Source organism: Longimicrobium sp., from assembly GCA_036389135.1.
In the GTDB taxonomy this organism is placed as follows: Bacteria; Gemmatimonadota; Gemmatimonadetes; order Longimicrobiales; family Longimicrobiaceae; genus Longimicrobium.
In genome coordinates, this window is record DASVQP010000048.1 from 1 (window position 1) to 57671 (window position 57671).

The window sequence follows — 57671 nt, forward strand, 5'->3', positions numbered from 1 at the left end:
GCGGATCGCGCGGATGTAGTAGAGTTCCGCCCGCCACCCTTCGCCGGCCACACGGTTGGTCCGCGCCGCCACGAACGCCGCAGCAGCGTCCTCCGGTTCTACGGCGGCACCTGCTTCGGCAAAGTGGACTGCCGACGCCCCATACCCGGCGTTCTGTGCCCAGGATGCAAGCGCACGGCACGCGTCGCCCAGCCGCCCACGTTCGGGTGGTGTGGGGGAAGTCACCCGCATCAGGACGCGCAGGTCCTCCCGCAGCTCTGTCGCGGCATCCGCGAGTGCGGCTGCGCGTCGCTCCGCCACGGAGCGCGGCGCGCTGCGCGTGAACAACTGCGCTCGCGCGGACGGCGGACACCCCGCCCAAAGTTGCACTGCGCGACAGAGCAGGAAAAGCTCGACCCCCAACGCGCCTGGGATTTCACGAAGCACCTCCCAGGCGTCTCGCGGAAGCGGCGCAGCGGGCACCCGGTGCGGGCGCTTTCGGCCGACGCGGCCTGCCCTTCCTGTGCGGGAGTCTGGATCTGCCATCGCACACCGGACCGATTGAAAAAAGGCCGAAAGTCTCGGGCCCACTATAGCCGCCGTGTCTAGCTCGCGCCATGGGTCGTGACGCAACAGGACCGCAAGCCTCACACTCTAACTCTGTCAGGGGTCGTTAATTATGTGCACGCACGGGTGCTGATGTGGCAGCCGCACGCCCGAGAGCCAGGGAGCGAGGAGTGGTGGAACGTGCGGGGTGCGGCTGAAGGAATCGCTCGGCATCCGCAGATAAACGTCGTTTTCGGGAAAGCGATTTTAGTCAACGAAGTTATGGGCTCTGACCGTGGGGTATGCGCCACCGGCCGTGGCTACGACAGGCGTGAAGTGGGCGCGTATCGGTCCGGGTCGGTCAAGCCTGATCCCGGAGGTTCGCCATGCCGCAACCCGTCCCACCCTCGGCTCGATTCCATGCGATCTTGCTTGCGATCCCGCTTGTGCTTCTGGGTGCTGCGGGATGCCGGGATTCGATTACCCTTGATCCAACCGCGCAACGCCCGACCGGACCGTCTTGGTGTAGTGCCGTCAAGGTCTTGTTTGCCTTCGAAATTTTCTCCAGGATGGCTCCACAACGTGTGGCGCACACGTTCGCGCGAACGCACCACCCGGTGTTTTCTTTTTTGGATATATCCACCTAACGATCGCGTCGATAAACTCGCCTGCCTCTGTCCTCCGCCTGACACATATTCCCGCCACTCGGCGTCACCCTCGTTCCAAGAACCGTTCGCCGAAGGTCGCGGTATCTGGTAAGCGGCACGATCGACGTGCCGGAGCATCCCAGCCAGAAAGCTATGGAGCCGTGCCTTCCGCATCGCGCATGAACGTCAGCATGCCCCCCGAGATCCGGCAGCTCATCAAGCAGGGGGCGATCAGCACTGCGGCACTCGAACGGGAGAGCGTGGACGACTCCGCGTGGATCGTCCGTGCCGTCTGCGAGAAGCTGGTGCGCGAGTGGGACAGCCTCCACCTCGGCGTCGGGGTGCCCGATCTCGTCCGCGACCTGGCTTCGCGGCCCGCTCCCGCTCGCATCGAGTTCGGCGCTCGGCCGGTCGCGCTGTCCATGGCCGGATGATGACGGCGGTGGCGACCGAGGTGCGCGCGGCCCGTGGCATCGTGGGGGGCGAGGACGATGAGGCCGAGTCTCTCGAATACGAGTACGCCGTCCAGATGCAGCGGATCCTCGGTGCCGAGGTGATGGCCGTGTTCGACCGGCACGGGACGTCGGAACTCTACGCGAACCCGGACGGCAGCGTGTGGTCCGTGGAGCAGGGCCGCGGTCATTCGCCGGCCGGGCTTACGCTGCGGGCGCCGGAGATCGAGGCGTTCCTCAACGTCGCCGCTGCGCGGCTCGGAGAGACCATCACGCCCCAACACCCGCATCTGCAGGGCGAGCTACCGCACCCCGTGTTCGGGGGTGCCCGGCTTCAGGGTGTCGTCCCGCCGATCACCGGGGGGCCGATGTTCAGGGTGCGGAAGCGGCCGAGCGAGGTGATCCCCCTGGAGCGCTACCTCGCGGACGGGGTGATGACGCGGGAGCAGTACGACGCGATCCGCTGGGGAATCTCGCAGGACTACGGGATCGTCGTCGCGGGCCCGACCAGCTCGGGGAAGACCTACCTGCTGAACTCTCTCCTGCGGGAGCAGGCACGGGCCATGGTCTCGCCGAGCGACCCCGTGTTCGTGCTGGAGGACACCGTGGAGGCGCTCAGCGAGGCGCCGAACACCGTGTCGCTCCGCACGACGCCGGAGTGCGACTTCGACATCCTGCTCTTCATCGCCCTCCGCTGCACGCCGAAGTACCTCCACGTCCCGGAGTGTCGGCGGTTCGCCTCCCAGATGCTGGAAATGTGGTCCACCGGCCACCCCGGCTTCTGCACCGTCCACGCGTCCTCCGCGGAGGGTGCGCTGGAGCGGCTCGGCCGCCTTGCGCGGCGGGATACGGGTCGAAACGAGGGCTGGCTGGTCGCCAGCGCGGTCCAGCTAGTCGTCGTGATCAATCCCACGCCGACCGGCCGGCGCGTCACCGAGGTGGCGCAATGCACTGGGTACCGGAAAGGCCGGTACCTGCTCACGAGCCTCTGACGCCAGGGCGCTCGACACCCACTCCACATCAGCGAAAAAGACCCATGCTCCGTCTCAACCGCACCCTGGTGGTGGCCCTCGCGTTCGCCATGCTGATGGCCGCCCTCCTGCCCGCCGATCTGTTGGCGAGCACCACCGTCCCCGAGCCGTTCGGGTTCATCAACGGATTGGCCACGTTCATCCGCCGCGCGGCGGTGCCCACCATCGTGCTCGCGCTGATGATCGGCGCGCTCGCGTGGCTGTTCGCGAAGAACGGCGAGGGGATCGTGCAGTGGGCCGGGAAGGCTTTCGTCGTGCTGGCGATCATCCTTGGCGGCGGGACGCTGCTGGCGACGATCGGGTTCCAGGGCGCGGTCTACTAGCCGTGGCCTCGCGCAGGGACGTCGAGCTGGAGCGGCGGCCGATTCCGGAGCCCATGTACCGGACGCCGCTCTTTCTCGGAATGCCGCAGCACTACCTGATCGTCTGGCTCGCAACACTCGCCTCCAGTGCGGTCGCGATCGGAAGCGGGACGCACTTCCTCCTCGGCCTGGCTGCGTTCGTGTGCGGGATGGCGCTGGTGCATCCCAAGCTCGCGCGCGCGTGCGAGGAGGACGCGCTCGCATTTGACGTGTTCTTCCACTGGCTCCTCCACGAGCACCCGTACTCGGAGCCGCACCCGTCCATCTGGGACGCGCCCGACCGGGTTCGCCCCTCCATCCCTCAGCCCTGACGTGGATCCCTTTTTCGCAGCGGCGTGCTTCGGCGGCGGCATGGCGGCCATGCGCGGGTTCGACGCGGTACGCATTGCCCGCGCGGTTCCGCGCGGGCTCCCCGGCAGCCTCCCGTGGGCATACTTCGTCGCGCCCGGCGTGGTGCAGCTGAAGGACGGCGCGTTCCTCACCGGTTTCCGCTACAGGGGACCGGACACGGCCTCCGCCACCAACGCGGAGCTGAACGCCCTCGCCGCGCAGATCAACCGCGCCATCTACCCGTTCCACGACGAGTGGATGTTCCACTTCGACGCGGTGCGCCGTCGGTCGTTCGAGTACCCCGCGGCGGGAGCGTTTCCCGATCCGACCACCTGGGCGGTGGACGAGGAGCGGCGCCGGGAATACGCCCGCTCGGGCCGGAAGTTCGAGACGGAGTGCGTCGTCTCGCTCACCTACAGGCCGCCGCCGGACACGGCGGCGAAGGTCCGACGCTGGTTCGTTCGCGGCGAGGCTGCGACGACTTCGTGGGACCGGCATCTCCAGCGGTTCATCCAGGATGGCGCGGAACGCCTCACCGACCGTCTCGGCGCGCGGCTGAACCTGGAGCCGATGGGCTCGGACGAGTTCCTCTCGCATCTGCACTTCTGCCTCACCGGCCTGGAGCACCGCGTGCTCGCGCCGCCCGACGCGAGCCATCTGGACTGGGTTCTCGGGAGCCAGGAGTTCGTCCGAGGGACACGGCCGAGGGTGGGCGACAAGCACGTGTACGTGGTCTCGATGTTCGGCTTCGCGCCGGAGTCGTGGTCGGGGATCCTCGACCCCCTGTCGAAGGTGGGCGCCGCCTACCGTTGGAACACGCGGGTGATCCCGCTCGGGTACGGGCCGGCGTCCCGGATCCTCGGGCGCATCCGGGACGCGTGGTTCAAGAACCGGAAGGGCGCGTCGACCCTGACGGCGGGAATGCTTCAGAGCGGCGAGAAGACGGCGCAGCAGGTCGAGGACGACAAGGTCTTCGAGAACGTTCACTCACGCCACGCCGCCGCGCGGCTGAGCGACGTTCTCGGAGCGCTGCAGAGTGGGCGCGGCCGCGCGGCGCTCTACACGTCCACCCTCGTGGTCCACGGGGACACCGACGCCGAGGCGTGCGACGTGGCGCGGCAGCTGATGCACCAGGTGAACGAGCGGGGGTTCACCGCGCGCGTCGAGGGCCTTCATGCCTGCGCGGCGCTTTTCTCGTCGCTCCCGGGCGATGGCTGGCACAACCTCCGCCGGCCCCCGCTGCCGACGGAGAACATCGCCGATCTCCTGCCGGCGACGATGTCGTGGGCGGGGATGCGGCACGTGCCCTCGCCGTTCTTCCCCGTGCGCAGCCCGGCGCTCGCGTACGTGGACACGGACGACGCGACACCGTTCCGGCTGAACCTCTACCACAAGGACGTCGGCCACACCCTGCTCGTCGGCGCAACCGGCGCCGGCAAGAGCACGTTCATGGGCTTCTGCGTCGCTCAGTTCATGCGCTACCCGGACGCTCAGGTGTTCTGGTTCGACAAGGGTTACTCCGCGTTCGTGCTGACCGCCGCGATGGGCGGGCGGCACTACGACATCCGGCCGAAGCCGGACCCGAGGACGGGTCTGCAGTTTCAGCCGTACGCGCTGGTGGATCGGCCGGAGGAGCAGGTCTGGGCCGCCGAGTGGACGGAGATCGCCGTGGCTCTTCAGGGCGTCGAGCCGACGCTCGCGAAGCGCCAGGCCATCCAGCGCGCGCTCAGGGTGCTCGGGGACCGTCCGCGCGAAGAGAGGACGATCCGCGCGTTCGTGATGCACGTGCAGGACCTGGAGATCCGTGCGGCTATGGAGCAGTACACGGGCACCGGTCCCTACGGGTTCCTCCTGGATGGCGCGGAGGACGGGTTCGCAGCCGGTTCCGTGCACACCTTCGAGATGCACCGCCTGATGGCGATGGGCGACCGCATCGTCGTCCCAACCCTTCTGCACCTCTTCCGGCAGATCGAGCTCCGCCTGCGTGCCAACCGGCCCACGTTCATCGCGATCGATGAGGCCTGGGAGGCGCTGATGCGCTCGCTCTTCGCGAGCAAGATCGAGGAGTGGCTGCGGACGATCCGGAAGGCGAACGGCGCGCTGATGCTGGCGACGCAGGACCCGGCCGACGTTGCCAAGTCGGAGCACCGGGACGTGATCCTGTCCAGCTGCCCCACGATGATTTTCCTGCCGAACAAGAACGCGGTGAGCGAGGACATCGCCGAGCTGTACCGCGCATACAGGTTGAACGACCGCGAAGTCGAAATCGTCGCGACGGGCGAGACGAAGCGGGACTACTTCTTCAAAAGCCCCGACGGGAGCCGCCGCTTCGAGCTGAAGCTGGGGCCCGTCGCGCTTGCGTTCCTGGGCTCCCGACCGGGGTCTACGACGGCGGCGACCGTCGAGCGGGCGAAGCGGCTGCAGGCGCAGCACGGGGATGAATGGCCGCGCGTTTGGCTGGAGGAGGTCGGCCTCGAAGCCGAAGGCGCGGAGATGTACCCCGCCACGGCCGCCAAGGCGGCCTGAACCCTTCCGACCAGAAACAGAAAGGCGACCATGATCAGGAAATACGGACAACTGCTCCGCCTGGACCACCTCCGCGGTCCGCACCCCACCGGGTTGCGGACCGCGGTGCTTTTAGGGGTGCCCCACGCGCCCCGGCCGCCCTCGCTGCGCCGCATGCTGTGCGCGTTCGTCCTGGCGGTCACCGCGATCGCGGCCGTTCCAGGGCCTGCGCACGCGATCTTCGGGATCGGCGACGTCGTCTACGATCCGGCGAATCACGCGAATTCGATCCTCCGGTACGGCCAGCTCATCCTCCAGGCCAACCAGATGGCCCGCCAGGTGGTCGTGGCGACCCGCCAGGCGAACCACGTCATCCAGCAGGCCCGGGGCTTCAGCATCGGCAGCCTCCGCATCCCCTCACTCGGCAGCGTTCTCGATCGGATCGACGGACGGTACGGCGCCGGGGAGAGCCTGGGCTACGGGAACAGCCAGGTCGACCGGCTCTTCCGGAGAACGTTCCCGCGTGTCGCGGAATGGAATCACCGTGCAGCGGGCGACCAGGCGGCGGCTGCTCGGGAAGCCGCGTACAACGTGCTGCTGAGTGCGCGCGACCACCATCTCCAGCTCGACCAGTCGCAGCGGCGGCTGGACGACCTGAAGCTCCAGCTCACCACCGCGAGCACGGACCGCGAGGTCGCCCAGATCCAGAACCGGATCGCGGCGGAGCAGCTCGACCAGCAGCTCCTCCAGCGGAACATGGAGATGGGCACCGCCAACATGCAGGCGGTGGACGTCGCGCTGCGCGCGGACCAGGCGGCGCGCACGGCGATGGAGGACACGGCCGGCGCGGTCTATTCGGCGTACCAGCAGAGCGTCCACGCGGCGGCGGAGCACCGTGTGCGAGCCCGCGAGGACAGTATCCAGCGGGCGCGGGCGGGGCGCCAGCGCACGACGGCGCGGCCGTAGGGATGGCCTCCACGCTCCGCAGACGGGCGGTGGGTGCCGGCCGCGTCCTCCGGGCGCGGCCGGTGCTTGGCGTCGCGATAGGCGTCGGCGTCCTGGTGGTGCTCGCCAGCCTACTCCCCGGGGAACTGGCGGCGCAGGCATCGCGAGTCCGGAACACCGACCTGGAGGCGATCTTCCGCGCCCGCCAGCAGCAGTGGGTGCAGAACGCCCAGAACGCGCTCCTCGGTCTCTTCGGCGGGCTGCTGGTGCTCGAGATCTCCTATTCCAGCATCAAGTGGCAGAAGGACCGGCTTGGGGTCGACCAGATCCTCTACTCCTTCCTGTGGAAGGTCGGGGCGGTCGCCGTGATGATGCTGTTCTTCCGCTTCCCCCACCTGACGACGGAGCGCGTGATCGATGCGTTCGCGCACCTGGGAGGAATGGTGGCGGGGCGGGAAGGCATGGCGCTCACGCCCACGGAGATCGTGACACAGGGCGGTGAAATCGCGCAGCGCGTGGCGGATCAGCTCCACGTGGAGCAGGGGATGCCGCTGCAGCCACCGGAAGATCAGGGGCTGTTCACCCGCTTCTCCAGCTGGGTGAACGGGGTCTACAACGCGTTCGGCATCGGGCTGGTCAACGCGATGTTCTCCATGCTGTTCTCGGCCCTCGTGGTGCTGCTCGTCGTCCTCGTCGTGCTGGTCGCGTACTTGGTGATCGCCCTTCAGCTGCTGCTCGTGAAGCTGGAGGCGATCCTGGTGCTGAGCACGGGGATCGTGTTCATTCCGTTCGGCTCGTTCCGCCTCACCGCAGGGCTCGCCGAGGGATACTTCAAGTACGCGTTCGAGGTTGCCGTCCGGTTCTTCTTCCTGCAGGTGATCGCCGGGGTCGGATACGACCTTTTCGATGCGCTGTACGAGCTCTCGAAAGGTCTCCTGAAACACGACGCGTCTCGGGGGGAGATGCACTGGGTGCTGAACCCGCCGTTCCTGGACTGGCAGGTCGCGATCGCACTGGTGTTCGCGGCCGTGGCGTTCGGATACCTGGCGTGGAAGATCCCCGGCACGGCAGGGCGGCGCATCTCCTCCGAGGTGCGGATCGGTCTTGCGGACGGGCTCCGCGGGAACTGACCTGCGCCCGCGAGCGAAAGACTCCTTCGATGACGGCCGGTGGCCCGCTGGCGAGCCCCCGGCCGTTCAGCGCTTCAAGAACCGTTCGGCGACCGTCACGGTATCTCGCCAGAGTAAGGTAGCGCGTCCTCCAGCCGTAGCCGCCCCCCCAAGGCGGCACCCACACGCCCTCTACCCGAATTCACGTGTCGCTTTTCAGGAGTCGCGGAAGATCCTCAACGCCGGTGCGCGGGGGCGAAGGCGAGCAGGGGCCGTACCGTTCGCGGTACGACATCGCACGCGAAGGTTACGAGATGCGCGTGTCCCAGCTCGCGCGCGCGCTGGACCAGTCGAGCCTGAAAAATTACCTGTCGGCCCTCGGCAACATCGTCCTCGGCATCGGGATCGTGATGATCGCCCTGCGCGGCGGCGTGCGGCCGATCTTCATCCCCTACGACCAGTTCGGACGGGTGATTCAGTATGAGGATCTAAGCCGTTTCAAAGAGCCCTCACGCGCTACCGTCGAGTCAGAGCTAGGGGAGTGGCTCGTGAACGTGCGCGGGATCTACTTCGGTGATCCGGTCGCGCAGATGGATCGAGCCCGGTCGGCAAAATGGTTCCTCACTCCGGCGGCCGAGGAGTGGCTGAAGCAGTATTACGACGCTCCCAACCGAAATCCCCGCCAACTCCTGAGCGAGCTTTCACGGACGGTGGAGCTCGTGAGCATCTCCAAGGATCCGGACCGCCCGCTGTGGTATCTCCAGTGGCGTGAACTCGACACTGCGGCGGGTGGGGGCGCGGTCGAGTCGATCTGGCAGGCAACTCTCAAGATTGACTTCGTCCCCGGGCGAACGGAGGAAGCCGTGTGGGCGAATCCCGCGGGCATCCGGATCTCCGCGATCGAATGGAACCGCCTGCGCGAGCGAACCACTACCCCCGCCTCCGCTGCACCCCCGCCGCCGCCGGCCACGCCGATCCCGTCGCCGGTCGATTCGACTGCGGCCGGCGGGTGATCAATCAACTACCACGACCAAGCTTCCAGACGGCTCCGCTCCTCGCAGGGAAAGTTGTCGCACGTACAACGGCGGCGGCTTCTTGGGCTTAATCCTCCCCAGTTTAGCAGCCTCTATTTACTTTACACATTTCCTCCCGTGAAAGTGCACTAGGTTGATGCACCGCACGTGGCCTGAGTCAAATCCCTCTCTCGCTTGATGTGGTCACAGTGCGTCCGGGATTGCAGCAGCACCGCCCTTTGCGACCAGAGCCCCATCAACTCGCCCATCGCGTCGGTCCATTCCGCTTCGGATGGAAACGCCGCTTTCCCGAGTACCTGATCCACCCGGCATGCCTCGTTCACCAGCGCAAGCGCGGCGAACATGGTTTGTGAGATCGGGATGTGCGTTCTCGTGAAATGGCGGGACGCCGTAGACTCGAGGGCGTAAAGCACGGCGCGCGTGCCCGCTTTTTGTCGAGTGCGCCGCACGAGCTTCCAGTGGTCGGGCACCGTCACGTCCAACGGAAGCACGAGGTCGTACCGCTCGTCAATCCTCTGTTTGCGTACGATGAAATTGCCGACGACGAGCACGTCAAGGTCCGTCGTCAAAAAGCATGTGACGGCGTCATTCACGGAGTCGACGATCGGCTCCACGTCATTGTTGAACGACGTGTTGAGCACGGCGGGCACGCCCGTGAGGGTCTGGAACTCGCTGATAAGGCGCCAATACAGCGGGTCGATTTCCCGGGAGACCGTCTGGACACGGGCCGAACCGTCCACGTGGGTCACCGCCGCCAGACGCGCGCGAGCTGAAGGTTTCACCTGAAGCGTGAACGTCATGAACGACAGGTTGGCCCGGCTTCCCGGCAATTCAATCAGACCTTCGACCTCTTCCGCGAGGATGGAGGGAGCGAATGGTCGGTACGCTTCCCGGCGCTTGATCATGCGATTGATGCGCCTGCTGTTCTCCGGCGGTCGGGGATCCGCCAGGATGCTGCGGTGGCCCAACGCCCGCGGTCCAAATTCCGCACGCCCCTGCACCCATCCGATGACGAGGCCGTCGGCCAACAGGCGAGCCGCCTTGCGAGGAACATCGGGGTGCCGGCTGATGTCCAGCAGCGCACCCCATCCCTGGAGTGTCTCCTCGACTTTCAGGTCGTCGCCAACCTCGGCGCCAAAGAAGATGTGGGCGAGCGGCGCGCGTATGGGATCACCCTGAGTGGACTCGTGCGCGGCCATCGCCGCACCAAGCGCTCCACCTGCATCGTGCGCTGCGGGCTGCACGAATATGGAGGCAAAGCCTCCTTCGCGGAGCAGCCGCCCGTTGAGCGTGCAGTTGTGCCCCACGCCTCCCGCGAGGCAGAGGTTGGCTTGATGGCTGCGCTCGCGGTGATGCGAAAGAACGTGCAGCACGATGGTTTCGAGTGCACCCTGAAGGCCGGCCGCGAAATCTTTGTGCAACCGGGTGAACGACTCACCTCTTCGCCGCGCGAGCCTGAGGAGCCCACTGTCCACCATCGCGCTCCAGCGGTCCACACGGCTGGCGAGCTCGAACTCTCCGGCAGGGAGCAGCCGGTACATCGACGTGAAGAGATCCTTGAAACGCTCAGCGTCGCCGTATGGAGCCAGTCCCATGACCTTATATTCATCGAACCGGTTGTATCCGAGAAACCGGATCATGTCCGAATACAGGTTGCCGAGCGAGAGCTCGACTGGGTATTCCCGGATCGTCTCTATCCCGTTCATGTCACCAACACCGATCATCCCCGACAAATTGTCGCCCGAGCCGTCGAGGGACACCACAAGGCTTTCATGAAACCCCGAGTGCCTGAACGCGCTCCACAGGTGTGCGCGATGGTGATTGCAGAAGAACAAGCGCGCGGATACGTCTACGCCGAACTCCCGGTCGAAGATGTCACAGATCACCTCGCGTACGCTGTACGCCTGTTGGCCGGGATCCTCGAGAAACGCGTTGACCGACGGCAGACCCGCGTCCGCTGGAAAGACCTGCCGCGTCCGCTCTTCGAAATTCAACGCGATCAGGTCGACCGATCGGAGATCCACGCCCCCGATCTCCAGACACCGCCGGATCGCGTGGGCGGGAAAACAATTCGAGTGCTTGATCCGGTTCAGGCGCTCTTCCTCGACCGCGCTTACCACGACACCATCCCTGAGCAGCACGGCGGCGCCGTCGTGGGTGGACCACCCGGGTGCCGCATCTTGGTCGCTGCGCAGGATTCCCCCATGCCAGCCGAGTATTAACATTGCTTTATATTCTCCTCAAAACCGAGCTGCGGGACGTATGATGACGGGGTTCCGGCCTCAATCGTAAAGATCGCGCACGTCGGTCAGGGTAAGGACATCCGCGAGGTCGTCCAGCAGCACGACGTCCATCTCCATCGCGGGTTGCCGAAGCGATGCGAAATCGATGAGCCCACGCTGCCTGAGGATTTCCTTCCGGATTGCGAGACCGATCTTTGGCTGTCCCTCGAATACGAGGAGCGGGAGATACTTGGCATAGACCGCCGCCGCTCCGGCCCGGTCGTGGGCATTCCAGCTTCGCAGGATCTCGAGCAGGATCTCGGGATAGGCGAAACCGGTCATCGTGCCGCTCGCGCCACGCCGCAGTTCATCGAGGAAGTAGACCCCGCCCATTCCGCCTAGAATGGTCCTGCCCTCGTCGAGAAGCTCGCGCGTCTGGTGGATCCGCCACGGTGTTGGAACACTCTCGAGCTTGATCGTGCAGATCTGGGGAACCGCCCGGAGCAACTCCGCCATTTCGGCCGGCGTCAGGTGGACCCCCGAGGCCTCGGGATAGTCCTGAAGCACGATGCTGATCCCAATGGCATCTGCAACGCGACGAAAACAGTCCACGAGTGGCGAGCCCCCCTGTATGCCGCGCGGCGGCGCGATCATGACGCTCGCGGCTCCCGCCGCCTCGGCGGCGACGGAGGCGGCAACTGTCACGTCGAGTTGCATGCTGGAGGTACCCACCACGACGGGTACGCGTCCCCGCGCGACATCCAACGCCACCGATACGATGAGGGCACGCTCGTCGGTCGATAGCTTGGGCGCTTCGCCGGCGACTCCCAAGACGGTCACGCCATCGACCCCCGTCTCAATCGTCGAATCGAGCAAGCGGCGCAGGCTTCCCTCGTCAACCCGACCACGTTCGTCGAACGGAGTGATAATGATGCTGTATATACCCGACAGGCCCTGCACCATAGAAATATCCATGTAAAGGGATCTCCTGGGTTACGCCGCCGCGCGGTGCCGAGCGAGGCTGCTGATTCGTGGATGTGCTCTTAACGGCCGCGTCCGACAACGAGTGCGGGGGGGAAGCTTACCGAGTATTTGAGCTGTTCCGTGGAAAGGTCGATGATTTCCTGCAGTCGCTTGGAAGGAAGGCGGTAGATCACCTGCACGTCTGTCGTCTCTACGACCTCGGTATCGTCGAAGATGGTGAAGTTGCGATCGAGTCGCCGCGTAGGAGTCACCGTGTCCGTCTGAAGGTCCTCGAGCCAGATGATCCGCACCTCGATTCCTGCCTCCGCCTGCTCTTCGAGAATACTGGTACAGTCCGAGTTCCACACTCCGCCGGGGTCGATCACTTGGACGCGGGTCAACAAAAAGGTACGCACGAATTTTACGCCGCTGCTGCGCCGTCGCCTGCTCACCTCAATGATCGACCTGAACCTCGCCGAGGTCGCCCACCTCGTCAGGTCGTCGACGGTTCTGCTGACGTTCGACGCGTAAACGCGCCGTTCCGCACGCTCGTAAAGGACGGGTATCCGAACCGCCGCGATGTGCGAGGGCACCTCGCCGGCGCTTAGCCGCTTCGCGAGCGAGGTGATCTCACCTTCCAACTGGGCATCGTTGATCTCGGCGCAGAGCCGATAGAGCTCCATCGCCCGGCGGAGTTCCTCCACGATGTGTTGCTGTGCCTCTTTGATATCCGTTTGTAGACGCTGCTCGATCAGCGTCAGAGCGACGGACACGGAGGTGCCCGTTGCGAAGACGACAAAGCTGTCCTTGTCGTCCAGCTTGAGGAGCACGCTCGCGATCAGCGTAAGCACGACTGTCGCGAAAAAACTGATGATGGGAAACAGCGCCTTATTGGACTCCTTCACTAGCTGCCTCGTTGAACGCGACCATGGATTTTAAGAGGGTACTTTCGATCAATATCACATTCCGCCCGTTTCACCGCCAGTCCGGGGTTCGTTCATCTGCGCATGCGTTCGAGGTGCCCGCGGAGGAAGTCACGGTCGTGGAGTGATCCTGACCGTCACGTCAGGAACGAAGGGTTCGTCGCTTCAAGAACCGTTCGTTGGAGGTCACGGTATCTCGCGGGAGAGCCCGTCACGACACATGGCGGCGGGCGCGGGTCTCCGCGGACTCCACGCACAGGCAAATGAACCGAATTCTCCGATTGGCCGCGGTCGCGGTCGTGTTGATCCTCCCCCCGCGGCTGGACGCCCAGCCGGACACTCCGGTCGTGCAACCGCCCCGCGCGGCGACGGCCCGTCCCGTACAGGAGGACGCCGCCGTCATCGCGGCGACGCGGGAATTCCAGCGAAGCGGCCAGGCACGCGCCCTCCGCGTGGGTTCCTATATGGTCTATCCGTTCGGGCAGACCCAGCCGCGAGTGACGTGTGCCCCGCTGCGCGCGTGCAACATCCAGTTGGAGGAGGGGGAGCGCCCGCCCCCCGGGACCTCGGAGTTCAAGCCGTTCACTGGCGACCTCGAGCGCTGGTTCGTCGGTACGACTCCCGGCCCGCGCAATACGACGCTGGTGGTAGTGCAGCCCGCCGACTGCAACCTGACCACCAACCTCACCATCCCGACCGATCGGCGCATCTATCACCTCACGCTGGACTCCCCGCCGTGTGCCGCCCGCGACACGGCAGGGCAGAATCCCGACCTCCCATACAACCGGATCGTCCGCTTCTACTACCCGGAGGAGCTGATGCGCCGGCTTGCCGCCGACGAGGAGGCGCAGGTGCAGGAGGCCGAGGCCGAAAGCGCACGGCAGGTCCAGGTGTCGGCCACGCCGTTCGATCCGGCCTCGCTCGACTTCGCCTACTTCATGTGCCGCGACCGCGGCTATCCGTGGCGACCCGACCAGGTCTTCGCGGACGCTGAGCACACCTACATCAAGCTCCCCGCTGCGGGCGTGCCCGGAGAGGTCCCGGTGCTCTTCGAGGTGGGGCAGAGGGGAGAGCTGGTGCTGATCAACTACGCCGTGCGGGGAGGCTTCTACGTCGTTGACCGCGTGTTGCGGCGCGGTGTGCTGGTGGTCGGCACCGGGCGCGAGCGCGAGGAGCAGCGGCTGCTGATCACAAAGGATCGGAGGGAGTGCAGCCGATGAGCACCCCTCCCGAGGATCGCCCGACGGTGCCCGTGGTGGAGGACGACGCGGATGTAGGACGCTCGATCCAGGTTCAGGAAGCGAACGAGCCGAGGGTGGACGACACTCCGGTCGAGGAGGGCCCGAGGCGCAGGCTGCTGGTGGTGCTCGCGGCCGTCGTTGGGGCGCTGCTGCTCTGGCTCCTGTTCCGGTCGGTCCCCGCCGAGCCGACTCCCGGCGCCTCCGAGACCGGTGCAGAAAGCGAGGCCGTAGAGGACATCGCGAACGCGTCCGATCCGAGCTGGATGAACGCGGACACCGCGAGGCGTGTCGGCGCCGCTCCGGGCCAGGTGGTACCCCCGGTCTACGGACCCGCAGGTGCGGGCCCGGCCTATGGGCAGGTGCCGGGGGACAGTGCCGCGGTTCCACCCGGTGCCCCGGCCGCTACCCCTGACGCGGAGGCCGCGCAGGCGGAAGCGCCGGATCCGCGCCGTGAAGCGTTCCTTTCCGCCCTACGATCGAAGCCGCTGCAGAGCGGAGCGAGCTTCGGTTCCGACGCTCCGGTGCAGGCCGCCGGCTCGACCACGGGTGAAATTCCGCCGCCTCCGAGCATGGAGGAGATGCAGGCCACCGCCGAGGCGGAGGCAGTCCGGCGATCGAGCCCGTCCGCCGCTACGACCGGGTTCAGGGCCGGCGGCGCGGGAACGCCGCCGTACGTCGACTACAGCGCGCCCGAGCCGGCGCGCACCGGGTCACGCTCGTCGTACATGAACGGGGGTCTCGGCCCCGCACCGCAGGCTGCCGCCCAGCATCGAATGGCACCGCGCGCCGCCGCGGGCGACGGAGGCCAGGTGGTCATCCCGGTCGGAACCATCATCGAGGGGCAGCTCCACACTGCCGTCAACTCGGACCGCCCGGGCAACGTCGTCGGGATGGTCACCCGCAACGTGTACAACGCGACCCAGCGCGTGGTCGTGGTCCCGATGTACAGCTGGCTTTTCGGGACCTACGAGAGCGACGTCGCGGCCGGCCAGGCGCGGCTGGTTGTCCAGTGGACCGCGATTCGGTTCCCCAGCGGCGAGACGTACGACCTGCCCGCGCTTCGTGCGGGGGATCGCACCGGGGCAAGCGGCCTCCGCGGCCGCGTCAACAACCACTACGGCACGATCTTCGGCCACGCGCTGCTCTCCTCCGTGGTCGCCGGCGCGTTCGTCGGGCGGAGCGACAACGGCGACGCGGCTACTCGTTCTAGGCGTGAGGCCATCGCGGATGCCACCGCCGGGCAGCTCGGCCAGACCGCCAGCGAGGTGACGCGGAGGAACCTCGACATCAAACCCACGATCACCGTACCGCGGCTCACGCGATTCTCGATCATCCTCGATCGCGATCTGGTGTTCACTCCGCCTTCCGCCCGGTAGGCGCGCTCCCGGCCACTCAGAAAACTCACGAAGTCGATCCACGTGTCCACACCCGACGAGCTGCGTTTCAAGAAAACGCGGCATGGCCCCCCTGTGCACCCATACGCGGTGGCGGGGATGATCGTCGCCTGCGTTGCGGTGGGTTTTACCGCGGCTACGCAGTACGCCGCGGACCGTCTCGGCTACCACCCGAACCTCGGGCCGCCGCTTTACCCGGCAGACAGCTACTCGCCGTTCGTTTGCCTGGCAACGGCGATCGTCTCGGCTGCTCTCGCCGCTGCGTGCGCCCGCTCTCCGAGCACCAGGCGAGCCTCGCCGGTGCTTGGCATGGTTGCCATTGCCGGGTTTGCCGCTGCGCGCGGGCCCTTCTACGCGCCGGGGCGGGTCATCCAGTGGGGGATGGAATACCACAGGGTGACGTCGGCCGAGCCCAGCCAATGGGAGCAGCTGAGGCCCATCTTCGACGGCGCCTATCCGGTGGGCGTCGCGGCATTCTTCGTCGCGCTCTGCGCCCTTGGGTACGGGTTCTTTGGCTCGTCGGTCAAGCACGCGTCTAACGCGCACGGAACGGCAGAGTTCGGCACCGGGGCGGAACTCCTTATCGCGCCTGAAGAGGAGCTTCGCCGGAAACTCGAGCCCCGAAAGGCAGCCGAATCCGGGGTGATGGTCGGGCGGATGCCGCCACGACCGGGTGGCTGGTCAAGGCGTGGGGCGGTGCAGCCGGGCAGCCTCCTCTGGTACGACGGCCCCAGCCACATCCTCACGATGGCCCCGACGCGGAGCGGCAAGGGCGTGGGCGCCGTCGTTCCCACGCTGCTGCGCTACCCCGGCTCCGTCGTCTGCATGGACATCAAGGGGGAGAACTTCCACGTCACGCACGCCCAGCGACTTCGGGACGGTGGCGAAGTATTCGTGCTCGATCCTTTCCGCGTAACGGGTGACGATCACAGCCTCCACGCATTTGCGAACCCCCTGGATACGATAGACACGCGCGGCGTCGGGGCCAACCGAGCTCTGGACGACTGTAAGACCCTGGCCGAAATGCTCGTAGCAGAGGAGGGAAAGGAGAACAAGCACTTCTCTGACGAAGGGCGGTCCCTTCTTGCCTGCTTCATGCTCTATGTGTGCGACGAATATCACAGTGAGCGGCACGAACGCACCCTGATGAAGGTGCGTGATCTCCTCACACTGCCGGCGGAGAAATTCGCGCGGCGGCTGGAGCAGATGGCCAACAGCAACAATCCTCTCGTACAGAGAGGAGTCGCGCGGCTGCTGCAGAAGGAGGAGCGCGAGCGCACCGCGGTGATCAGCACCGCTCAGCGGGGAATCGACTTCCTCGATTCCATCCCGATGGCCAACGTGCTTGTCCCGCCTGCCGGCTCCGCGCTGGAAGAGGCGGCGGATACCGCGCATCCACGTCAGGTGAACCTCGCGCTGCTCAAAACCGATAAGCCGATGACGATCTACCTGGTCATCCCCCCGGAGGCACTGAAGACCCACGCGGCGTGGATCCGGATGATGATCGCCTGCATCAACAACATGATCACGCGCATACCTGGCCGCCCGACTCACCGCATCTTGATGCTGCTGGACGAGTTTGCGCAGCTCGGCCACATTCGCCCGGTCGTCGAGGGCATCAGCCTCGTCGGCGGATACGGGGTGCTCTTCTGGATCATCATCCAGGACCTCGCGCAGTTGAAGGGGCTGTACAAGGACAACTGGGAGACGATCTTCGCGAACTGCGACGTGAAGCAGTGTTTCGGCACCAACGACTGGAGCACGGCCGACCTGCTCTCCAAAATGACGGGCGAGACGACGGTATTCACCGAGAGCGGCTCATCCGGCAAGGGGCGCAGCTACGGCAAGAGCTCAGGGCACTCGACCAACTACGGAGAGTCCGTCTCGGAAAAGGGACGACGACTGGTCATGCCGGACGAAGTCATGCGCCTGTCGCCGAGCAAGCAGCTCCTCTTCGTGAAGGGCAGCGCGCCGCTTCTGGTCAACAAGATCAACTACCTGACCGATCCTGAATTCCGGCGCTCCGGGAACAACATGTTCGGGGCGAATCCCATGTACTCTTAGAACGCCGACGATACGTTAATCACTGGTGTGGCCCCGGGTGGTGGCGGGGAGGAGCCGACCAAGGCCATGTGAAACGCCGGTCGGCTTCGGATTTCTTGCGAACGGCGGCGGCCATATTTGCAACGGGTCGCCGAGGTTGTACGCCCATCGTGTGCGGGGACACACGGCGCAATGGAGCCCCGATCCGAGACGAGCGGAGGTGCGCGTTCCGCGACGGGCCGATCTGTCTGCAACTTCCAGTTCCTCTCCGACAAGGATGCCTTCGACAATGAAGCTACAGATGGACCTTAACCTTCTGCCGGACCTATCCACCGGCTTAATCATTCGGCGGCTGTTACAGTGACTTGGTTGGCTAATTTCGCATCGTCGAGTTGCGCGACACGTGAGCGGCTGCGCGGAGAATTTCAGGCGCTCGGCCATCAAGTCCTGGATAGGACCGCTAAGTGCGATCATCCGGCTATGGGGGGGCAACATGAAAGTCGTCGTAATCGATCCGGGGCATGGGGGTGCGGCGAAGGTCGGGAAGTCCAGCGCGAATAACGCGACCGGGCCGGGCGGCACGAAGGAGAAGACGTTGACGCTCGATCTGGGGCTGCGCCTGTTCGACGCGCTTCAGGGCCACGGCCATGAGGTGGTCCTCACGCGCGACGCCGACGTGAACCTGGACCTGAAGGACCGCGCGGCAGTGGCCGCCCACCGCAACGCGGCTGCGTTCGTGTCGTTGCACTTTAACGGGAACGCGAATCCTGCCGTCCAGGGCACTGAGACCTGGGTCCACAGCGCGGCTGGCGCCGACAGCGTCCTCCTCGCCCCAGCGTCCAGCAGCGACTGGTCGCGGCGAGCGGCTACGCGGACCGCGGCGTGCGTCGGAAGGGATTGGGCGTTCTCAGCCCGCTGTTCCACGACCTCGACACCGCCGCCTGCTTGGCCGAGGTCAGCTTCCTGACTGACCCGGCCGACGAAGCGCGGCTCGGTGGCTCCGCATACCGCGCCTCCCTCGCACAGGCGATCGCACAGGCGATCCTCGATTTCCTCAACGGCTCGTCCTCGGCCGTCACCCCGATCGACGACGGCGACCCGGACGGCGACGACGACGCCTGACCCCTCCTGCCTCCGTTCACCCGGGCTCCGGCGCCGCTGGCGTGAAGGGGACCGCCTGCGGGTCTGGCTCCGATGCTCCGCCCCGCTTCGCGCGGGCTTGGTCCAGCATTGGCTTCAGTTGCCGCCGCCGATCGCACCGGAGACGCGCACGATCCGCAGAGGCGCGTCCTCGCCGTCCGGACCGAACATCCGATCCACCAGATCGCCGCCGTGGACTGGGTCCGGGAGCGGCACCCCGCCGGCCGGCGGGGTGCGCGGCGCCTTCTGCACCTCCACGATGCGCAGGCACAGGTCCGCATTCGCGAGGCCGGCGGGGAGCGCGACGGCCTCGGGGATCTGGCACCCTCCCCCGCGCAAGGGCTCGAGCGCCACGAACCTTTCCTGCTCGCGGCCTAGCACGTCACGGATGCGCCGGGTGACCACGCCCCAGAGCTGGAACGGCTCCGGCGGCGGCGCCAGCTCCACGTCCACGTCCTTGTTCTCGTGCTCGTGCCGCAGCTGCAGCTGCACTCGGCGGCCCGCCAGCACCAGGTGGAGGTCCGCCAGCCCCACTTGCGGCTTTTCGGCTCCCTGCAGGGTGCGCACGCTGTACCGCGAGGCGTCGGGGAGGAACTGCACCCAGTACGGGAGCGTCCACTCGCTGTGGGCGGGGCTCTTCGTCCCCTGGATGCTCCTGGGCGGCAGCATCCGGCGGAAGCGGAGCTTGATGAAGTGCCAGGAGAGGTCCAGCCGCTCGCCGGTGCCCTGCAGGGTGGGCGGCGGCTCGGCCTCCAGCACGAACGACGAGTGGACGAACAGGGGCGCGTCGCTGTCGGTATCGAAGGTGTAGCCGATCGGCCCGCGCAGCTTCAGCGCGGCGCCCGCGTGCTCCACACCGTCCACCGCGGGCGCGTCCATGCTGAACCCGCGGAGGTCCCACCGCGCCGCATCCAGTCCCTCGTGGGTGAGGATCGGGTCCGCTCCCATCTCCAGCCTCCCCTCCGTCTCGCCCGTGACGGGGTCGCGGGCGATCTCGACGGAGGCCTCCAGCTTCTCGGGAAAGCCATATGCGTCGTACCACGTCTCGTTCAGCACCACGAGGAAGCCGAGCCGGGGAGGGGGAGCCGCTCTGTCCTCGCCGCGAGCCTGCCCGGCGGCCTCGGTGAGCGGCACCACGATGCGCACCAGCGGGGGCGAGACCGGCTCGCCGACGCGCGGACGGGCGCGCGCCAGCCCCCGCCGCCAGGGGTCGGGCAGATCCGGGTGGCAGTGTCCACTCTTCCCCGTGCCTGCCGCGAAGAGCGCGTCGTAGCGGCTGTAGGCGCGCACGGCGAAGCGGTAGTAGCGCGCGCGGCGGTCGCCCCCGAACTCCTCGCGGAAGAGCGGCGGGTGCGGGGGGACCCGCACCGCGCCGCCGGCGTCTCCCGGCAGCGTGACGTCGCCGCGGCTGCGACGGTAGCCCGGCGGGTCCGTGAAGCTCACCTCCGCGGCGGTGAGCAGGTAGTCGAAGGGGGTGCGGTCGCTGAAGGCCCCCACCTCCCACCGCATGGCCTCGCTCAGGGCGGGGCTCTCCGCGTCCGGGTCGGGGTCCAGGGGGGCGGGCTCCAGCGGCGGCTCCTCGCCGCCGACTCCGCGGCCGTTCCAGCGCCACAGTTGCCGCTTCAGCTCCACCTTCTTCAGCAGCGGCGCGACGTCTTCCATCCCGGGCGACGTGGGATCCAGCCGGACCGTGACGGCGCGCCCGGCCCCGTCCACCGCCACGTCCAGCGCCCTCCAGAGGTCCGTCGAGTCGGGCATCTTCGACGTGGCGCCCTCGATGAGCAGGCGCAGCGGCGAGAAGCACTGCACCGTGGCCCCCGGGATGCCGGGGTCCTCGAAGTGCTCGGCGTCGCGCAGCACAGTCGGGCCGAGCTTCGCCGTCTCGGGGACGGTGGCCCAGATGCGCAGCTCCCAGATCTCTCCCTCGGGAACGCGCACCCCCACCTCGCCGGAGCCGTTCAGATCCATCCCGGCCGGGGTCCCTTCCTCTCCGAGCATGCAGGTCACCCGCAGCGCGGGGGCCTGCTCGGCCTCGAGACCATCGAGCGCGGGTGCGGCGCGTGCCACCCGCCGCGCTGGCACCGCCATGGGGCTCCGGGCGTAGAGCGGGAAGAGCTGGAAGAAGAAGCCGTCGACGGCCGGGTCGTCGAGCGTGGCGTCGGGGGAGTTCTGGCCGCGCGGGGCGGCGGAGCGCAGGGCGTTCTCGCGGTGGACCCCCGCCCACACCTTCCGGCGCTGCTCCAGGGTGCGTTCGCCGCCGGCCACCCAGCGGTCCCACGTGAGCAGGTCCGCGGCGGGCTTGCGGACACCGAAGGTGTAGCGTCGCGCGTTGGTCTCGTCCGGCAGGGCGCGCCCGTCGTTCCAGAGCAGCGCCAGGGGCGCGTCGCCGCCCGGCTCCTCCTGCTCGCCGGGCACCGGGGGGAGCCTGTGGAGCGGGGGCTCGACTTCGCCCTTCATCCCGCCCAGGTTCCCCGCCAGATCCCGGGCGAGCGGCACGACCTCTTCGGGGTAGCGGGGGAGCGGGAGCGTTTCCATCACCGGCTTCCTCCCCTCCGCCGTGGGCGACTTCAGGCCGCCCCAGCGCACCCGTCCTACCCGCACGCGGCGGTCGTAGAGCACCTCGCGCACGTAGGAGCGGGGCGGCTTCGCGGCGTCTCCGGGAAAGGCGAAGCCGTCTGCGCCCACGATGCAGGTGGGGTCTTCGGGGTCGGCGAGCGCGGCCGGGAGGGCGCCGCCCGTGCCGATCAGGAAGGGGAGGATCTCGTAGCGCGCGCCGAAGCGGAGGGCGGGGAGGAAGGCCCACGCCGCCACCGCGCGGTCACCCTCGGAATTGCCGAGCTCGGGCGCTTTGTGCTCGAAGAGCTCGGCGTCGCCGGCCTCCGGCGCGGCGGCGGCCATCTCGACCGGCCCCGCGAGCTCCGTGGCGGGGCTGTCCGCGATCAGCGGCTGGTTGTCGTAGGTGACGAAGGCCTGCCGCAGCTCGCCCTGGTACTGCAGCCGCCAGGGCGCCACCACGTTCTCCACCGCCAGGAGGCCCTTCGCTTCGGGGAGCCTGGGACCGTAGTGGACGTCGGCCAGGTTCAGGCAGCGCCACCGCCCCGCGTCGCCGAGCCCCGGGGCGCCGGCCACCACCTCGCGCATGAGCACGCCCACGCCCGCCACCTGGCGCAGCTCGTCCGTCCAGTCGGCCTCGGCTTCCGCTTTCGTCCCCGCTTCGCTCCCGTCGAGGCCCGTGGCTCCAGCCAGCCGGGCCACCTGGATCGTCACGCCGGTGGGAGTCTCGGTCGCCGGGGGGGCGGCGTGGTGGAGGGGCGAGAGCGCACGGCTCTCGGCGAACGCGCGTCCGGTGGCGCGCAGCCACCGCGGGAGCACGGCGGGGAGTTCCGCGGGCGCCGTGCGGGGGCGGCGCCGGGCGTACTCGGCGCCGAGCGCCGCTTCGCCCTCCGCCACTCCCTCGCCCTCTGCGGGAGCGAGCCGGAACCGCGCGCGGAAATGGGCCCGCAGCCAGGCGCCGGCGCCCTCCGCCAGCGCTTCGCGCTCGCTCTCGCCCGTGGGCACCGGGCGCAGGATGCGCCCCCAGGCCGAGGCGAAGCTGGCGCGCAGCAGGCGCTCGCGCAGCCGGACCTCCGGCACCACCTCCCGCCGGAGCGGGCCGGCGACGTCCGTCCAGAACGCCTCGGCCTCGGCGCTCCCGGAGATCCCCTTCTCCTTCGCGAACCTCACCGCCCGCTCCCACTGGTGCAGGAGGAGCGCGCCGGCGACCTCCTCGCGGGCGAGGACGCTCTGCAGGTGGTCCAGCTCGTCGACGGCGCGGCGGCGTTCCCCCGCTAGGAACCGGGCCACCTCCTCGCGCTCGTCCGCCAGGATCCCGAGGCCGGCCAGCTCGGGGACCGCCTCCACCAGGAGCCGCCGCCAGCGCTCCACCTGGTCCTCATCACGTGTCCAGAAGACCTGCTCGAAGTGCTTCAGCGCGTCCAGGAACGCCTTCAGGCGGGCGTCGGACGAGGGGTCTGGCCGCAACCGGCGCAGCAGGTCCTCCGCCACGCTCCCCCGGCTGCGGGCGGGCTCCAGCGGGAGCAGTCCCGTATCCGCGGTGTCGCGCAGCGCCGCCAGCACGGCGTCGCGGTACGGCGTGCCGAGCGGCACCTGGTCGTGCTCGCGCGCGAAGTCGACCAGCCGCTGCGCCAGGTCGAACCCGTGCGCCAGGCGGGTCTCCAGCTCCACGCTCCAGTCGCCCGAGTAGGCCGACGCGTGGCCGGCCTCCTCCGGCGGCTTCTTCACCCAGTACCGCGCCACGTCGAAGAAGTCTTTCTCCGCGTCCTCCTCCTCTTCCTGCAGCGCCTTGTCCTTCCAGGGGAAGGGCGGAGAGTACGCGCGCAGGGGCGGGCCGCCCTCCCCGGAGGTGCGCTCGAGCTCCCAGGTGAAGATGCCGGTCGCCTCCAGCGGCTCGGGGTCCACTTCCGCGACCGGGGCGTGCTCGGCCAGCATGGGCGCGGCGAACAGCTCGGTGGCGTCCTCCAGCTCCGCCTCCTTCACCGTGAAGATGCAGCAGAGCGAGAGGGCCCGGGGGAGGGGCGCGGGGTAGCGCATGGCGTTGGCCAGCAGCGCGTGCCACTTCGGGCGCTCGCCGAGCGGCGACTCGGCGGTGACCGGCCTGGGCTCCCAGGTGAACGGCCCCGGGTCCTCCGCCCCCGCCTTCCCGCGCAGCCCCTCGAAGCGCTCCACCAGCACCCGGCGCAGCGGCTCCTCTTCCACGGTGCGGGAGTCGCTCCGGCGGATGCGGACCACGTCGCCGCGCACCGGCGGCTTTCCTTTTCCGCGCCAGAGGAGTACGCGCTCCCACGCGCCCGCGTGGTCCTGCGGTGGGTGCAGCCCCCAGGCGGGCGACCATGGCTGCAGGAGCGGCTCCCACTTCGGGTCCCACGGCTCGTCCCCGGTCACGTCCACCAGCACCGGCGTGACGTTGAGGCTGAAGTGGAGCACGTCCTCCCGGTAGCGGGGGAGCGACTCGAGGTGGCAGAGAATCCCGATGCGTGCCATGGGTCAGCTCCCTGCGGAGGTTTTCTCGAACCGGTTCAGGTACGCCTCGGCGGCGTGGTCGTACGCGTCCCCGCCCCCGGCGGACGCCAGCGACCGGCGGGCGGCGCCCTGGCCGCCGGACACCAGCACGTACTCGATGTCCTTGCGGATCTCCAGGGTGAAGCACCAGCAGATCTTGATCTTCGCGCTGAAGGTGCCCAGCCCCACCACGCTGCCGTCCTGCCCGTAGCGAGCCTCCAGGCGAAGGAGGATGCTAACGGTCACGATCCCCGCCAGGCACACCTCGCCGCCGATCACCAGCACGAACCCCACGGTCAGGCCGCCCCCGGCGCCGCTCTGGAACTCGGCGTAGATGCCGAAGGTCACCCAGACGCCGCCGCGGATCGGCCCCAGCGCGATGCGCAGGCTGGCGCCGGCCACGATGCCGATGGTGACCCGCGTCTCCACCTTCCCCGTGGAGGGGGCGTAGCTAGCGGTGGCCTCCAGCCAGCCGCCGCCGCCCAGGATGAACACGGTGAGCGTGAACGGCGCCGTCTTGCGGGCCACGGCCAGGCTCACGTCCATGCGGAAGCCGCCGTCCAGGCGCAGCACGAAGCTGCTGCTCAGCCGCAGGTTGGCGATGCCGAACGCCCCGAACTGCACGTCGGGGAGCGGCAGGTCCAACAGCGAGCGCACTCCGATCTGCGGCAGGGGGAGCAGCCCCACCGCGAAGCCGCTCCCGGAGTAGCCGAAGGAGTCCATGAGCTGCGAGAGGAAGCGCAGCGCGGCCTGGAGCTCCACCTTCTCGGGCGAGATGCCGAAGCGGAGGTGTCCAGACTCGTCATAGGCGAGCGCGGTGTCGCGGAACACGGCCAGGACCATCCCCCCCACCGCCAGCTCCCAGTCGCCGCTGATGGCGCCGGTGGTGACGGCGGCCGGCGGGCGCCCCGGCCCGGCCTCCACCCGCGCGCGGGCGCGGAAGCGTCCCTTGAGCAGGCGCACGGTCACCGGTCCGATCGAGAAGAGCGTGGCCGGACGGTCGGCCAGGGGCACGTCGATCTCGGTATCGACCCAGGCGCGCAGCGACTGCCGGTCCACCCCGTGCGTGATCTGCACCCCCTGGTTGGCCGCGCCCGGAAGCCGCAGGCCGGGGAACAGGTCGTCGAGCTGGAGCCCGGCGAAGCGCGGGAACACGCGCGACAGGCTGAAGCTCTCCAGCCCCGCCGGCAGCAGCCGCTCGGCCAGCTCGCGCGTGGGCACCTGCGTGCCGAGCGCCTCCAGGCGCGCGCCCGCATCGTCGAGCGCGGTGCGCACCCTGGCGACCACGGGCGTCATGGTGACCCTGGCCGCCTCGTCGAACCAGTACTCGATGCGCCGGCGGTTGAAGCCCAGCCCAGGGACGCGCGGCGCGTCGCCGAAGGCGCGGACCAGCCGGAGCGCGCCGTCCGCCTTCGGCAGCCTGTTCTCGAGCGCCCGGCGCTGGGCGGCGATGGCGCCGCGCGCCTGCTCGGCATAGGCGGCGTAGCGGGTGCGGGTGCTGTCGCGCAGGCGCACCAGCCCGTCCCGTAGCTCCCGCAGCTCTTCCGGCGCACGCTCGACCAGGCGCTCCAGCGCCGCCTCCACGTCATCGATGACCAGGAGGTCGGCCAGCTCCGTGAGCGGGGGGACGAGCGCGCTGCAGGCCGCCATGGCGCGTTTTCCGACCATCCCCCGCCACCGTGCGAGGACGTCCGCGAAGGAGTCGTCGTCCAGCAGGCGTGCCACCGCGCCCTGTAGGCTTTCCAGGTTCGGCAGGGCGTTCACCAACGCGTGAAGCTCCGCGCGGGCCGCTTCGGGCCAGGTCTGGACGTTGTCGGCCAGCGCCCTCACCCTCGCGCGCGCATCCTCCACCGCGCTCCGGGGAGCCTTCGCCGCGTCGTCCAAGGCCTGCCGGAGCTCGGCGAGAGCCTCCAGCACGGCGGCCTGGAGCTTCGCCGGTTCTCCGGTGACGGTGGCGATCGCGGCGTCGACCCGCCGGACCTGCACCTGCAGGCTCCTCCCGATCCCGAGCAGCGCCGCGCGGGCCCGGTCCAGGCGCCCGCCGGACCAGCCGCCGAACACCGCCGCGGCGGCCGCGTCCAGGCGCTGCACCTCGCGCTGGAGGCGCCGCTCGAGCTCGTCCAGCCGCCGGCGGGCCTCCTTGCGCAGCGCATCCGGGTCCGCGGCCGTCTCCACGGCTTCTTTCATCGCGTCCGCGAGCTCCACCCATCGCCCCGCGGCCTCCTCGAAGTCGGCCAGCGCCCGGTCGACGCCCGGCGGAAGCTGCTTCAGGTCCAGGACCGCGACCTTCGCCGTCAGGAACCCGTCCAGCTCGTCGAAGGCGCGGTCGATCAGCGCCGGGGCCTCCTCCCGCCACGTCGCGGGGTCGAGCCCCCCCAGCAGCTCGAGCAGCCGGCCGCGAAAGCGCGACAGGCCGGGGCGGATCGTCTGCGCCGCGCCGTCGAACACCCCCTGCGCCGCCACCCCCAGCTCGCGGCATAGGTCCGGCGCCTCGCCCTGGAGCTTCCCGACCGCGCCGCGCACCCGCTCGAGGCGCGCCTTCGCCTGGCCCAAGAGCTTGGCGACCTCTTCCACGCGGCCCGTCTCCGCCAGCCGCGCCAGCAGCGGGTCGAACGCGCCCGCCACGTCGCCGGTGAGGTCGGAGAGCGCCGCCTCCTTCTCGACGAACTCCTTCAGCTCCCTCAGCTTCTCCAGCTCCTTCGCGTCCTCCGGGTCCTTCTCGGGAAGGCGGAGCGCCGGCGCGCGCATCATGGTGACGTTGGCGATCACCGCGCCCAGCACCCGCCCGGCGCGCTCGGCCACCAGGTTCACGCCGCGCGGGGACGGCGCGACGGCGTAGGTGAAGCGGTCGTGGCCGGAGCGCACCGGCTCCGCATCTTCTCGCTCGGCACCCAGCGAGGCGTCGCTTTCCGGGAGCGTCTCGACCTGCTGCAGCAGGTCCAGGTAGTCCACGCCCCAGACCGGCTCCCACAGGTCGGTGCGGCTGTCGGTGCCGGCGCGCGTGTCGGTGTAGAAGACGAGCTTGTGGGGATCCTCGATGCGCACCTTCTCCGTGGGCGCGCCGCTCTCGGGGTCGGCGGCCACCTCCAGCAGCACCTCCGGCCGGGGGTAGACCTCGGGTTTCGCCCGGGCTTCGGCGGGATCCCAGAGCGGCACCGCCCAGCCGATGTCGCCCACGTCGCGGCCCCAGCGGGTGTTCACGTTGATGATGCGCGCGTGCGGCGGGAACGAGCACGCCAGCACGAACCCGCGCATCGCGGGCGCCGCGCCCGACTCGGGGTAGCGCCGGTCTGTCTCCAGGATCTCCACGTACTCGCGCACCTTGCGCAGCACGGGGCGTCCAGCCAGCTCGTCCTGGTCGCCGCTGAACTGGTCTGCCCGGCGCACCGTGCGCTCGTAGATGACCACGTGCTTGGCGCGGTTCCAGAACACGCCGATGCGGCCGATCCGCTCGGTGGCCTGGTAGAAGGTGCGCCCCATGGCCACGCTGGCGTGAATAGTGGTGCGCCGGTTGTCGAAGCTGACCTTCTGCGACCCCCACCCGCCCAGCGCCGAGAAGCGCGGCTGCGCTACCTCCGCCTCATCCGAGGTGGGGACGCGCCAGACCGCGTTGTAGATGTTGGTGGACTCGAACGGCCAGGCTACGCCTCCCGCCAGCCCCGTGGTGGCGTGGTCGCGCAGGGCGGGGTTCTCGATGCGCTCCGGGTCGCCGGGAAAGCGCAGCTGGGCGGTGGCGCGGAGCCGGCACTCCACCCCCTCCCGGAGCACCAGGCCGGCTGGTTGCGCGGCGCTCCACGGCTCCAGCAGCCCGATCCGCGCGCGCTGCAGGCGCAGGGTTTCCGTCCACCGCGCCGCAAAGTCGCCGTACAGTTTGATCCAGTCGACGCTCCGCTTGCCCGCCGCGCGCAGGTCGGCGTCGGCGGGTGAGGGCGGCAGCCGGCCGGCCGGGGCGCCCAGCAGCGCGGCCAGCTCTGCCAGCCGCAGGAACGGGGCGTCCACGCGGCAGGCCATCCCGTACAGCAGCTCGAAGGAGAGATCCACCACGCCCGCGCCGGGGGCGCGCTGCCCGGGGAAGCCCAGGATGCGGCGCAGGTTCCAGGGCGCCTCCGCGAAGTTCTGCCGGAAGAACGAGGCGAGCAGCCGGAAGCGGGCCGGCGGCGAGAAGCGGAAGTCGGCCGGTTCATTCGGAGCGATGTCCTGCAGGTGCTCGAGGACCTCGCTGTTCTCGCTACGCTCCATCTCCTCGCCCACCCCCTGGGGAGGAAGGACCAGGGTGAAGCCGCCGGCCCGCGCCCGCAGCTCCCACCCGGCCCCCTCAGGCGAGCGGTTGCTCCAGTTGCCGATCTCGGCGCCCAGGAGCGGGTCGGGACTCAGCAGCGGCGGCACTTCGACGCGCGCCACCAGGAACGGCTCCGTGTCGATCACCAGAATGCGGTCCAGCGCCACGGCCCGGTCCGCCCCCTCCGGGGTCTCGGCGTCCTCGGGACGCTTCAGGTTCAGGGTGATGGTCTGCGAAGCGGCGTCGAGCGTGCGCTCGCGCGCCTCCACGACGAAGCCGCCGGACGGATCCGCCTTCTCGGGCTCGAGCGCGGTGTGAGGGATCACCAGCGGTAGCCGGCGCCGGAAGCCCGAGGCGGCGCCGCCGCGTTCCGGCGGCTCGTCTTCGGCCACGAACTCTTCGCCCGGGAGCGGGTCCTGAGCGCCGGGCTCCACGGTGGCCAGGCGTAGCACGGCGGTCAGGTCCACGATCGGGAGGCTGCGCCGGAACTCGGCGGCACCGCCGGGACGGAACGACACCGTCGCGAGCCATTCGCCGGGCTTCGCGTCCGCCTGCGGGAGGGGATCGATCCCGAGGTCCAGCGCCCCCACCCGCACCGTCTGTGGTTCCACCGAGGCGCCGGCCGCCGGCGGGACCCGCGCGGCCGCGAACCGGAGCAGGCGGACGCTTTCCATGGAGTGGGCGGAGGGCTCCGCCAGGACGGTCTCCGCATCCTGGGCGGGCGCGCTCAGGCGGAGCGGCGTCAGGAATGGCGCCCCTTCGTGGGTGACGAAGCCGGGGAGGTCGGCTAGCGTGTGGATCTGCCGAGCGGGCTGGAGCGACCACCGGGTGCGCGCCTCGCGTCCTATCCGGGGTTCCTGCGGAAAGCCTTCCTCCAGGCGTCCCAGCACCATCCAGGCGTCCTTCCCGGTCAGGTCCTTCGGCTCCCGGTGCGCGGCGCCCTCCTGCACAGTCTTCCAGCGGGGGAGTAGCGACATCGGGCGGCCGGACTGCACGGTGTGCAGCCCTTCCAGGTAGGGGCGGACCACGTGCCGGTTCCACGCCTCGAACACCCAGCGGTCCCGCAGGCCCCGCAACTCCAGCGCGCAGGCGCACGCCGTCTCGGGTCGAGACGAGAGGGGTCCGGCCGTGCACGGGCGCTGGACAAGCTGCACGCCCTTGCGCTCCTCCGCCTTCGCTCCGGGCTGGAGGCGGAACGGCAGCGGCTCGGGGCCGTCGAGCTCGACATCGCGCTCGAACTGCAGGGAGAGCGTCGTCGCGCCCTCGGAGGAGCCGGGGTGCCGGCCCAGCGACACGCGGATGGAGTCCTCCAGCCGGACCCCCAGCGCCGGCTCGACCGGGGCCCCCGCCCTGCCGGGCACCCTCCGCGTGGACTGCTCCCAGATCGCCGGGATGTCCCGCAGCCGGCGCACCGTCTCGAAGATCTCCGGGCCCGTGTTCTCCAGATCCCTCACCTTCAGAAAGGCAGCGTGGAAGTCCTTCCTCAGCTCCAGTTCAAGGATGACGAGCGGGGCGCCGCCGCGCAGCGCGCAGCGGACGCCAAACATGACGAGGGCCTCCCTGCCTCCCTTGCGGATGTGGACGTGGGAAAGCCGCGCTTCGAGGGGAACGGCGTCGAATGCGAAGGCGGGCTCGGCGGCGTCCGGGCGGTCGTAGACCAGGATGCGGGTCAGGCCCTCGAGGTCGTCCGAGCCGGCCTCCGGCCTCGGAAGCCTGACGAATTTGTCCCCGCGCAGCACCACCTCGAACTGCCCGCCGCTCTTCGTGAATACGCGCAACACCCGCTGGTCGGCCATGGGGAACCTCCGGCTACCGCCCCAGGAGGGCAGGGGGTTGACCGTTGACGGAAAGCATGTCCGGCGCAGCAGCGGGACATGGTTCTCTGTCTCTACTCGCTCCTGCGGGTGCGGCGGCCCGCGCCGGCGGCCGGCCTCGCCCGGTCAGTGCGTCACGAACGTGGACACGTACTCCGCCACCGCCGGCAGATCCGCCAGGATCGGAACACCAGCGGGGAGGGGCCGATCCCAACTTTCGGGCTGGCCTAGCGCCACCACCTTCCTGCCGTAAGCGAGCGCGAGCTTGGCTTCAGCATGCGTCCCCGTTCCGCCGGGCAGGGCGATCAGCAGCGTCGCCGTGAGCACGTTGATGTGGTTGCGGCTCTCTGCCGACAGCGGGTCATCACCAGGAAGATGGGTGTAGATCGGGATGTCCACCCACGGATTCGGGTAGCCTTTCTTGCAGGTCGCCTGCTTCGTCCCCTTCGGGCTCTCCTCGACCCTGCCGGGGATGATCCCGAAGGACACCCCGCGGCGGTCCGGAACGCCGCTGAATCCCCTGCACACCGCGGCCATCACGCCCGGGCCGCCGCCGGTCAGCAGGTCGAAGCCCTGCCGGGCGATCCACTCACCAAGCCCGACGGCATGCTCCTCCCATTCCTTCGTGGCGGAGCCGATCACCCCGACGATGATCCGCTCCGGCCGCCGTAGCGTTTCGGCGGCCACGAACAGCTTGGACCCCTCCTTCACCTCGACGGTGACGCTCCCCGAGACGGCGTAGAAGGCATCGTACCAGGCCTTGGTGTCTGCCTGGGTCAATCCGATGCACCCCTCGGTCCCCGCCACCCCGCCGTCGGGGTGGATCCCCAAGTCCGTCCGCGTGGTCGCGAACTGCGGTTCGAGCACCTGCATCCAGCACCGGTCCTTCGAGTCGCAGTAACTGCTCTTCGCAGGCTTGTCGAGAAGCTTGGCGCGCGGCGCGCTATAGCTTCCGGTCGGCAGCGCCCCGTTTCCGAACGGACCGGTCACCGCTGATGCGGAAAGGGATTTCGCGGCCCACTTCAGCGTGCCCGCCGCCTGTTTGCCCGTTCGCGTCTCGATCACGAATTCGATATCGGCCATTCGGAGTTCTCCTGTTCTCGGCTTTTCACGTTCCTGGGTTTGGCGCCTTGTTGAGCCGGCGCAGGTACGTCGCCGGCAACTCGGTCGCGGTTCGCGGCGGGGTGACCATGGTCCCCGGTATCGGGATTGCCTCTGCTCGTGGACCCGCGGGAACGGTTCGGCCTCGGGCGCCGTCGGTGCGGGCGCAACGCCCAGCGATTCCAAGGCTTGCGCAGATGCGCAGCTCTGACCGAGCTACGGTGGGCCGTCAAGCCGGTTGGGGTCACCGAGTGGGGGTCGGGAGCGCCTGGGAGTGTTCAGCGAACGCTCAACAGAGACTCCTCGACCAGTACGCCGGCAGCTCGAGCAACGGGCTCCTCGACCCCCCGGCCCGAATTGCGGGATGGCTCACGGTCCGCTTCGCAACGTTGACGCACGCGCGCGTGATGAACGCCACGCCGATCGGTTCGCGAACGTGTTAGGCAGTAGCGCTTTCGTGATGAGCCGAGCCCAGAAGCTGGGCAGTCGCCGGCGACGACGAGAAGCCGGCGATCCGCTCGCGCGCGACGAAGTTGTAGGTTTTCGACCGCTTACGAACGCTGCCCCCGGCGCCCCGAATGCGCAAATCCTGTTACCCTTCTCAAGAAGCACCGGACCGCACGAAGCCGCAAGGGAAACGTTTCGCGTACCCACACCGGGTGAGGGTGAAGGGCCCGCTTGGACGCGAGAACCTGACCACGAGGCGGTAATATGGGAGGCGATCCACTCGCTCCGGGTGCCGCGGGTTCTCTCGTGATAGTTTTCGTAGCTTTCGTTCTCCAGCGCGGGGTGCGTCAGCGCCGCGGCGTCCCCTGGCGCTCATCCTGGTGGCGCTCGTTGCGGGCGCTTCCTCGGCGCCTGCTCAGACGGGCAGGCCGGAAGGACGGATCGTGACGGTCGCCGTGCGATTGCCGGTTGATCGCGGGGCGTACCGCGTCGAACCGAAGCCGGGGGTCCGGCTGATCGGGCCGGCGACCGGTGAGGCCACCGACTCCGTGCTGCCCCTTTCGTTCGTTCTCCCGGCGACCGCGCCGGCGGGCCTGCAGACGCTCGCCGAGGTGGTGGTGGGCGGACGCCGGATGGCTGTGGCTACGCGGGTCGCGGAGAGACACGCGCTCTCCCTCCGCACGGGAACTCCCGGCCTTCATTCGAGTCGAGGTTGGCGAGACAGTGTGGCTCACCGTGGAGAACCGGGGGAACGTGGCGGAGTCGGTGGAGCTACGGCCCGGGACGCCGCCGCACGCGGTTCCCGGGGGGATCGCGGTGCCGATGATCGGATGCCGCATGGGCGCTTTGCCCGACTCAACGTCCTTTCGAGGAGATGGATGATGGTGAACAAGTCGGTGTTCCTCGCGGCCGCGGCCGCCCTGCTGGCGCTCGCGCCGGGCGCGCGCACGCGCAGAACCGCGTCGACCAGCAGGCGGAGGTCGCGGTCACGGTGCCGATCAACGCGTATCTCAACCTGTCGAGTTCCAGCGTGACTATCCCGACACCGACCGCCGCCGACGTGGCGGCCGGCCGGAGCCGGGCCCGCGACGCTCACGATGAGCTACGGCAGCAACGGCCTGATCTCGCTCAGCTACCGGTTCCCCCTCGGGCGCGGCGCTCGTCAGGTCGACGTACGCCGTGGGGACGCTGCGCCTCGCGGTGGACGGCGGCCCGGAGGAGGTGATGGCCGAGTTCAACGACGCTTGGCGGACGAACATCCCGGCAGGCGACTACACGGAGACGCTCAGCATCACGATGCCGCTCTCCTGGAACGTGAAGCCGGACACGTACTCGGGCGTGTGGGAGGCGACCATCGTGGGTTCCTGATCGGAACCGCCACATTCCCAACGAAATAGGTTAGCGGCGCCGGCTGCGTCAGTCTCCGCAGCCGACGGCGCTTTTTCGTGCGTTTGAGCGTAGCTGGAGAGCGTCGGAAGCCGCGGGGATTCCGGGATAGATGTAGGAACCGGGGTATGAGAAAGGAACGCTGCGGGGACGGCAGATGATCCTCCCAGCGGGTTTCCATTCCCCCTACCGCTTGGCCCGACTGCTGGGGCCTCCACTTCCCATGACTGCCTCCGCCGGGCTGGCCCTATGAAAGAATCACCGCGCCTCACGGGCACACCGTCGCGCATTGGCGTGGGAGTGGTTCTTCGCCGTTGCCTAGAGTAAGTTAGTCGCGGGCCATTTAATGCGATCGTCACTAGGAAGCCAGTTCAGTGAACTGTCCAAGATGTAGTTACGCCAATCCAGACGAAGCCGCACGATGCACGCGCTGTCGCCATTCTTTTGCGGTGGCGCCTCCCGGACCCCCCGCTTCGGTCAGCGGTGTAGGTATCATTGTCGTCTCACGGCCGCCATTGGTTGGACCCGCAGATGCGGCCACCGAACGGCACTTGAAGTTCTTCCACACCGACCCCCCGCCGCACATCGTACTGCCACCCATCGCCCAGGTGAAGGTCGGGAACGGAAGGGTGGAGGTCACCCTGAAGCTCCCTGCTGGTGTTGCCTTCAACGCGGAATGCGCCGCGGTGGCGCTGCGGTGGCTGTGGTTGCGCGACATCGCCGATCTCCTGTTGTTCCTGCATGCACAGGCCCCGTTCCCCGTAGCCCTGGGCCGGGTGTGCCCCGCTTCGTTCGAAATCGTCGACGCACGCGTATGGCTGGTAGATCTGGCCATGGACCTGGCGCCCGAAGCCCGGACGGTTAGGGCCGACCTCGAGGGGCTGGCGCGTCTGGCACGGGAAGTACTTCCCGAGGCCGACGAGCTGGTCGATGCAATGACGGGGACGGACGGGGCTCTGGACCTGCTCCGGGTCCGCGATGCCCTTGCCGGCCGCCCCGGGCACCACCCTGGCCAACAGTGCGAATGCGGCGCCACCAGCCCGCTTCTGGTGCGCTTCTGCGTCCGCTGCGGCGGATTCCTCGTCCATGGCCCGGCGGGAGGCGAGCTGCCGGCCCTGACGGTGGAACCCCAGACCCAGGCCGAGGTGCTCAAGGCATGGGAGGAGCAACGCGTCGCTCCACTCCACCACGCGCGACTGGCCGCGGCGATCTCCGAGATTCAGGGCAACCCGGGGTTCGACCGCCTGGTTTGCGCCGACCGGCTCCCCCGGGTCGACACCATGTTCTATCAGCGGGAGGCTGCCCTACGCGTGCTCCGCGGGATGCGCGGGCGCGCCCTGCTCGCCGACGAGGTGGGGCTCGGGAAGACGATCGAGGCGGGCCTCGTCATGAAAGAGCTCCTGGTCCGCGACCTGGTGACGCGCATTCTGGTCCTCTGTCCCCAGTCGCTGGTGAGCCAGTGGCAGGCGGAGCTGTTCGACAAGTTCGACGAACTACTGCTGATCCTGGGCCGCGATGTCGACTCTACCCTGGCGTGGCGCTCCGACCGTCTCATCGCCAGCTATGCATCCATCGAGGAACGGTGGCACGCCGAAGAGCTCGCCACGCAGAATTTCGACCTCGTGGTCGTGGATGAAGCCCACTACCTGAACGATCCGGCCAACGCGCGCGCTCTCGCGACGGTGCGCGGCCTTCGTAAGCGCTACTTCCTGCTGCTCTCGGCAACGCCGATGCACGACGACCTCGGCGAGCTGCATAATATCCTTACGCTGCTTCGCCCTGGCCACGTGGGAACGCGGGAGGAGTTCCTCACCACGTATAAAGACCACGGGAGCGACCTGGGCGTGCGGCGCGTGGACACGCTGCGCCGGATCGTTCAGGAAGTCATGATCCGCAACCTTCGGTCGCAGGTCGCGCTTGACTATCAATTTCCGCGGCGTCGGGCGAGTCGCCGCGGTCTGCAGCCGCCGGTGGAGGGAATGGAGGTCTACCAGGAGGCGCAGGCACTGCTGCGTGAGCACGCCGTGGACGGTCCCCTCCGGCAGCTGTTGCTCGACCGTGGGGGAGTTGGGGAGCGGCTGACTTCTGGCCGCGCGGCATTCGACGAGCGAATCGGCCAGATAGCGACCCGGCTGGACCGTCGCGGACAGGGGAAGCTCCTCCACCGGCTACGCCGTCTCGCCGCCGATCGGCGCCTCGACGCGCTTGTCGAGCCGAAGGTGGAAGCGATGATCGCCGAGGTCCGCTCCCGCGTGGGGAACCGGGACACTCGGCGAGGCTCGAAGGTCGTGGTGTTCTCCCAGTTCAACGCGACCGCGGGAATGCTTTACCGGCGCCTTGACGCGGCGGGCGTGCCCGCGTTCTGGTACGACGAGGCAGCGGACCGGGGAAGCAACGAGCGCGTGATCGGGGACTTCTACCACGCGGGTCCATCGGTGCTCGTCTGTCCCGGCGAGGCTGAGCAGGGGCTGAACCTCCAGTTCGCCTCCACCATGGTCAACTACGACCTCCCCTGGGACCCGATGCGGATCGAGCAGCGCATCGGCCGCATCCAGCGGCTCGGTAGCAAGAGCGCGGAGGTCGAGATCATCAATCTCGTACTGCTGAATACGATCGAGCAGGACATCATCGAGATCCTCGAACAGAAGATCCGGATGTTCGAGGCCGTGGTCGGCCCTCTGCAGGCGATCCTCGGCAACTTGGAGAAGGGCGAGGACCCGCAGCAGTGGTTCGGAGACATCTTTCTCGATGTATCGCTGGACACCGAGGCGGGGGACACCGTCACCGCGCGGGCGCATTGCGACCGCGCGATCGACGAGGCGGGGCGCCGAGCCGAGGAAGGAGACGCCCGGGTACTCAACACGCTGTTCGCGGACTCCGGCGAGTACTACGACGAATGAGCCAGTCTGCCCCCACCGCCGTTGAAGCCATCGTGCTCGACTGGCTACGCCACTCCGTGGGCATCACCCCGCACGAGGTGGCGCCCGGCGTGTGGCGAGTTGCCGCAGACGCCGGCGCACACCTGGGCATCCCCGACCGTCCGGTTTCGCTTGGCGACATCACCGTGGTCTGCGAGTCGTCCGAACTAAAGCACAACGTGGGAGCCGAGCTGATCACGGCCGAGCACCCGCTTCTCGACCACTTCATCCTCAACCGCCTGAACCGTGACGGTGACCTGCGGATGGTCCAGGCCTGGCTTCCTCCGCTTACGCACGGGACGGACGGGCGGATCTCCATCCCGGGGATGGGGTTCCGCATCGTGGGAGCAAAGGTGGCTGTCACGATCCGATGGCGCCCCGTGGCGATTCTGACATGGGACGTAACGTACAGCACGGACCTGCCGATCCAATCCCGGCTGCGGCTGGCCGTCGATGCTCAGACCGGGGCGGAGATTCCGGGACTGCTGGGACGAGTTCCGCTCGACGGGTTGCGCGACGGCCGCCCTGAGGAGGGCGACATCTCGCTCCGGGCGGCCCTGGAGGCGGGTGAACGCCTGGCGCTTGAGCGCGTCCGCCAAGACCTGGCTGTGTTTGGGGCCGAGATCGAGGCCCGGATGGAGGCGGATCGCTCCCGGATACAGCGGCACCTGGTTGCCGAGCTTGCCAGGCTGGAGACCGGGCACGGAAACGACGCGTCGGCGCGCGAACAGGTCGACGAGTGGGCACGCAGCGAGCTGGACGGTCTCGTCTCCAAGTACCGCTGCACCGCTCGGCTATCGCTCCGGGAGGTGATGTGTGCCTGGTTCCCGAGCCTCGGCTGGACGCTCAGGGTGCCGGGGCGGACGCGCAACCTGGTGTCTACCGAGTTCCATTGGTCGCCGATCGACGGCCTGAATCGGCCGGCGTGTGCCCGGTGTGGCGATCCCTCGGTGTATGCGGCATGCATTCCTGGCCAGCACGTGCACTGCGTGTGCACCGTTGCCCGGGGCGCCTGCTCCGCGTGCGGCGAGGTGGGGTGCGAGGTGCACATCAGCACCTGCGCCATCGGGGGGGAGCTGCTGTGCGGCGACCACATGGGTGCCTGCGCCGGCTGCGGCGCATCGGCGTGCGACAGCCACAGTGCGCCCGCCCACGGCCGTCCCTCCAGCCGCGTCTGCCCGAGGTGTGCGCGGAACTGCACCGGTTGCCCGCCGGGGGTTGCCTGGGTCGCCGCCGACCTGGAGGAGTGTGCCTCGTGCGGGGAAGGCGTATGCAGCGCGCACGGCGAGACGTGCGCGGCCTGCCGCGACTTCCACTGCGTCACTCACCTGGTGCTGGCCGCCGACGGCACCCTCCTCTGCGAGCGCGACCGGGCCGAGTGCCGGCACTGCGCGGCGGACGCGAACGTCCATCGTCGCCCGCTCACACGTTGCGTGGTGTGCGGGGGTGGAACCTGCGGCGCTCACCAGCGCACCTGCGGGGTGTGCGGAACCCGCAGCTACGGCTCCACGCATGCGCTGAAGGTCTGCCGTGGGTGCGGCCGCGAGTCGTGCGGCCAGGGAGGGTGTGCTGCGGACAACTCGGTGTGCGCCGGCTGCCATCTTTCCTACTGCACCCGGTGCGGCAAGGGAATGAGCCTGACCGGAGCGTACACTGAGGAGTTCGGAGTCCCCGGGCCGCTCTGCCAGCGCTGTGTGAAACTCGCCCCGCCGGCGAGCCATGCCGACTACCTCGCCTGGCTTCGGGGTGTGCGCTACCGCCTGCCGGTGGAGCACGGCGAGCTGCTGGAGCAGATGCTCGGGCAGCAGCGCCATCTCCGCATCTACGTTCGCAGCGAGGGCGCGGGCCGCGTGTGCGCGTTGCGTGCCGTGCGGCCGTTCTGGGCGCTGCTGACCCCCTCCCTGAAGGACCGGGTGCTGTGGATCCGCGCGGACGCGGGTACCGGGCTCCACTCCCACATCGCGCCCTTCCGGACGCGCTAGATGCTCACGACAGGGTCCGACCGACACGGCGGCAGCGTCACCGCCTTCCTGCGGGAGGCGGACCCGTGCAGCGACAAACTTCCCACGCACGTCCGCCTGGGCGCCTTGTACGCACACGCTCGAAACGGAGAAGTCGCCGCGGCCGCGCATCAATTACTGAACGATGATAAAGCAGGAGGTGAGCTGCAGCTGCATTCCGCGCTGCTCCTGGCGCGGAGCGGAGACTTCGCGGGAGTCCGCTTTCTGCTGCGTGCCCGCGAGGGCGCGACCGCTCTGGATGCCGCGGCCGCCGAGATGGCCCTGCGCAACTGCGCGCGCTTCCCGCTGGCCGCGCTGGCGACTGCATGCCTGGTCCCCCCGATTCCCGACGCGCTCCTGGAGTTTTCCGACGAGCAGGTTCGAACGCTCGACGAAATCCGCGAGCCGCTGGCGCGGCTTGCCGCGCACGGGGCGCTCCCAGGCCGTGCGCTGGGGACGGGCGTGGTTATCCAGCGGCCCCTGCGCCGGGCCGCGGGGTTCCGGCACACCGGGTTCGTCCTGCTCCGCGGCGAGCCCCGGCCCCGGCTCGTGCCATTCGACGAGGGGGACCTGTTGAACCGCGACGCCGCGGACGCCATTCGCGCTGGCTCGTCGGTGGTCGCCGCGTACGCCGCCGGGCGGCCATGCGAGATGCTCCTGCTGTACGTCCTCACCGGGCGGACGGACCTCGGCGAGCCCATCGCCCAGGCGGCGCTCGGCGTCGACGGAGGCGACATCGGGATGATCGCCGCGTTCGTGCAGGGAAGGTCGCCCAGCTACCGGATCGTCACCGCGTCAGGGCGGCACCGGCTCCATTCGTACCTCCCGGAACGGCAGCAGCTGGGCGGCACGTGCATCTGGCATCCCGAGAACGACGAGAAGCGGCCGCTGATGTTGTGGGGCAGCGTGATCCCGCCCGCAATCCGACGCTGCGTGCTGAAGGACTTCCGCAGCCGCACGTCTCTCGACTATGGGATTCGCGCCCGCACCTTCACCGTGAAGGGAGCCTCCGGCGGCGAGCGCCACGAGATCTTGACCCGAGGAGGGCAGTCCTGGGTGCGGCCCGGTGCCGGGAATCCCGCAGAGGTCGTATATGTGGCGCCAAGCACGAGCGGTACCGGCTCGCCCTTCACGCTCGAGGACGACGCGGTCTCCGACGCTGAGGCGTCTGCGATCATCGCGGGTTGGCGCGCGGCGAACCCCCAAGCATGGGGTGTCGCCCTAGCTGCTCCTACCGCACAAGAGCCCAAGCGCTGCGTACTAGCCCGCGCCTACGACGGGTTCGGCCAGGTGCGGTCAGCCGAGGCTGGAGCCCTGGTTTCTTTCGTCGAGAAGGATGGGAAAGTCGTCTATACGCAGGAGCTCGATTTCGAGTTGACCGGGGGGTGTGGGGGCTGCATGGGCGTTGGCTATCAGCCCTGCAGCGCCTGCGGCACCGAGGGGAAGGTCACGTGTTCCCGCTGTGGCGGCGCCCGACACATCCTCTGCACGCAGTGCAGCGGTGGGAAGGCCCCCTGTGGCCACTGCGGCGGCACCGGAACGCGCTCAGGCGGCGCTTGCAGGACCTGTAACGGGAGCGGTTTCTGGAAGTGCGCGAGCTGTCACGGACGCGGCGGTTTTGTGTGCGGTTGCGACAGTGGTAGGGTACCCTGCCCCTGGTGTGAGGGCAGGCATCTCACCCGCTGTTCCTGCAGCGGTCGCCTTCCTGCCACCATCGTGCGGCGGAGCTGAGCATGGGCTGCACCAAAGAAGCCGACCTTTCCGACCTCGGTGCCTGCTGCGCGTGGGAAATGCACCGATCGCAGCATAACCAGGAACACACCGGCGACCCCGTGAACGTGGTCACCGGTGCCTTTACGCTGGTGGAGACCGACTTCGCGGTGCCGTGTCAGCGGCTGCCGCTGGTCTTCACGCGCGCGTACGACAGCCAGGCGCATGCTTTCGAGCCGGCCGGAGACCTGGGACCTGGATGGACACACTCGTTCGCCCTGCGGATCGAGCGGAAGGAGGGCATCGAGGATGTGGTCTACGTGGACGACCGTCACACGCGGCTTGAATTCAGGTGTGTCGACGGGACGCTCCGGGCTCCCGAGGGAGCGCAGGGAATGCGGCTCGCCTCCACGCCGACGGGGTGGACGCTCCGGCAACTGGATGGCCTTGGCGCTGACTTCGATACAGACGGGCGCCTCACCCTCCTCTACCGCCCGGGCTCGCGCCGGGACAGCGTGCTCACCCTCTACCACGCCGCCGACCGCCTCGAACGCGTGGAAGGCGCGACCGGCGCGCTGCTCTTCGATTGGGGGGATGGGCGGATCGTCGCGATCTCGACCCCGGCTGGGCGCTGGGGCTACGACTACGACGCGGAGGGCCGGCTGGTTGCGGTGACCCGTCCTTCCGGCATCACGCAACGCTACGCGTACGCCAGCGACAAGCACGTGGTGACGGTCCTCGACGTCGACCCGAAGTCGGATGTCAGCACGCCCCGCCGGGAGTCGCGGGAGATCACCGGCATGCGGCACGTGTTCGCGCCCGCCGCGCCCGGGGAACGGGAGGTGGCACTGGTCACGAACGTGTACACGTCCGAGTATCGGGTCGCCCTCCAGGTCGACGCGGTTGGGGGAGAGACGCGGTTCGCGTACAACCAGTTCACCCGAATGACGGCGGTGACCGACCCAGAGGGATGGACGACGGTCCATGCCTACGACAAGGCCGGGAACACGGTGCGGATCCGCACGCCAGAAGGACGCGTTACCGAGTTCGTATACGACGCGCGGCGCAACCTCCTGGCGACCCTAACGGCCGGCCGTCGTGTCGAGCACGTCCGCTTCGCCGACGAAGCCTGGTTCGAGCGGGGCGCCGAGCTCGCCTCACGGGCTGCGGCCCAGCGTTCGGACTTCCTGCAGTTCGTTCCGACAGACATCGTGGAGGCGTACGACGACGCCGGGAATGCTCCACTCCGGCGTGACGCAAACGGCGATGTGACGCGCTACTCGGAGTACACCCCGTTCGGCCATCCGGGCCGGGTGGAGTTCCCGGATGGAGGGGAGCTGCGAACGACGTTCGACGATCGCTCCGGCCTCCCGCTGCGGCGCGAGCGCTGGAGTGGGGGCACGCTTGAGCGCTGGTGGGAGTGGGCGCGGGACGACGTCGGCAACGTGGTGCTGAGCGTGGAGGGGAGCAGCGATGGGCCGCTCCAGAGCGAGACGAGCGTCTACGATCCGACCGGGACGCTGGTGGTCCGCCAGGAGTCGCACGTGGGTGTGCGGAGCCCTGGGTTTCCCTCCGTGGAGCACCGGGCATACGATGCGGCCGGGCGGCTCGTTCGGCGCGTGACGGAGGTTCGCTCCGCACCGGACGCGCCGCCTCGCGGGCGAACCGAGCGCTACGGCTACGATGCGGACGGGAATCTTGCCTGGGAGGCTCGCGGCGGCGAGGCGCGCGCGTTCGACTGGGACCCACGGGGAAACCTGCTTACCCTCTCGCGCCTCGATCCGTCCGCCGCGCCCGGCGGTCCCCGTACCGTGCTGGAGCGGCGCGAGTACGACGACGCCGGACGCTGCGTGGGCCGGGAAGACGCGACCGGCGGGCGGACGCGCTACCAGTACGACGGCTGCGGGCGCACGACCCGAATCGACGGCCCCGGAACGCCGCCCACCACCTTCGTCTACGACCGCGACGGGGCCATCATCGAGCAGTCCGGTCCCGACGGCACTCTCCGCACGGACGAGGGGCCGAACGGCGTCACCGCGGTCGACGACCTCGAACGCAGGGTAGAGACCGAGCGGGACCTCCTGGGCCGCACGGTGAGATTGACCCGCGACGGCGCGGTGACGACGTGGGACTACTCCGAGCTGAAGGTGAGGAAGCTCGCCCCCGACGGTACCTGGCACGAGCAGTCGGCCGGCGAGCCGCAATTGAGCGAGCTCGGGCCCGCTCCGCACCTCCAGGTGGAGTGGCATCGGGACGCGCTCGGCCGGCCTCTGGAACTGCGGTCCGGCGAAGCCGCATCGCCGACCACGCGCCGCCGCTGGGAGTGGCTGGACCACCTCGGGGAGCGGGTCGAGAGGGAGGCGGATGGCACGCCCACCACCATCCGGGTCGATTCGTCCGGCGCGCTCGTCGCCCGGCGGCGCGGAGAGGTGGAGCTGACCTACGAGCGCGACGAGGAAGGGCGGCTGGTGCGCTGGCACAGCTCGGACGGAACGCTCGACCGGCAATATGCTTATGGCGCGGACGGCCAGCTCGCCTCTGTGACCTCGCCGGGGTGGATGGAGCGCTGGGAGCGCGATGCGGCGGGCCGCCCTGTCCTGCACCACCAGGAGATCGACGGCGTGCCGTTCCAGGTGCGCCTGGAGTGGGGAAGCGGCAACCAATTGCGCGAGGCACGGACCGACCGGTGGTGGATGCGTATCGACACGGGCGAGGCCGGCGACGTCAGCCGCGTGGAGCTTCCCGGCCGCATGGTGGAGATTCGCCGCGAGGCCCATCGCCACGAGGTCCGCTGGGACGACGGGAGCAGCAGCGTTACGGAGCACCGGCGCGAGGGGATCGTCTCCTGGTCGCAGGAGGGCGGCGGGCGCCGGTGGCAGTGGACGTACGCGTGGGACGCGCTCGGGCGGCTCGGCAGGGAGCTCCGCGAGACCCCGGCCCGGAAGAGCGAACTCGTGTACCGGTACGACGCGGCCGACCGTCTGGTGGCGGTCGAGGACGGGGCGGGACGCGAGGTCTGGGGGTGGACGTGGGATGGCCGCGGCAACCTGCTGGAGGCCCGGGAGCATGGCGGGGTGGTGGCGCGGTGGACGGTCGACGAGCTGGACCGCATCCGGGAGTGGACCGGCGCGGACGGGCGGACGCAGGGGGTGGAGTACGACGCTGGCGGCCGGCTGGTGCGCGCCGGGACCTTCCGCGCCGCCTACGACGCCGGGGGTCACCCGCGGGAGATTGGCCACCTCACTGACGTCCGCTGCGGCACGGACGGATCGCTAACTGCCTGGACCCGCGAGGGGCACAGGGAGCGCGTGGGGTGGTGCCTCGGACGTCCCGTGTGCTTCCCTGGCGAGGTGCAGGCGTTCTGGTTCGACGAGGTGGTTCTGGCCTGCTCCGTCGGAGGCCGCACGCGGGCCGTCTGGACCGATCCCAGGGGTTCCATCGTGGGGATCGAGGGCCTTTCCCCGACCGTAGGATACGACCCCTGGGGCGTCGCAGACGCAGTGCTCCCACTTCCGCTCGGCTACGAGGGGCGGCTGCGGGCCGCCGGTGTGTACGACAACCGCGCGCGGGTGTACCTGCCCGGGCTCGCCCGGTTTGCGCAGCCGGATCCGGACGGCATTGCGGACGACCCTAATCCGTACCTCTACGGTCACGGGAATCCGCTGCGCTGGACGGACGCCACCGGCCATGCCGCCACGCGGAGCGGCGTGGGCTGCCTCGCGCATATGCCGGCCGTGGACCTGCTTCCGCTGGTCAGCATCGAGGCGTTCCGGGCGGCAGGGATCGAGGTGGCCTCGACCTGGATCCAGATGCCCGTGGAGCGCCACACCCGCGCCCACTACGTGCACCGCAGCGCGGCAGGCGAGGTGGTGGGGAGAACGCGCGTGGTGGGGCCGGGGTGGCTGGAGTCGAGGCCGCACTTCGTCCACAGCGACGAGCGCGGCGAGCAGGTCGGCAAATCCTACATCAAGTCTCCCGGCCTTTTGGACACGGTGTTCGGACTCCTGGATCCTCCCCCACACCTGGTCACCTATAACGCGAACTCCGAGCGCGTGGGGTCGGTGTGGGTGCGGCCTCCCGGGTTCATGGACGTCGAGCAGCGCTCTCACCTGGCGTCGTACGACGCGGTGGGACAGTCCACGGGTACGACCCGCCTGGTGCTGCCCAATCGGTTCGAGCCCCATCCCCACCTGGTGCACCATGGCTGAGGCGGCTCTCGGCGAATACGTGCGCATCTGCAAGCAAGCCGGCTGCAAAGCACCGTTCGTAGTGTCGGCTCCATCGCTCGCACTCGACCGCATGGTGGGGTTTTCCGACCCCGAGTACTGCCCCGACCACCGGGTGCGTCACGCGCGGTCGTACGGCCGCATCGCCATGCACCATCCCGACGCGCGCGAATCGGCATGGGGCAGGGAGGCGCTGGCGCGACCGAAGGCCGACGGTACGGTGAACCTGGGGCCGGGGGGGCTGGGCCGGTTCAGCCGGGATGCGCGCCCGCTGAAGAAGCGCACTCGGCCGATCGTGCAGCGAGAGTTTCCAATCGCTGCGATGGACGACGAGATCCTGGCCGCGCTTGAGCGCCACCAGGTGCTCGTGCTCGTCGGAGAGACCGGATCTGGAAAGTCGACGCACGTGCCGCACCTGCTGCTCCGCTCCGCCTGGTCGCGACGGGGGCCGATCGTCGTCACCCAGCCGCGCATCCTGGCCACGGAAGCTATTCCGTCCTTCGTCGCCCAGCTCAACGGGTCCAGCTACGGACCGGGCGCGGAGGTGGGATACACCCACTCCCGCGAGGATAAGTACGACCGCCGGACGCGCCTCCTGTTCATGACCGACGGGAAGCTCATCAACGACATTGTATCGGGGCGCATCGGAAACTACAGTGTCGTGATGATCGACGAGGCGCACGAGCGGAGCGTCAACATCGACGTGATCCTCGGCCTCATGAAGGACCAGCTGGCGCTCTATCCGCACCTCCGCCTCATCATCGCGAGCGCGACGATCGATTATCAAAGCTTCATGACCTTCTACGGGGGGCCGGAGCGCGTTGGCTACGTGTATTCAAAGAGTCGCCTTTTCCCCGTCGAACCGCATTTCTGGGGCGAGGAAGACTGGTGGCAGCCGCTGAACGAAGGGCAGCTCCCCGACTCGAACGCTCTCCCCGCGACGATCGCCGAGCTGGTGCGCCAGCTGTGGGGTCCCGCGGGTCATGGAGCACGCGGCGACCCCGAGGATGGGCACATCCTCGTCTTCCTTCCGGGCACGGCCGAGATCGACCTGACGGTGTCTCGCATCCGCGCGCTCGGCCTGCCGAACCTGCTGTGCCTTCCGCTCTACGCCAACCGGCCGCCGACGGAGCAGCAGCGCGCCATCGCCCCCGAAAGCCCCCACGACCTGCAGCGCCGGCGCGTCATCGTCTCCACCAACGTGGCGGAGACGTCGCTCACAGTGGAGGGCGTCCGGCACGTGATCGATTCGGGCTATATCAAGCAATCGACGTGGAACCCCGTGGGACGGGTTGCCGAGCTGCGGACGCTGTGGCACTCCCAGGCAGGGTGCAGGCAGCGCTGGGGGCGGGCCGGGCGACTCGCACCGGGCGATGCATGGCTGCTGTATACCCGCGATCAGTTCGAGTCCCGGTTCCCACCCTTCACGGCTCCGGGCGTCGCCCGGGCGTCGATGGAGGAGGTGCTTCTGACCGTCGCGGCGGCGGGGGTACCCGACCTGCAGGCGTTTCCCTGGATCCCGCTGGAGGAGGAGACGGACCGGGCGCGCTTCCGCCGTGAGCAAGAGACCGCCCTCCGTGCGCTGCAGGCTCGCGGAATTCTGGACAAGGACGGGGATCTGACGGAGTTTGGGCTGGAGTTGCGGGGGGCGCAGAGCGGGATGGACCTGGCCGCCGCCTTCGCCCTTGGCGACCGATACGCCATGGGCGTCGAGGTGGCGACGCTCGTCCCCTTCCTGAAGCTGGACCACGGGACCCAGACCCTTCTCCGGCGCGAGGACGACCTCGTCGACGGGATCGAGGACGCCGCAGGGCGCCGCGAGCTGCAGTGGAGCATCCGGGTCCGTCGGCTCGCGCTGTTCGCGGGATGCGAGGACGATCTGGACCTGTTCGTGAAGCTGTGGATGGGATGGATCTCGACCGAAGGCGCCGAGCGCGCGGCCTGGTGCGAGCGAACCGGAATCGACGCGCGTGCGTTCCGGGACACCATAGTGGAGCAGCGTGACCGGCTCGTCCGCAGCCTCGCGGACGACCGCAAGGCCGAGGAGCGCCAGCCGCAGATCGAAAAGCTCGACGCGCTCCGTGCGCTCCTCGCGTGCGCCCTCCCCCACGCGCTGCATGTCTCAAGGCAGGCCGAAGACGGCCCGGGGCGGGAGCCCGCCGGGCTCGTGGAAGGAGACGATGTCTTTGCACTTGGCGAGGTCTCGGGCTCGCGCGCGGGGATCTATCGCCGGCTCCGGCGCCGCCCCGGCGAGTCCGACGACGAAGCGCTGGCGGAGATCATCCCCACCTCAGTAGCGGCGCAAAACCCGTCGCCGTGCTGCTTGATCTGCCAGCGGAGGGGAAACTTCCTCCGCCCGGCCCGCACCGCGGTGCTGGGGATGAACGTGGTCCGCGTCGATCCAGCGTGGATTGAGCCGGAGGGGTCCCCAAAGTCCGGCCAGATGGTTGACCGCGCCCTCCGCTTCTCAGCGCTTTCCCGAGGGCGGCCGCCAGAACGGCATGCTGCTACCCGGCTCCGGCTCCTGCTCTCGCTCGTGCTTCCCGTGGGCACGCGGGTCGACGCGATGCTGGCCGAAGCCACGACCTCGTGGATGCGTTGCCGGCTTGTGGTCGTGGCCCCCAACCCGGAGCTGTTCCCGGGCACGACGGAGCTGGCAGTAGACGCCTTGCTTCCGCTGGACCAAGCCGCCGGGCTGGAGCCGGGCGCGAAGTTCACCGCATCGGTGGATCGCTACGAGGGAGCGGTGCCCGTGCTCGCGCGCACCGACACGGCCCAGGCGCTGGCGCGGTTCCGCGCCCGTTATCGGCCGGGCGTCTTTACCCAGGTGGTGCTCCGGCGCGTGTTGGAGGACCCCGCGGGGCGGCTGCCGTGCTTTCTCGTGGAGGACGTGGAAACCGGCGCTGCTATCCCGATGCTCCCCGCGGACTTCTGTGGCAACGCGCCGTTCCGCGCCGAGTTTGGGCTTCGCTTCGAGCCCGGAGACCGGTTCACTGTACGGGTCGAAGAGACGGAAAGCATTGTCCGCGTCTCCCGAGCAGAGGCGCTGCTGGCTGAGGTCCTCTCGGTACCCTCGGACCAGAACCGCACCGTACAGACGGTCTCCGTCGAACGCATTGATCAGTTCGGAGCTTGGGTCCGGCTCGGTGGGTACGTGGCGCTCGTCTCCCGCGGGGGATGGCCGGAGCAGAACGTCGAGGTGGGCGGCAGGCTGAAGGGGAAGGTCCGCGCCCGCCTGCGCCGCGGCGACAGGGACGATCTGGAGCGCGCACGGGCGGAGGGGAAGCCGTTCGCCGGCGGGGTGGCGCTGGGGTACGATGTCGACCTGAGAGCGCCGGAGGCATACGCCCGCTTCGCGAGCTTTCACGGCAACGGTAGCCGCGTAAACGTGGTGGTGGACTCTTCGTTGAACGAAGGTTCGCTCATCGCCCGTGCGGGCGACCAGCGGATCTACATCCCGGAGGATGAGCTCGGGCTGAACGACGCGGGCACCTTGCGGCGGGCGCGAAGCTTCGAGCCGGGTTCTTCGCTCGACGTGCTCGTTACGCGCATGCAGGAGCACCGCGCTGAAGTCAGCGGAAGCGTGTGGCGAGCCGAGACGATGCTTGGTGAGTTCGCCGAAGGCGCGGTGGTGCCAGTACGCGTGGTGCTGGTCCGTTCGGGAGACTGGCCCCTCTGCATCGGGGCCGTCGAAGGCAAGTATCGGATCGAGCTCACGGACGAGGGCCTGCAGGAGGGTGCATGGGTGCAGGCACGCATCGACCGCTTCAAATCAGCCAGCGGGTGGCTGACGGGCACGGTTGTGCCATGAAGCAGAGCAACCGCCCATCCTCCTTAAAGTTCCGTTCACCTGATTTCGATGTGCGGTTGACCGCGCTGGTTCACGAGATGGAGCAGAGCATCCGGCAGAGCCAGCCATTCGACGCCTCCGTCCCGCCGCACCGCGAGCTCACCGAAGCGCTTCACCGCGTCGCTTACGGCTCCCCGGAACAGCCGGAACCCGGTGAGCTGCTCATACGCTATGCCGACAATACCCGGGGACGCCCGTTCCCGGTGCGGCACCTCTGGCCGGTGCCCGAACCCGCCGCGTGGCTGCCCCGGCTCGAGCTGGGAACGCTGAGCTTCCGCCACCTCGATTACGATTCCAAGGTGGACCTGTACCTGATCCGCCACCGCGAGACGCGCGGGCTCATCCAAGGGGCGGTCGAGAATCTCGCCGCCAGCAGGATGCGCGAGATCCTGGCGTCACCCGCGCTGGCCGCGGGCGGCTGCATCAACGTGTACCAGACAGGGCTGGAGCCTCTCGTCGTGGGACTCTACCGCGCCGTGACGGAGCACTTCATGGACCGGGCGGGCACGGACGAGGTCTCCCCGCTTTACATTCGGCCAATCTACTTCGTGAACGAGGAAGAGCCTGACCTCGGGAGCGTCTGGGGGCAGATATGAAGCGCGACGCCGAGGACCCGCCCATGGTGGTTGCCGATCCCCACGTCGTCTACCGCGACGCGGTCCATACCTCGCCCTGGAACTTGGCCGAGGGCGCACACCTTCCCCAGCGGGACGACTGGTCCACGTTCCGCTACGCGGTAAAGGACGTCGTTCTGGGTGTCGCCACCCACCGTTATGACCGGGCGGCCCGCCGGTTGGAAGTGCGCGCCTACTTCGCCGGCGAGCATCCTGCCTACGAGGCCTTCGAGCCCACTCGGATCCTTTTCCTCGTGCTGGCGTCGCAGGCCTGGCAAACGGCACGGAGGATGGAGATTCGCTTCGACGGGGGGGTCCCCTGGGACCTGCGCCTGTACTTGGAGCGCGAACTCGGTGAGCGCCTGTCCGGCCATCGGGAAGACCTCCCGCACGAGTTGGCCTTGCGCCTCTACCTGAAGCTGACCGACCTCCCCGAAGCGCTGCTGGAGTCCCTGGGGTCCATCCCTCCCGAGCACGTGTGCTTCCATGTGCACCGCGGAACGTGGAGTGCCCGCCAAGTTCGATCGATGTGGCGGCGGGGCGTACCGCTCGGCTGGGTTTTCCGCCGCTGCCCGGATCCTGTTCGCCAGTCTATGGCCTACATGCATCTGCTGCTGCACCTGTCGGCCCTCATGCTAGAGGAGCACGCGCTCGGCCGGCTGTGCGGCCGCGAAGAGGGCGCACGTGCGGGGGCGACGATAACCCCAGGGCCAGACGACCGCGGCCTGAAGTCTTCCGAGCCAATCTACCTGAGCGGTCCCGACATGCTCACTTCCGTATTGCTGCGGGCAGGCAACCCGTTTGACCTATATCCCGTGCTGGAAGGGACGGCCCAACGGGCAATGGCGGCCGTTGCCGCGAAGATTGCGGCTGAGCCGGACGCGCCGGTGGTGTTCGCGTTTCCGCTCGATGTACTGGGTACCGATTCGTCGGAGAGTACCCTGCGCGAGTGCGTGGATCGGGCGGGCGCGCAGAGCGTGGTCGTAGGTTTCACGCTCTTGCAATTGAAATCCGAGGCGGAACTCCATCTCTCGATCACAGCCATGCAAGCGGATGAACTGGAGTTGCGTGATGCCTGGACAGCTAGGTACGCTGAGTGAACTGATCAGCATTCCCGGGGCAGCGTGGGCCACCCGATCCGGCCGGGTGGCACCCGCGGAGATCGCCGCGAGCGCTCTGGCCATCGAGCGCCGCGTGGGCAACCGCGTGCCGCTTCCGAAGGAGTCGGGCCGCTACGCATTGACCTGCGATCGCCTGACCGACATCGCTCGCGAGTTGGCTGACGAAGGAGTGGCTACGCGGGTCTGGGCCGCGGACTGCGCCACAACGGCGCGGTGGGCGGCTCTGTCGTTCGACTTGGCCGCCCGGCTGCGGAACAGCCCGCGCCTCGAACAGTGCGGCGTTGCGCTTTTCCGCGCGATCTCGACATTCGTGCCGCCCGGGGACGCGGCCGCCGTGGCCGCCTGCCTCGACCTGTTGGTACGTGAAGAGGCGTCCAATTGGCCCGACCACGCTGAGGTGATTCCGCTCCTAACAGGTCGGGCAGACGTCTATCGCCAAGCGGCGGCGGATGCTGCCGGCTTGGTTGAAGCGCTGATCTTTCGGTGATGCGGGCGCGCCGGAACGGGTTCTCCGGAGGGCCAAAATAACTGCTTTCAGAAAACGCAGAACAGCCGCCATCCAATCTGGACGGCGGCTGTTCGTAATGACCCCGGCCGGACTCGAACCGGCGACCTACTGCTTAGGAGGCAGTCGCTCTATCCACCTGAGCTACGAGGTCGAATTTCCTATCGCCATAATCTATCAGGTACGGCGTCGATTTTCCAGCCCACGCGGGGGCATGCCGATGGGACGACAACTGTGCGGGGGGCGCGCTGCAACGCCGATTGATCTCGGAATTCAGGGAGAGGACGATGTGAAACGCCAAGCGCTCGGCCCTCCGCTGCAACCTTCTCCGCCGACATGGGACTTGGCCTCGCCATCCAACTGAAACTCCGCGTAGATTACCACCCGGGCTGCTTTCCGCGAACAACCCGTCCAGTCGAGGCGCGATGAACGACTCCCAGGCGCAGGCGCTTCGATTCATGGGCTTGGAACTCGCCCCGGATTCTGAGTTCCAGGAAAGGCCAGAAGAGCACTTCGCCCTCAGCTGTCGTTGGCGATCGGCGTGGCCGCCGGTCCGGGTTCGTTGGCGGCTTGCGTCGAGTCGACCGCCGCCGAGTGCTCGAGCCGCGGGGCGTCGTCGCGATGGCGGATGACGACCGCGTAGTAGGGGAGGCCGACCAAGAGAAGCAGCGCCGGGACGGTCACCGAGCCCCACTGGAGATACCAGTGGTCCGTGCCGTACACGAACGCCCGGGGCCAGGCGATATCGATTATCAGCGCCAAGGTGCCGACAACGGCGCCCAGGTTCACCGCGAAGCCCCAGCGTCCGAGCGAGAAGTACGGACCTTGGCGGGCGGGCGGCCATTGGCCTCGCAGGCGTGCCATGAGCATCGGCGCGACGACGAACAGGTAGGTGATGTAGTAGAGGACGATGCCAACTGCGGCGATGGTCGAGAAGATCCGCGTGTTGCCGTAATTCAGGAACAGCAGCGCGCAACCGCCGACGCCGAGCACCACGAGGGGCGCGATCGGCGTCTTCCATTTTGGCGAGACGCGCGAGAGGATCGAACTGAACGGCAGGCGATCGTTGCGCGCCATGGCGAAGATGACGCGGCCGGCGGTCGCCTGTAGGGCGGTGATCGCCCCGAGCACCGCGATCCCGACGCCGAGGAGGACCATGTCGCCGACGGTCTCCCCGAGCGTGGACTGGATGATGTACGGCATGCCGATGGTTGCAAGCTCGGGCGCCTCGATGTTGGGCACGGCCATGAGGGCGAACGTTGCGAGCAAGATCGCGGAGACGATCACCAGCCCGAGCGCACGGATCAGCGTCTTGGGTCCGACCGCACGAGGGTTGCGCACCTCCTCGGCGAGGGTCGCTGCGCTCTCGAAGCCGAAGTAGCTGTAGCCGCCCGCCATGAGCGCGACGAGGAGCGCTCCGGAGTATCCCGTTGTGTAACCGGCTCCCGTTCCTTGCGACTCGAAGATCACTCCGGGGCCGCGATGTATGTTGAAGGCGAATCCCACGACAATGACGCAGCAGGCGATTAGTTCGATGATCACGACCGCTCCCGCGACGCGCGCCGCCCACCTGACGCCGAGGATGTTCACGATTGTCGTGAACACAAGACCCACGACTCCGAGGATCACCGCGTTGAGTGCACCGCCCTTGGTGGTCGAGGTTCCGATGTCCGCGCTTCCGCCCACGAGCTGGAGCCCGTTGAAGACTGGCGTCAGCACCGCTTGCAGCGTCGGGCCGATGACCGGCATGACGGTCAGCAAGGCCGCGATGAAAAACCAGCCTGTGAGCCAGGGCAGGAGTCGCGAGTGTGTGAGCGCTCGCGTCCACTGATAGAGCGAGCCCGTCAGCGGGATCTCTCCCGCCAGCTCGGCGAGGCAGAGGCAGACGAGCACGGTTGGGATCGCTGCAAGCGGATAGCCCCAGACAAAGCCGGGGCCGGCGGCGGCGAAGCCGAAGAAGAAGAGCGCCGTCACGGAGGTGAGGACCGCGACGAACCCATACGACATCGCAAACGCGGCAAACGAACCGAGCGATCGGTCTAGACGCTGGACGTAGCCGAGTTTGGCGAGCTCTCGCGAGTCTCCATCACGCATGTTCATCATGAGTCCTCCCCGCTCCTCGCGACCCCATTGTGCCCGTCGAGGAAGCCGACGGGCACATTCCGAGCCTTCGCGCGATGCCCAGTATGACGGCTCGCCGTTGATGATCGGGCACGTGCGTTCCCTGTGTAGGGCAGATCAAACGACTAGGCTCGGCTACCGCAACGCCGACCACTATCGGCTTCGCGTTCGCTACCGCTGGGCGTGACACACTCCGCGGCGCCAGACGAAGGAGCCCCTCACCCCCACGAAGTACAGAGACCCAGTATGACTACGTGGCGCCAACCAGCCGCGAGTACGCGGCGCGCTCAAGCAGATCCTCGTTGCGCCCGGCCTGGCGGCCTCGGGGTGACCGCCGCGTCGATCATTTGCCTGGGACCCACCGGTGTTGGCTACTTCGGCGACGTGACAGATCTGCCGACTCAAGACAGGGGTGTCTTCGCTAATCGCCACGGCGCCCTTCTTGTCTGCGATGCTGCCATTGTGGCGTACCTCTGTGCAAAGCGATTTCCTGGACAAGTTCACCTGGTAACGAACAACCTCGGCTCAGTGGTATACGAATCCCAACTCATACGCACAAAGTTGGGAGCCGGGATCACGATTTACCCGGATTCTTCACCGTTCAGGGGAGCTCCGCTCGACATGATATTCGTCGATCGGGGCCGAGGTACGCGAAGCTATGTGACAACGAACTACTACCCATCCAAATCGCATATTTTGACGGCGACTCGCGATATTTACGAGTCGCTTTCTCCACAGCTTCGCACAGTCCTCTATGTCGATATTGAGGCAGCATCCGACAGTGGTAAGGCTGCCCTGGAGGCCTCCCCTCTGCTTGCCATGAGCGGCGCCTCAGTATGGAACGTGGGCCAAGTAACGCAGTTGTCCGATGTCGAGGACTGGCTAAGCGGAACCCTGCTACCTGAGAAGGCCATCGTTCAGGTGTCACTGGGTAATTCGAATGTGACCGCTCCGGAACTTCGATCTACATACCGGCAGATTTCGTCTGCGGCGAATCAAACGCTAGTTGTTACGCTCGGGAGCAGCGGCGCCGCATGGGCGAACGACCGCGATACCGAAATGATTGCGGTCGACCCCGTCTCGAACGCATTCACGCTCGGAGCAGGCGCTGTCTTAGCTAGCTCACTTGTGATGGCGCTCGGCAGTGAGGAGTCGCCGGATGTAGGCATGGTGGTCTCAGATGCCGTCGTAGCCGCGACCCGGTATGTGCGAGACGCGACCTTAGATTGCGATATGCACGGTCTCGATTATTGGTGACCGCGGGTCCATGGAGCGCCATTGGCACTGCAGCTCCCGAGGCTGCCTCCGTAACGCGTCGTAACGGGCTGACGCCGTTTCCTAATTCGGCATTTTTGGCTCGTAGCTCAGGTGGATAGAGCGACTGCCTCCTAAGCAGTAGGCCGCCGGTTCGAGTCCGGCCGGGCCCATGTACGAACGGCCACGCTCCTGGAGAGGAACGTGGCCGTTTTCCACTCAGGTCGGATATCGAAGCGAGCCGGAGGAGCATTTATTCATTCCTCACCTTTCGCGGCCCGCGGCTCCGCGGCCGGGCACGCTCCACCCGCCTCCTGCATGCCCTTCACAGGAGGCGCGCTCGTGTGGATTCGCTCGTTCACGGTGTGCATGTCTGCCGCGGGTCTGCCGCGGGATGAATGGGTCCGTACCGCGCGGCCTGCCGCGGGGAAAAGGCGGTCCGCGCGTGGGTTATGGCGTCAGGGATAGGAGATTACGTACGTGAACGGCACCCCGCCGGGGCTCAGGTCCGTGAGGAGCCGCGCCGTCACCTCATAGGTGCGGTCGGGGAGGCTTGCGTCGAGCGCGAGGCCGCTGTCGCCATGCTGGAAGGTCACGGAGCCGCCTGGGACGTTGATCGTCTGGGTGAACGTCGCCCCCGCCGAGTCCCGCACCTCCACCTCCAGTCCGGCGAAGGTGTGCCCCGCTGGCAGAGATGTGACGTCGGTGAAGGTCATCGTGGTGGGGAACTGCACCCCCTCCGCTACGTAGGGATCCTCCAACGGCGAGAGCGTGTTCAGCGAGTCGGTGTAGGCGAGCACCCCGCCGAGCCCCAGCAGGTCGACGTCGGGCCCGTACCGCAGACGGTAGCGGGAGCGGAGCCCATCCGTGCACGCATCGGTGAAGACTCGCACGCGCACGTCGTAGGTCAGGTTGGACACGGACCCGTCCAGCACGATCCCCGTCCCGTCGCCGTGGGCGAAGGTCACGGATCCGCCGGGAGACGAGATCGCCAGCCGCACCGCGTTCCCCAGCCCGTCGGCCAGAGAGACCTCGGTGCGGTCAAAGACGTGCCCCGGCGGGAGCGACGCGATTGCGTCGCTGAACGTCATGCTCCCTGGGAAGGGCGAGGCGGTCGGGCTCACCAGCCGGTCCGCGCCGAGCGGTGCGGCGGGCTGGTGATTGTCGGCGTAGCTCACCGCGGGCTGGAACAGGGCCGCACTCTCCAGGCAGGCGGCTGGCACGCTCAGCACATTCTGGTTGCGGCTGAGCATCCCCGACGAGTTCTCCACCTCCACCGCGAAGCAATGGCGGATGGGCGTGCCGTCAGAGCCGAGTTTCGAGAGCACGTCCGAGCCCAGTGCGGTGGCGGCGAGCGGCACCACCACCGGATCGGCGTTGGTCTTCACCTCGTGGATCAGCGTCCAGTTTCCGGTGGCGTCCTGCCGGTAGAGCCGGTAGGTGGCGTTGTGGGTAACGCGCCGCCAGGAGAGCTCCACGCCGGTGAGCAGCACCGGCATCGACACGGTGGGCGGGTTGGAGGAGAAGGCGATGGCGGGCGCCACCGGGCTCTCCACGTCGATCACCGACGCCCGCGCCAGCGTGGACGGCTGCGAGGGGACGAACACGGTCTCGCCGCGCTCGTTGGTGATCTCGCGCAGCGCCGTCACCCGGTAGAAGAGCGGGTCGCCGAAGGGCGGAAACGGCAGGTCGGCGAAGGTGTCCACGATCTCCGTCTCTCCCCCCGCGGCCGCTGGATACGCGCCGACCAGCGTCATGCTCCGCGGGCTCGCCGCGTCGGCGGCGCTGGTGGCGCGGTAGAGGTTGAAGCGCGTGATCCCCTCGCTGGCGAGGTAGGCGCTCATCACCAGCTTCACTCCGGTGGGCACGCCCCGCAGCGGGTCTTCGATCAGCGTGGTGACGCTGCGGATGGCGGGTGCCTGGGCGGGAGAGGCGTCCACCAGCAGCACCGGGCCGGTGGCGGCGCTGCGCGGGCCCAGCCGCATCTGGTCGGTCATCTCTCCGGCGGCGTAGAAGTAGAAGTTCCGCGCGGCGCCGTCGAGCGTGTAGTCGGTGAAGCGTACCCGCGTCTCGCCCGCGGCGCCCATGTGCCGCACCACCATCGGCGAGGGATCGTGGCCGGGGCTGCCGAAGGGGAGGAGGTCGCCGTTGGCGTCGCGGATCACCGGCTTGCGCGCCGAGGTCTGCGTGCCCTGCCGGATGAAGCGGAAGATCACGGGTGACTCGGTGAGCGGCAGGAACACGCCCTCGATGGCGCGCCTCACCACCTGCGCCATGCTCGCCGGCACGCCGTCCAACACGAAGCTGGCGGTGGGGTCGCCCGGCGGCGTGCCGGCGCCGAAGGGGGCCACCTGCGTGCCGGGGATCACGTACGCGCCGTTGTCGGGCGTCGGGAAGCGGAAGCCGCCGGGCGTGTACTCGTTGAAGCCGTGGTCGCCGTGCAGGTTGTGGACGTTGACCAGGTCGTTCCAGCGGTCGGCGAAATAGGCCGCGTCTTCGGCGGGGAGCGCGGCGAGCGCCGTCCGGATCGCGTCCACCGTCGCCGGTTGGTAGAGCACGTCGAGCACCGACTGCTCGTTGGCGCGGTAGAACAACAGCGCGTACGGCTCGCGCGTGGCGTCGGCCTGCACCCCCACGTCCATCGTATAGCTCCCCTTGCCGTAGACGTCGGGCTCGGTGGCGTAGCGGGGGCCGCTCGGCGGGTCGGGCGGCAGCGGGGGCGTGATCCGCCGCCCCTGCATCACCACCGGCGTGGTCAGGTCCGAGTCGGAGGGGAGCGCCGTGTTCCGCGCGCGCGCTGCCAGCAGCGTCTGCTTCGTGTCGTGCAGCGGCGGGGGGAGGGTGGTGCCCTCGTCCAGCACGCCGGGCTGCGCGGTGAGGTACACGCGGTACCCCGGGTGGAAGTTCACCATCACCCCCGTGCCCGTCTGCACCGCCGGGGACGGCGCGGGCACGGACCCGGAGGGCGGCTGGAAGGCGGCGTCGTGCGCCACCAGGCGCAGGGTGGTCCCGGAGGTGTCAATCGTCCACACCGCCAGCGCCCGCGGCTCCCCGCTCGCCGCGTCGGCGATGCGCACCGTGCCGCGGCACCACTCCACGTCGGCGTCGGGGTGCGGCGCGAGCTGGAAGGTGTCGAACTGGATCTCGTAGACCCCCGTGCGCGTCCCCGGCATGAGCAGCCCCGTGGAGGGATCGACGGCGTTGCGCTCGGTGACCGTGGCGCTCGCGTGGACGCCGCCGACGTTGTAGACCGTCTGCGTGCCGTCGGCGTGCGTTACCGTCTCGGTGTGGAACTGCCCGTTCTGCAGGAAGGTCACCAGCGCCACCTCGTGCGCCAGCGGCTGGCTGGGCCCCCAGGTGGCCGGCTCGTTCAGGTTCTCCACCACCAGGAAGCGCTCTCCCGGCGCGGGAGCCTTCACCTGCACGGTGGCGGAGAAGTGGTTTGAGTGGTCCAGGTCGGCCACCCCGGACTGCACTTGTTTGCGCACCCGGAACACCGCGCCCTCGCCGGGCATGGTGGGCTGCGCCACGCTCTCCACCAGGTACAGCACCTGGTTGGCCGCGAAGGTGCTCCCCGCGAAGCGCGGCTCGTCGCCGGGGGTCACCGCGGGGGTGACCGTGCGCGGCGGCGACACGCTGGCGAGCGTGTAGGGCTCGGTGCGCACCTCCACCAGCCGGTCGGAGAGCGAGGTGACGGACTTCACCGCGCCCTGCACCGCGCGCGGCGGCTCCTGCCGGAAGAAGAGCTGCACCCGGTCGGCCCACGTTCCCGCGGCGGACGGCTTCTGCGGGCGGTAATGGGTGTGGTTCCACTCGAAGGTGCAGCGCACCAGGGTGCGGTCGCCCGCCAGCCCCGCCAGCCGCTGCTGCTCGGCCGGGGTGGTGAGCAGGATCGGGTCTTCGGGCTGGATCAGCTGCACGCCCAGGTTGGACGGCGGGAGCAGCGTGTGGTGGACGGGGATCTGGGTGTCCACGTCGCGGGGGTTCCCCAGCGGCGAGGGGCGCGAGAACCAGTTCACCCCGTAGAGCGTGTAGCGATGGAGCCCGTTCTCGCGCTCGCGGTGGGTGTAGATGGGGGGCCGCGGCGCGCCGGGGGAGGTGGCGAGCTGCGGAAGGAGCGGCGCCACCTCGGCCACCCCGGCCAGGTCGTGCATCTCGTCGTCGCTGCTGAGCTCCGGCACGCGCCAGTCGGACTCGCCCACCCGCCGGTACTTGCAGCCGTAGAGCACCGGCTTGGTCACCTCGCAGGAGCAGAACTCCACCGGCGGCACGAAGAACGGCCCCAGCGGCTGCACCGTGTCGTACGGCTCCAGGTTGAGGTGGACCACGCGCGCCTCGTCGAACGGCGTGTATCCGTCGTCGTCGGTGAGCTGCGTGGGGGTGGCGGTGCCGTTGTCGATG

Annotated in this window: 30 protein-coding genes, 2 tRNA genes and 1 pseudogene (1 of these 33 running past the window's edge); 23 read left to right on the plus strand and 10 right to left on the minus strand. The window is 68.6% G+C overall.

Annotated features, from left to right (window positions below):
- A partial coding sequence (locus VF584_11570; protein ID HEX8210807.1) for a hypothetical protein occupies positions 1 to 327 on the minus strand: 327 nt, incomplete at its 3' end.
- Positions 328 to 1351: 1024 nt separating this feature from the next.
- On the opposite strand from VF584_11570, the gene VF584_11575 reads away from it, so the two are divergent.
- From VF584_11575 to VF584_11610, 8 genes are all read left to right on the plus strand, one after another.
- Positions 1352 to 1606, plus strand: coding sequence for a hypothetical protein (locus VF584_11575; protein HEX8210808.1), 255 nt, complete (start codon positions 1352 to 1354; stop codon positions 1604 to 1606).
- Positions 1603 to 2616 (plus strand): ATPase, T2SS/T4P/T4SS family, encoded by a 1014-nt coding sequence (locus VF584_11580; GenBank protein HEX8210809.1) that lies wholly within the window; start codon positions 1603 to 1605, stop codon positions 2614 to 2616. Before VF584_11575 ends, VF584_11580 begins: the two co-directional genes overlap by 4 nt.
- 44 nt (positions 2617 to 2660) lie before the next feature.
- The gene (locus VF584_11585) at positions 2661 to 2978 is read left to right on the plus strand and encodes a hypothetical protein (protein HEX8210810.1); all 318 of its coding nucleotides are present in this window, start codon (positions 2661 to 2663) and stop codon (positions 2976 to 2978) included.
- A gap of 2 nt (positions 2979 to 2980) precedes the next feature.
- Positions 2981 to 3328 carry a hypothetical protein gene (locus VF584_11590; GenBank protein HEX8210811.1) on the plus strand — a complete coding sequence of 116 codons (348 nt, stop codon included), beginning with the start codon at positions 2981 to 2983 and terminating at the stop codon, positions 3326 to 3328.
- A 1-nt stretch (position 3329) separates the two neighbouring features.
- Complete coding sequence (locus VF584_11595) at positions 3330 to 5873, plus strand: hypothetical protein (protein ID HEX8210812.1); 2544 nt, start codon at positions 3330 to 3332, stop codon at positions 5871 to 5873.
- Between the two features lie 117 nt (positions 5874 to 5990).
- Positions 5991 to 6818 (plus strand): type IV secretion system protein, encoded by an 828-nt coding sequence (locus VF584_11600; protein ID HEX8210813.1) that lies wholly within the window; start codon positions 5991 to 5993, stop codon positions 6816 to 6818.
- 2 nt (positions 6819 to 6820) lie between these two features.
- Positions 6821 to 7927, plus strand: a complete 1107-nt coding sequence (locus VF584_11605; protein ID HEX8210814.1) for a type IV secretion system protein — start codon at positions 6821 to 6823, stop codon at positions 7925 to 7927.
- A 299-nt stretch (positions 7928 to 8226) separates the two neighbouring features.
- On the plus strand, positions 8227 to 8919 hold the full coding sequence (locus tag VF584_11610) for a type IV secretion system protein (protein HEX8210815.1): 693 nt from the start codon (positions 8227 to 8229) through the stop codon (positions 8917 to 8919).
- Between the two features lie 149 nt (positions 8920 to 9068).
- Here the strand turns inward: VF584_11610 and VF584_11615 are convergent, their stop codons facing one another.
- From VF584_11615 to VF584_11625, 3 genes are all read right to left on the minus strand, one after another.
- On the minus strand, positions 9069 to 11165 hold the full coding sequence (locus VF584_11615) for a carbamoyltransferase C-terminal domain-containing protein (GenBank protein ID HEX8210816.1): 2097 nt from the start codon (positions 11163 to 11165) through the stop codon (positions 9069 to 9071).
- Positions 11166 to 11222: 57 nt separating this feature from the next.
- Positions 11223 to 12137, minus strand: a complete 915-nt coding sequence (locus VF584_11620; protein ID HEX8210817.1) for a dihydrodipicolinate synthase family protein — start codon at positions 12135 to 12137, stop codon at positions 11223 to 11225.
- Positions 12138 to 12205: 68 nt separating this feature from the next.
- Positions 12206 to 13030, minus strand: coding sequence for a hypothetical protein (locus VF584_11625; protein HEX8210818.1), 825 nt, complete (start codon positions 13028 to 13030; stop codon positions 12206 to 12208).
- A 281-nt stretch (positions 13031 to 13311) separates the two neighbouring features.
- Between VF584_11625 and VF584_11630 the strand changes: the two genes are divergently transcribed.
- From VF584_11630 to VF584_11645, 4 genes and pseudogenes are all read left to right on the plus strand, one after another.
- Complete coding sequence (locus VF584_11630) at positions 13312 to 14268, plus strand: TrbG/VirB9 family P-type conjugative transfer protein (GenBank protein HEX8210819.1); 957 nt, start codon at positions 13312 to 13314, stop codon at positions 14266 to 14268.
- On the plus strand, positions 14265 to 15665 hold the full coding sequence (locus tag VF584_11635; GenBank protein ID HEX8210820.1) for a TrbI/VirB10 family protein: 1401 nt from the start codon (positions 14265 to 14267) through the stop codon (positions 15663 to 15665). The genes VF584_11630 and VF584_11635 overlap by 4 nt, the downstream gene beginning before the upstream one ends.
- A 42-nt stretch (positions 15666 to 15707) precedes the next feature.
- Positions 15708 to 17747: a type IV secretory system conjugative DNA transfer family protein gene (locus VF584_11640; protein HEX8210821.1), complete on the plus strand. Its 2040-nt coding sequence runs from the start codon at positions 15708 to 15710 to the stop codon at positions 17745 to 17747.
- Positions 17748 to 18219: 472 nt separating this feature from the next.
- Positions 18220 to 18848 (plus strand): annotated as a pseudogene (locus VF584_11645) (N-acetylmuramoyl-L-alanine amidase).
- A 114-nt stretch (positions 18849 to 18962) separates the two neighbouring features.
- On the opposite strand, the gene VF584_11650 reads toward VF584_11645, so the two are convergent.
- The 3 genes from VF584_11650 to VF584_11660 all read right to left on the minus strand — a co-directional run bounded on the left by VF584_11650 (position 18963) and on the right by VF584_11660 (position 31100).
- Positions 18963 to 23906 (minus strand): hypothetical protein, encoded by a 4944-nt coding sequence (locus VF584_11650; GenBank protein ID HEX8210822.1) that lies wholly within the window; start codon positions 23904 to 23906, stop codon positions 18963 to 18965.
- A gap of 3 nt (positions 23907 to 23909) precedes the next feature.
- Positions 23910 to 29999: a hypothetical protein gene (locus VF584_11655; GenBank protein HEX8210823.1), complete on the minus strand. Its 6090-nt coding sequence runs from the start codon at positions 29997 to 29999 to the stop codon at positions 23910 to 23912.
- A 144-nt stretch (positions 30000 to 30143) separates the two neighbouring features.
- Positions 30144 to 31100: a hypothetical protein gene (locus VF584_11660; GenBank protein HEX8210824.1), complete on the minus strand. Its 957-nt coding sequence runs from the start codon at positions 31098 to 31100 to the stop codon at positions 30144 to 30146.
- Between the two features lie 1644 nt (positions 31101 to 32744).
- Here VF584_11660 and VF584_11665 point away from each other — a divergent pair.
- The 9 genes from VF584_11665 (at position 32745) to VF584_11705 (ending at position 49877) form a co-directional block, all read left to right on the plus strand.
- Entirely contained in the window at positions 32745 to 32933 is a 189-nt protein-coding gene (locus VF584_11665) for a hypothetical protein (protein HEX8210825.1), read from the plus strand.
- Positions 32934 to 33502: 569 nt separating this feature from the next.
- Positions 33503 to 35851: a DEAD/DEAH box helicase gene (locus VF584_11670; GenBank protein ID HEX8210826.1), complete on the plus strand. Its 2349-nt coding sequence runs from the start codon at positions 33503 to 33505 to the stop codon at positions 35849 to 35851.
- Complete coding sequence (locus VF584_11675) at positions 35848 to 37851, plus strand: hypothetical protein (GenBank protein ID HEX8210827.1); 2004 nt, start codon at positions 35848 to 35850, stop codon at positions 37849 to 37851. The genes VF584_11670 and VF584_11675 overlap by 4 nt, the downstream gene beginning before the upstream one ends.
- Positions 37852 to 39600, plus strand: a complete 1749-nt coding sequence (locus tag VF584_11680; protein HEX8210828.1) for a hypothetical protein — start codon at positions 37852 to 37854, stop codon at positions 39598 to 39600.
- A gap of 101 nt (positions 39601 to 39701) precedes the next feature.
- A complete protein-coding gene (locus VF584_11685; protein ID HEX8210829.1) occupies positions 39702 to 43787 on the plus strand; it encodes an RHS repeat-associated core domain-containing protein in 4086 nt (1361 codons plus the stop codon).
- Positions 43780 to 47616 carry a helicase-related protein gene (locus VF584_11690; GenBank protein ID HEX8210830.1) on the plus strand — a complete coding sequence of 1279 codons (3837 nt, stop codon included), beginning with the start codon at positions 43780 to 43782 and terminating at the stop codon, positions 47614 to 47616. The genes VF584_11685 and VF584_11690 overlap by 8 nt, the downstream gene beginning before the upstream one ends.
- Positions 47613 to 48251, plus strand: a complete 639-nt coding sequence (locus VF584_11695; protein HEX8210831.1) for a hypothetical protein — start codon at positions 47613 to 47615, stop codon at positions 48249 to 48251. Before VF584_11690 ends, VF584_11695 begins: the two co-directional genes overlap by 4 nt.
- Complete coding sequence (locus VF584_11700) at positions 48248 to 49369, plus strand: hypothetical protein (GenBank protein HEX8210832.1); 1122 nt, start codon at positions 48248 to 48250, stop codon at positions 49367 to 49369. The genes VF584_11695 and VF584_11700 overlap by 4 nt, the downstream gene beginning before the upstream one ends.
- Positions 49341 to 49877 (plus strand): hypothetical protein, encoded by a 537-nt coding sequence (locus VF584_11705; protein HEX8210833.1) that lies wholly within the window; start codon positions 49341 to 49343, stop codon positions 49875 to 49877. Before VF584_11700 ends, VF584_11705 begins: the two co-directional genes overlap by 29 nt.
- A 98-nt stretch (positions 49878 to 49975) precedes the next feature.
- On the opposite strand, the gene VF584_11710 is transcribed toward VF584_11705, so the two are convergent.
- Both VF584_11710 and VF584_11715 read right to left on the minus strand, forming a co-directional pair.
- Positions 49976 to 50049, minus strand: a tRNA-Arg gene (locus tag VF584_11710).
- 365 nt (positions 50050 to 50414) lie between these two features.
- Positions 50415 to 51998: an amino acid permease gene (locus VF584_11715; GenBank protein HEX8210834.1), complete on the minus strand. Its 1584-nt coding sequence runs from the start codon at positions 51996 to 51998 to the stop codon at positions 50415 to 50417.
- Positions 51999 to 52343: 345 nt separating this feature from the next.
- Here VF584_11715 and VF584_11720 point away from each other — a divergent pair, with 345 nt between their 5' ends.
- Complete coding sequence (locus tag VF584_11720; protein ID HEX8210835.1) at positions 52344 to 53273, plus strand: hypothetical protein; 930 nt, start codon at positions 52344 to 52346, stop codon at positions 53271 to 53273.
- A 97-nt stretch (positions 53274 to 53370) separates the two neighbouring features.
- Positions 53371 to 53443 (plus strand) — tRNA-Arg (locus VF584_11725).
- A 285-nt stretch (positions 53444 to 53728) separates the two neighbouring features.
- Here the strand turns inward: VF584_11725 and VF584_11730 are convergent.
- Positions 53729 to 57671, minus strand: partial view of a hypothetical protein gene (locus tag VF584_11730; GenBank protein ID HEX8210836.1) — the 3' portion only. It continues 1553 nt past the right edge of the window; the window shows 3943 of its 5496 coding nt (coding positions 1554–5496); its start codon lies beyond the right edge, outside the window — the gene reads right to left on this strand; it ends in the stop codon at positions 53729 to 53731.

Bases quoted from the DNA above. Each gene is read 5' to 3' on its own strand.
- VF584_11575 (HEX8210808.1), top strand. From the start codon at position 1,352: ATGAACGTCAGCATGCCCCCCGAGATCCGGCAGCTCATCAAGCAGGGG.
- VF584_11580 (HEX8210809.1), top strand. From the start codon at position 1,603: ATGATGACGGCGGTGGCGACCGAGGTGCGCGCGGCCCGTGGCATCGTG.
- VF584_11585 (HEX8210810.1), top strand. From the start codon at position 2,661: ATGCTCCGTCTCAACCGCACCCTGGTGGTGGCCCTCGCGTTCGCCATG.
- VF584_11605 (HEX8210814.1), top strand. From the start codon at position 6,821: ATGGCCTCCACGCTCCGCAGACGGGCGGTGGGTGCCGGCCGCGTCCTC.
- VF584_11615 (HEX8210816.1), bottom strand. From the start codon at position 11,165: ATGTTAATACTCGGCTGGCATGGGGGAATCCTGCGCAGCGACCAAGAT.
- VF584_11620 (HEX8210817.1), bottom strand. From the start codon at position 12,137: ATGGATATTTCTATGGTGCAGGGCCTGTCGGGTATATACAGCATCATT.
- VF584_11630 (HEX8210819.1), top strand. From the start codon at position 13,312: ATGAACCGAATTCTCCGATTGGCCGCGGTCGCGGTCGTGTTGATCCTC.
- VF584_11635 (HEX8210820.1), top strand. From the start codon at position 14,265: ATGAGCACCCCTCCCGAGGATCGCCCGACGGTGCCCGTGGTGGAGGAC.
- VF584_11650 (HEX8210822.1), bottom strand. From the start codon at position 23,906: ATGGCACGCATCGGGATTCTCTGCCACCTCGAGTCGCTCCCCCGCTAC.
- VF584_11655 (HEX8210823.1), bottom strand. From the start codon at position 29,999: ATGGCCGACCAGCGGGTGTTGCGCGTATTCACGAAGAGCGGCGGGCAG.
- VF584_11660 (HEX8210824.1), bottom strand. From the start codon at position 31,100: ATGGCCGATATCGAATTCGTGATCGAGACGCGAACGGGCAAACAGGCG.
- VF584_11675 (HEX8210827.1), top strand. From the start codon at position 35,848: ATGAGCCAGTCTGCCCCCACCGCCGTTGAAGCCATCGTGCTCGACTGG.
- VF584_11680 (HEX8210828.1), top strand. From the start codon at position 37,852: ATGCTCACGACAGGGTCCGACCGACACGGCGGCAGCGTCACCGCCTTC.
- VF584_11690 (HEX8210830.1), top strand. From the start codon at position 43,780: ATGGCTGAGGCGGCTCTCGGCGAATACGTGCGCATCTGCAAGCAAGCC.
- VF584_11695 (HEX8210831.1), top strand. From the start codon at position 47,613: ATGAAGCAGAGCAACCGCCCATCCTCCTTAAAGTTCCGTTCACCTGAT.
- VF584_11700 (HEX8210832.1), top strand. From the start codon at position 48,248: ATGAAGCGCGACGCCGAGGACCCGCCCATGGTGGTTGCCGATCCCCAC.
- VF584_11705 (HEX8210833.1), top strand. From the start codon at position 49,341: ATGCCTGGACAGCTAGGTACGCTGAGTGAACTGATCAGCATTCCCGGG.
- VF584_11715 (HEX8210834.1), bottom strand. From the start codon at position 51,998: ATGATGAACATGCGTGATGGAGACTCGCGAGAGCTCGCCAAACTCGGC.